The 56047-nt window shown below is 64.1% G+C and carries 53 protein-coding genes (2 of these 53 only partly in view); 28 read left to right on the top strand and 25 right to left on the bottom strand.

The genetic code is table 11. The annotated features are described in order from the left end of the window. The 3 genes from FSY59_RS10815 to FSY59_RS10825 form a co-directional block, all read right to left on the bottom strand. Positions 1–6: the 5' end (the start) of an ABC transporter ATP-binding protein gene (locus FSY59_RS10815; protein WP_003059565.1), read on the bottom strand. It extends 756 nt beyond the left edge of the window; the window shows 6 of its 762 coding nt (coding positions 1–6); the start codon lies at positions 4–6; its stop codon lies off the left edge, out of view. Continuing rightward, complete coding sequence (locus tag FSY59_RS10820; RefSeq protein WP_003059564.1) at positions 3–1916, bottom strand: ABC transporter permease; 1914 nt, start codon at positions 1914–1916, stop codon at positions 3–5. The genes FSY59_RS10815 and FSY59_RS10820 overlap by 4 nt, the downstream gene beginning before the upstream one ends. Before the next feature lie 94 nt (positions 1917–2010). Beyond that, complete coding sequence (locus FSY59_RS10825; protein ID WP_003059563.1) at positions 2011–3213, bottom strand: ABC transporter substrate-binding protein; 1203 nt, start codon at positions 3211–3213, stop codon at positions 2011–2013. A 398-nt stretch (positions 3214–3611) separates the two neighbouring features. Here FSY59_RS10825 and FSY59_RS10830 point away from each other — a divergent pair, with 398 nt between their 5' ends. Next, the gene (locus FSY59_RS10830; protein ID WP_003059561.1) at positions 3612–4385 is read left to right on the top strand and encodes a ferredoxin--NADP reductase; all 774 of its coding nucleotides are present in this window, start codon (positions 3612–3614) and stop codon (positions 4383–4385) included. Positions 4386–4490: 105 nt separating this feature from the next. Here the strand turns inward: FSY59_RS10830 and FSY59_RS10835 are convergent, their stop codons facing one another. Next, on the bottom strand, positions 4491–5471 hold the full coding sequence (locus tag FSY59_RS10835) for a YihY/virulence factor BrkB family protein (protein WP_003059557.1): 981 nt from the start codon (positions 5469–5471) through the stop codon (positions 4491–4493). A 361-nt stretch (positions 5472–5832) separates the two neighbouring features. Between FSY59_RS10835 and FSY59_RS10840 the strand changes: the two genes are divergently transcribed. Continuing rightward, on the top strand, positions 5833–7371 hold the full coding sequence (locus FSY59_RS10840; protein WP_003059555.1) for an acetyl-CoA hydrolase/transferase family protein: 1539 nt from the start codon (positions 5833–5835) through the stop codon (positions 7369–7371). A 129-nt stretch (positions 7372–7500) separates the two neighbouring features. On the opposite strand, the gene garD is transcribed toward FSY59_RS10840, so the two are convergent. The 3 genes from garD to FSY59_RS10855 form a co-directional block, all read right to left on the bottom strand. After that, positions 7501–9066 carry a galactarate dehydratase gene (gene garD, locus FSY59_RS10845; RefSeq protein ID WP_148728955.1) on the bottom strand — a complete coding sequence of 522 codons (1566 nt, stop codon included), beginning with the start codon at positions 9064–9066 and terminating at the stop codon, positions 7501–7503. A gap of 188 nt (positions 9067–9254) precedes the next feature. Beyond that, positions 9255–10256: a tripartite tricarboxylate transporter substrate binding protein gene (locus tag FSY59_RS10850; RefSeq protein ID WP_148728956.1), complete on the bottom strand. Its 1002-nt coding sequence runs from the start codon at positions 10254–10256 to the stop codon at positions 9255–9257. A gap of 118 nt (positions 10257–10374) precedes the next feature. After that, positions 10375–11670 carry a glucarate dehydratase family protein gene (locus FSY59_RS10855; protein ID WP_148728957.1) on the bottom strand — a complete coding sequence of 432 codons (1296 nt, stop codon included), beginning with the start codon at positions 11668–11670 and terminating at the stop codon, positions 10375–10377. Between the two features lie 143 nt (positions 11671–11813). Here FSY59_RS10855 and FSY59_RS10860 point away from each other — a divergent pair, with 143 nt between their 5' ends. The 11 genes from FSY59_RS10860 (at position 11814) to FSY59_RS10915 (ending at position 23842) form a co-directional block, all read left to right on the top strand. Next, the gene (locus FSY59_RS10860; protein WP_019044226.1) at positions 11814–12569 is read left to right on the top strand and encodes a FadR/GntR family transcriptional regulator; all 756 of its coding nucleotides are present in this window, start codon (positions 11814–11816) and stop codon (positions 12567–12569) included. Between the two features lie 303 nt (positions 12570–12872). Continuing rightward, complete coding sequence (locus tag FSY59_RS10865; RefSeq protein WP_003059547.1) at positions 12873–13850, top strand: tripartite tricarboxylate transporter substrate binding protein; 978 nt, start codon at positions 12873–12875, stop codon at positions 13848–13850. Positions 13851–13890: 40 nt separating this feature from the next. Next, positions 13891–14802, top strand: a complete 912-nt coding sequence (gene kdgD / locus FSY59_RS10870; RefSeq protein WP_003059546.1) for a 5-dehydro-4-deoxyglucarate dehydratase — start codon at positions 13891–13893, stop codon at positions 14800–14802. 56 nt (positions 14803–14858) lie between these two features. After that, the gene (locus tag FSY59_RS10875; protein ID WP_003059545.1) at positions 14859–15818 is read left to right on the top strand and encodes a tripartite tricarboxylate transporter substrate binding protein; all 960 of its coding nucleotides are present in this window, start codon (positions 14859–14861) and stop codon (positions 15816–15818) included. Positions 15819–15914: 96 nt separating this feature from the next. Beyond that, positions 15915–16880, top strand: a complete 966-nt coding sequence (locus FSY59_RS10880; protein WP_255439335.1) for a tripartite tricarboxylate transporter substrate binding protein — start codon at positions 15915–15917, stop codon at positions 16878–16880. Between the two features lie 92 nt (positions 16881–16972). Beyond that, positions 16973–17938 (top strand): 2-hydroxyacid dehydrogenase, encoded by a 966-nt coding sequence (locus tag FSY59_RS10885; protein ID WP_148728958.1) that lies wholly within the window; start codon positions 16973–16975, stop codon positions 17936–17938. 37 nt (positions 17939–17975) lie between these two features. Then, entirely contained in the window at positions 17976–19313 is a 1338-nt protein-coding gene (locus FSY59_RS10890) for an enolase C-terminal domain-like protein (RefSeq protein WP_148728959.1), read from the top strand. A 190-nt stretch (positions 19314–19503) separates the two neighbouring features. Further along, positions 19504–20952, top strand: coding sequence for an aldehyde dehydrogenase family protein (locus FSY59_RS10900; protein WP_148728961.1), 1449 nt, complete (start codon positions 19504–19506; stop codon positions 20950–20952). 134 nt (positions 20953–21086) lie between these two features. Beyond that, a complete protein-coding gene (locus FSY59_RS10905; RefSeq protein WP_148728962.1) occupies positions 21087–21968 on the top strand; it encodes a LysR family transcriptional regulator in 882 nt (293 codons plus the stop codon). Positions 21969–22060: 92 nt separating this feature from the next. Further along, positions 22061–22753 carry a DsbA family protein gene (locus tag FSY59_RS10910; RefSeq protein WP_148728963.1) on the top strand — a complete coding sequence of 231 codons (693 nt, stop codon included), beginning with the start codon at positions 22061–22063 and terminating at the stop codon, positions 22751–22753. 60 nt (positions 22754–22813) lie between these two features. Then, positions 22814–23842, top strand: coding sequence for a cyclase family protein (locus FSY59_RS10915; protein WP_148728964.1), 1029 nt, complete (start codon positions 22814–22816; stop codon positions 23840–23842). Between the two features lie 36 nt (positions 23843–23878). Here FSY59_RS10915 and FSY59_RS10920 read toward each other — a convergent pair whose 3' ends face one another. Beyond that, on the bottom strand, positions 23879–24574 hold the full coding sequence (locus FSY59_RS10920; protein ID WP_003059524.1) for an LrgB family protein: 696 nt from the start codon (positions 24572–24574) through the stop codon (positions 23879–23881). A 3-nt stretch (positions 24575–24577) separates the two neighbouring features. After that, entirely contained in the window at positions 24578–25054 is a 477-nt protein-coding gene (locus FSY59_RS10925) for a CidA/LrgA family protein (protein ID WP_141567838.1), read from the bottom strand. 77 nt (positions 25055–25131) lie between these two features. Between FSY59_RS10925 and FSY59_RS10930 the strand changes: the two genes are divergently transcribed. Continuing rightward, positions 25132–26046 (top strand): LysR family transcriptional regulator, encoded by a 915-nt coding sequence (locus FSY59_RS10930; protein WP_003059517.1) that lies wholly within the window; start codon positions 25132–25134, stop codon positions 26044–26046. Positions 26047–26095: 49 nt separating this feature from the next. Continuing rightward, on the top strand, positions 26096–26761 hold the full coding sequence (locus FSY59_RS10935; RefSeq protein WP_003059515.1) for a pseudouridine synthase: 666 nt from the start codon (positions 26096–26098) through the stop codon (positions 26759–26761). Here FSY59_RS10935 and FSY59_RS10940 read toward each other — a convergent pair. The 3 genes from FSY59_RS10940 to FSY59_RS10950 all read right to left on the bottom strand — a co-directional run bounded on the left by FSY59_RS10940 (position 26758) and on the right by FSY59_RS10950 (position 29062). Continuing rightward, positions 26758–27843, bottom strand: a complete 1086-nt coding sequence (locus FSY59_RS10940) for a hypothetical protein (RefSeq protein WP_148728965.1) — start codon at positions 27841–27843, stop codon at positions 26758–26760. The genes FSY59_RS10935 and FSY59_RS10940 overlap by 4 nt on opposite strands. A gap of 125 nt (positions 27844–27968) precedes the next feature. Then, the gene (locus tag FSY59_RS27670) at positions 27969–28331 is read right to left on the bottom strand and encodes a hypothetical protein (protein ID WP_003059512.1); all 363 of its coding nucleotides are present in this window, start codon (positions 28329–28331) and stop codon (positions 27969–27971) included. A 92-nt stretch (positions 28332–28423) separates the two neighbouring features. After that, complete coding sequence (locus FSY59_RS10950) at positions 28424–29062, bottom strand: MBL fold metallo-hydrolase (RefSeq protein ID WP_043370580.1); 639 nt, start codon at positions 29060–29062, stop codon at positions 28424–28426. A gap of 342 nt (positions 29063–29404) precedes the next feature. Between FSY59_RS10950 and FSY59_RS10955 the strand changes: the two genes are divergently transcribed. Both FSY59_RS10955 and pntB read left to right on the top strand, forming a co-directional pair. Then, entirely contained in the window at positions 29405–31054 is a 1650-nt protein-coding gene (locus tag FSY59_RS10955) for a Re/Si-specific NAD(P)(+) transhydrogenase subunit alpha (protein ID WP_255439336.1), read from the top strand. Positions 31055–31081: 27 nt separating this feature from the next. Beyond that, a complete protein-coding gene (gene pntB / locus FSY59_RS10960) occupies positions 31082–32497 on the top strand; it encodes a Re/Si-specific NAD(P)(+) transhydrogenase subunit beta (protein WP_003059509.1) in 1416 nt (471 codons plus the stop codon). A 172-nt stretch (positions 32498–32669) separates the two neighbouring features. Here the strand turns inward: pntB and FSY59_RS10965 are convergent, their stop codons facing one another. Further along, positions 32670–33296, bottom strand: a complete 627-nt coding sequence (locus FSY59_RS10965) for a LysE family translocator (RefSeq protein WP_050872930.1) — start codon at positions 33294–33296, stop codon at positions 32670–32672. Between the two features lie 105 nt (positions 33297–33401). On the opposite strand from FSY59_RS10965, the gene FSY59_RS10970 reads away from it, so the two are divergent. Further along, the gene (locus FSY59_RS10970; protein ID WP_019042313.1) at positions 33402–33857 is read left to right on the top strand and encodes an Lrp/AsnC family transcriptional regulator; all 456 of its coding nucleotides are present in this window, start codon (positions 33402–33404) and stop codon (positions 33855–33857) included. A gap of 167 nt (positions 33858–34024) precedes the next feature. Here the strand turns inward: FSY59_RS10970 and azu are convergent, their stop codons facing one another. Together azu and FSY59_RS10980 are read right to left on the bottom strand one after the other, a co-directional pair. Further along, positions 34025–34480: an azurin gene (azu, locus tag FSY59_RS10975; protein WP_003059504.1), complete on the bottom strand. Its 456-nt coding sequence runs from the start codon at positions 34478–34480 to the stop codon at positions 34025–34027. A gap of 192 nt (positions 34481–34672) precedes the next feature. Next, positions 34673–35476 carry an exodeoxyribonuclease III gene (locus tag FSY59_RS10980; RefSeq protein ID WP_019042312.1) on the bottom strand — a complete coding sequence of 268 codons (804 nt, stop codon included), beginning with the start codon at positions 35474–35476 and terminating at the stop codon, positions 34673–34675. A 10-nt stretch (positions 35477–35486) separates the two neighbouring features. On the opposite strand from FSY59_RS10980, the gene pyrE reads away from it, so the two are divergent. Both pyrE and FSY59_RS10990 read left to right on the top strand, forming a co-directional pair. Next, the gene (gene pyrE / locus FSY59_RS10985) at positions 35487–36188 is read left to right on the top strand and encodes an orotate phosphoribosyltransferase (protein ID WP_003059500.1); all 702 of its coding nucleotides are present in this window, start codon (positions 35487–35489) and stop codon (positions 36186–36188) included. Positions 36189–36196: 8 nt separating this feature from the next. Beyond that, positions 36197–36862: a hypothetical protein gene (locus FSY59_RS10990; RefSeq protein WP_003059498.1), complete on the top strand. Its 666-nt coding sequence runs from the start codon at positions 36197–36199 to the stop codon at positions 36860–36862. 15 nt (positions 36863–36877) lie between these two features. Here FSY59_RS10990 and FSY59_RS10995 read toward each other — a convergent pair whose 3' ends face one another. The 5 genes from FSY59_RS10995 to FSY59_RS11015 all read right to left on the bottom strand — a co-directional run bounded on the left by FSY59_RS10995 (position 36878) and on the right by FSY59_RS11015 (position 40578). After that, positions 36878–37231, bottom strand: coding sequence for a hypothetical protein (locus FSY59_RS10995; RefSeq protein ID WP_019042310.1), 354 nt, complete (start codon positions 37229–37231; stop codon positions 36878–36880). Between the two features lie 86 nt (positions 37232–37317). Further along, positions 37318–37536 carry a hypothetical protein gene (locus FSY59_RS11000; protein WP_003059493.1) on the bottom strand — a complete coding sequence of 73 codons (219 nt, stop codon included), beginning with the start codon at positions 37534–37536 and terminating at the stop codon, positions 37318–37320. 89 nt (positions 37537–37625) lie between these two features. Continuing rightward, positions 37626–38747, bottom strand: coding sequence for an HPP family protein (locus FSY59_RS11005; protein WP_232536072.1), 1122 nt, complete (start codon positions 38745–38747; stop codon positions 37626–37628). A 137-nt stretch (positions 38748–38884) separates the two neighbouring features. After that, the gene (locus FSY59_RS11010; RefSeq protein WP_148728966.1) at positions 38885–39448 is read right to left on the bottom strand and encodes a nitroreductase family protein; all 564 of its coding nucleotides are present in this window, start codon (positions 39446–39448) and stop codon (positions 38885–38887) included. A gap of 92 nt (positions 39449–39540) precedes the next feature. Then, positions 39541–40578 carry a hypothetical protein gene (locus FSY59_RS11015; protein ID WP_003059487.1) on the bottom strand — a complete coding sequence of 346 codons (1038 nt, stop codon included), beginning with the start codon at positions 40576–40578 and terminating at the stop codon, positions 39541–39543. 234 nt (positions 40579–40812) lie between these two features. Between FSY59_RS11015 and serA the strand changes: the two genes are divergently transcribed. The 4 genes from serA to FSY59_RS11035 all read left to right on the top strand — a co-directional run bounded on the left by serA (position 40813) and on the right by FSY59_RS11035 (position 45485). Then, positions 40813–42042, top strand: coding sequence for a phosphoglycerate dehydrogenase (gene serA, locus FSY59_RS11020; protein WP_003059486.1), 1230 nt, complete (start codon positions 40813–40815; stop codon positions 42040–42042). 163 nt (positions 42043–42205) lie between these two features. Next, complete coding sequence (locus FSY59_RS11025; protein WP_148728967.1) at positions 42206–44206, top strand: OPT family oligopeptide transporter; 2001 nt, start codon at positions 42206–42208, stop codon at positions 44204–44206. After that, the gene (locus tag FSY59_RS11030) at positions 44203–45024 is read left to right on the top strand and encodes a hypothetical protein (protein WP_148728968.1); all 822 of its coding nucleotides are present in this window, start codon (positions 44203–44205) and stop codon (positions 45022–45024) included. Before FSY59_RS11025 ends, FSY59_RS11030 begins: the two co-directional genes overlap by 4 nt. Positions 45025–45146: 122 nt before the next feature. Further along, positions 45147–45485: a YegP family protein gene (locus tag FSY59_RS11035; RefSeq protein WP_148728969.1), complete on the top strand. Its 339-nt coding sequence runs from the start codon at positions 45147–45149 to the stop codon at positions 45483–45485. Positions 45486–45550: 65 nt separating this feature from the next. Here the strand turns inward: FSY59_RS11035 and FSY59_RS11040 are convergent, their stop codons facing one another. From FSY59_RS11040 to gatC, 4 genes are all read right to left on the bottom strand, one after another. Beyond that, positions 45551–46363, bottom strand: coding sequence for an alpha/beta hydrolase (locus FSY59_RS11040; RefSeq protein WP_043370593.1), 813 nt, complete (start codon positions 46361–46363; stop codon positions 45551–45553). Between the two features lie 935 nt (positions 46364–47298). Continuing rightward, on the bottom strand, positions 47299–48756 hold the full coding sequence (gene gatB / locus FSY59_RS11045) for an Asp-tRNA(Asn)/Glu-tRNA(Gln) amidotransferase subunit GatB (protein WP_003059479.1): 1458 nt from the start codon (positions 48754–48756) through the stop codon (positions 47299–47301). A gap of 150 nt (positions 48757–48906) precedes the next feature. Then, positions 48907–50397, bottom strand: coding sequence for an Asp-tRNA(Asn)/Glu-tRNA(Gln) amidotransferase subunit GatA (gatA, locus tag FSY59_RS11050; RefSeq protein WP_148728970.1), 1491 nt, complete (start codon positions 50395–50397; stop codon positions 48907–48909). A gap of 21 nt (positions 50398–50418) precedes the next feature. Further along, a complete protein-coding gene (gatC, locus tag FSY59_RS11055) occupies positions 50419–50718 on the bottom strand; it encodes an Asp-tRNA(Asn)/Glu-tRNA(Gln) amidotransferase subunit GatC (protein WP_003059474.1) in 300 nt (99 codons plus the stop codon). A gap of 212 nt (positions 50719–50930) precedes the next feature. On the opposite strand from gatC, the gene FSY59_RS11060 reads away from it, so the two are divergent. The 4 genes from FSY59_RS11060 (at position 50931) to mrdA (ending at position 55792) form a co-directional block, all read left to right on the top strand. Further along, positions 50931–51974 carry a rod shape-determining protein gene (locus tag FSY59_RS11060; RefSeq protein ID WP_003059473.1) on the top strand — a complete coding sequence of 348 codons (1044 nt, stop codon included), beginning with the start codon at positions 50931–50933 and terminating at the stop codon, positions 51972–51974. 165 nt (positions 51975–52139) lie between these two features. After that, positions 52140–53165, top strand: coding sequence for a rod shape-determining protein MreC (mreC, locus tag FSY59_RS11065; protein WP_003059472.1), 1026 nt, complete (start codon positions 52140–52142; stop codon positions 53163–53165). Beyond that, positions 53162–53680 carry a rod shape-determining protein MreD gene (mreD, locus tag FSY59_RS11070; protein ID WP_003059471.1) on the top strand — a complete coding sequence of 173 codons (519 nt, stop codon included), beginning with the start codon at positions 53162–53164 and terminating at the stop codon, positions 53678–53680. Before mreC ends, mreD begins: the two co-directional genes overlap by 4 nt. Before the next feature lie 159 nt (positions 53681–53839). Beyond that, entirely contained in the window at positions 53840–55792 is a 1953-nt protein-coding gene (gene mrdA, locus FSY59_RS11075) for a penicillin-binding protein 2 (protein ID WP_003059470.1), read from the top strand. 36 nt (positions 55793–55828) lie between these two features. On the opposite strand, the gene FSY59_RS11080 is transcribed toward mrdA, so the two are convergent. Beyond that, positions 55829–56047: the 3' portion of a TSUP family transporter gene (locus FSY59_RS11080; protein WP_003059469.1), read on the bottom strand. It continues 540 nt past the right edge of the window; 219 of the gene's 759 nt are visible here — the last part of the coding sequence; the start codon falls outside the window, past its right edge; it ends in the stop codon at positions 55829–55831.

The following is a 56047-nucleotide window of genomic DNA, read 5'->3' on the forward strand; positions in this document are numbered from 1 at the left end:
GCTCATTGTCTAGCTCCTGATTGGTCCCTGGCACTCACGCGCGACCACAGCAGCTGCGCATAGCCTGCAATGCCCTGCGGTGCCAGCAGCACCAGAATCAGCATGGTCGCTCCCATCAGCGCGCGCCAGTATTCGGTGTTACGTGCCACGGTGTCGTGCAGCCAGGTAAAGGCTGCTGCGCCCACCACAGGGCCGGCCAGCGTCTGCACGCCGCCCAGCAGCACCATGACCAGTGCATCCACCGATTTGGTGACCGACATGGCGTCGGGTGCCACGCCGCCCTTGCTGAAGGCAAACAGCGCTCCGGCCAGACCGGCAAACAGCCCGGCGATCACAAATGCCGTCCACTGAATGCGGCGCACGTCGATGCCGATCGCATCGGCTCGCAGCGCCGAGTCGCGCGATGCGCGCAGCGCATAGCCCAGCGGCGAAAACAGCAGGCGGCGCAGCAGATAGATGCCCAGCGCGCAGATGCCCAGAGCCAGCCAGTAGAACGCCGGACCCTGCGATGCCCATTCGGGGGGCCATACGCCAGTCAGGCCGTTGCTGCCGCCCGTGAAGTCATCCCACTGAAAGACGATGGCCCAGCTGATCTGCGCAAACGCCAGCGTCAGCATGGTCAGATAGACGCCCGACAACCGCACGCAGAACCAGCCATAGAGCAGGGCGCCCGCAGCGGCGGCCAGGGGCCCGAGCAGCAGTGCGGCTTCCATGGGCAGATCCAGGGTACGCACCAGCAGTGCCGCACCGTAGGCACCGAGGCCAAAGTAGGCCGCATGACCGAAGGAGTGCATGCCGCCGGGCCCGAGTATGAAGTGCAGACTGCTCGCAAACAGCGCGGCGACAAAGATATCGGCCAGCAGCACGGTGGCATAGCTGCCGCCTGCGGCGCCGCTGGCCATCAGCGGCAGCAGCACCAGCGCGCTCAGCAGTCCCAGCCATGCGGCCGTTGCACCACGCCCTGAGCGGCGCAGCGGCTGTTCGGGCTCGCCAGCGCTGCGTGCCAGTGCCTGGTGCTTGCCCAGCAGGCCCCAGGGCCGCCAGATCAGCACCACGGCCATGACCAGGAACTCCACCACCAGCGTGAGCTTGGAGAACGACAGCTCGAAGCCCGCGATCTCCTGCACACCCAGCCAGATGCAGACGGCCTTGAGCTCCGCCACCAGCAACGCGGCCATGAAGGCGCCCGGTATGCTGCCCATGCCGCCGACCACCACCACCACAAACGCGGCGCCAATGGTGAGCATGTCCATCTCGAGGCTGGCGGGCTCGCGCGGCAGCTGCAGCGCGCCGCCCAGGCCTGCCAGCAGCGTGCCCAGTGCGAAGACGGCGGTGAACAGCCAGGCCTGGTTGACGCCAAGGGCGCCCACCATTTCGCGGTCCTGTGTAGCGGCACGCACCAGGGTGCCAAAGCGGGTCCTGGTCAGTAGAAGCGTCAGGCCCAGGAGGACGCAAGGGCCGACCGCTATCAAGAACAGATCGTAGGTGGGGAACTGGCGGCCCAGAATCTCCACCGAGCCTTCAAGCCCTGTGGCACGCGGGCCGAACAGCTCCTCCGGGCCCCACAGCCACAGCGCAGCATCCTTGATGACCAGTACCAGCGCAAACGTGGCCAGCAACTGGAATAGCTCTGGCGCCTTGTAGATGCGACGCAGAAGCAGTGTCTCGGTCAGCGCCCCGAGTGCGCCACAGGCCAGCGGAGCCACCAGCAGCGCGGGCCAGAAGCCGATATGGGGCGAGAGCCGGTCCACGCTGCTGTAGGCGATGAAGGCGCCCAGCATGTAGAACGAGCCGTGGGCGAAGTTGATGGTGCGGGTGACACCAAAGATCAGTGACAGCCCGACCGAAACCAGAAACAGCGACGATGCGCTGGCCAGTCCGTTGAGCAACTGGGCCAGCAGGCCGGATGCACTCATGCTGCGTAGCTCCTGAAGCTCGACATAGTGTGTTCAGAGATGAAAAAGCCACCTGCTGCAGTGCAGGTGGCCTGGCATTTTCGCCGAAGCGAAATCAGTTCGCTGTCGCGGGACGCAGCTTCTTCACTTCCTCGTCCGTGGGCTGGTAGTTCTTGCCGTCGGCATAGCGGTAGTCGACCAGCACGCCGCGCCCCAGCTTCTCGTCATAGGCGGTCTTGCCGACATAGGCCCCCATGGTGGACTGGTTGTCCTGTGCGCGGTAGGTGATGGGGCCGAAGGGTGTGGCGACTTCCAGGCCCTTGAAGGCCGCAATCAGTTTCTCGGTGTCGGGATCGCCCTTGGTCTTGCGCAGGCCCGCAGCAATCGACTGGATGGCGTTGTAGCCCACGATGGTACCCAGGCGCGGGTAGTCCTTGAACCTGGCCTGATAGGCCTTGAGGAAGGCGGTGTGCTCGGGGGTGTTGATGGAATACCAGGGGTAGCCGGTCACGGTCCAGCCTATGGGCGCTTCCTTCTTGAGCGGGTCCAGGTACTCGGGCTCTGCCGTCAGCAGGCCCACGACTTCGCGGCCCTTGAACAGGCCGCGTGTATTGCCTTCGCGCACGAACTTGCCGAGGTCGGTGGCGAACAGCACGTTGAAGATGGCATCGGGCTTGGCGTCAGCGAGCGCCTGCACGACGGAGCCGGCGTCGATCTTGCCCAGCGCCGGCGCCTGCTCGGCCACAAACTCGATGTCGGGCTGCCTGGCTTTCATCAGCGTCTTGAAGGTGGCAATCGCCGACTGCCCGTATTCGTAGTTGGGGTAGACGATGGCCCAGCGCTTCTTCTTGAGCTTGAGCGCTTCCTCCACCAGCATGGCGGTCTGCATGTAGGTGGAGCCGCGCAGACGGTAGGTGTAGTGATTGCCGTCGGCCCAGACGATCTTGTCGGTCAGCGGCTCGGAGGCGAGGAAGAAGCGCTTTTTCTGCTTGGCATAGTCGGTCAGCGCCAGGCCCACATGCGAGAGAAAGCTGCCCGTGAGCACATCGATTTTCTCGCGCGTGTAGAGCTCTTCGGCGGCACGCACGGCATCGCCCGGCGTGGCGTTGTCGTCGCGCACGAGGAGCTGCAGCTTCTTGCCGGCAATGCCGCCTGCGGCATTGACCTGCTCCACCGCCAGCTCCATGCCCTTTTTGTAGGGCTCCAGAAACGCGGGCTGCGCCTTGTAGCTGTTGATTTCGCCAATCTTGATCACGTCCTGTGCCCAGGCGGGCAGGGCGGCCAGTGTCAGCAGGGGCAGGGACCAGCGCAGCTGCATTGTCATTCTCCTTGGTGCTAGGTGGGCGACCATGGTCTGAGACACAGGGTCGTTGCAATTACTAATGCTCAATTTGAGCATTTATATAGACAAATAAAGCGCTTGTTCAAAGCGCGTGGGAAATGATCCTAGAGCAGCGTTTTCCCTGAGTCAAGATGGGCAAGACAGTTTTCCGGCGATCGGGCGGTATCGGAGCGCTTCATTCTGCTTATCACTATTCGATCTCAAGACATTGATGGGTGATTCCCCCGTTTCTGTGCAATTGCCGGACAATATAGGTCTTGTCCCGCTTGGCAACCGGCAGCCAACGCGCTAGCAGCCCTGACCTGCAGTGCCCCGCCACCGCCCAGCATTTGCCGCGCAGGTTTTCTGCTTAGAGTTTTTATTTCAGACGAATCATGAGTGCTTTTCTTGAAGAACGCGTGCTGTCCGTCCACCACTGGACCGACCGTCTTTTCTCCTTCACCACCACCCGCGATACATCGCTGCGCTTTTCCAACGGCCATTTCACCATGATCGGCCTGAAGGTGGATGGCAAGAACCTGCTGCGCGCCTACTCCATCGCCAGCCCCAACTATGAGGAGCATCTGGAGTTTCTGTCCATCAAGGTGCCCGAAGGCCCTCTGACTTCCAAGCTGCAGAACATCCAGGTGGGTGACACCATCATCGTGGGCAAGAAGCCCACAGGCACGCTGCTGATCGACTATCTGCTGCCCGGCAAGAATCTGTATCTGATCGGCACGGGCACGGGCCTGGCTCCCTGGCTGGCCGTGGCGCGCGACCCCGAGACCTATGAGCGTTTCGACAATGTGGTCGTCGTGCATGGCGTGCGTCAGGTGCAGGAGCTGGCCTATCAGGAGCTGTTCGAGAAGGAATTGCCCGAGCATGAATTCCTCGGCGATATCGTCAAGGGCAAGCTGCATTACTACCCCACCGTGACACGCGAGCCATTCCGCAACCAGGGCCGTATCTCGGCCCAGATCAACAACGGCACCTTCCCGCAGAATCTGGGTCTGCCCGATCTGAATCCCGAGACCGATCGCGTCATGCTGTGCGGCAGCCCCGCCATGCTGTCCGAACTCAAGGAACTGCTGGAAAAGCGCGGCTTCAAGGAAGGCAACACCACTACGCCCGGCGACTTTGTCATCGAGCGCGCTTTCGTGGAAAAGTAATTCCGGCTTGTCCTAGACAAAAGGCCTGCATTCGCAGGCCTTTTGCGTTTCCGCTGAGGAGAAGATGGCGGAGAGTCCATGTATGGCATGGCTGTTGTGCTTGACCTAGATGTTCTCCCCTGCGTTCTCGGGCAGGCGCTGCAAATCCATGGGCCTGGCGCTGGATGCCTTGCGCGCGACAAAAGGGACGGTCCACTGGACCCGGGACCTGCTGCAGGCCTTGGCCGTGGCGGCGGAGAACAGCAGAATGGCCGAGGTGAAGTAAAACCACATCAGCACTACCACCAGCGAGCCGGCTGCACCATAGGCCGAGACCACGGCTGCGGTGGACAGATACCAGGCCAGGGCCTGCTTGCCTATGGTGAACAGGGCGGCGCCCGTCAGCGAACCCAGCAGCAGGTATCTGGTGGAGGGCTTGATGCCAGCCCCCATGCGCATCAGACCCCAGAACAGCAGCACTGCAATGCCGAAGGAAAGGCCCTCGTTGATCAGCCCCATCAGCGGACCCAGCGGCACAAGCTGCAGCTCGTCGTTGGCCCATTTGGTGATCATCTGGATGGCGGTTGAAAGCACCATGGATACCAGCAGCAAAAAGCCCAGGCCCACCACATAGCTCAGTCCCCACAGCCGCGAGATGGCCATGCTCCACCATGGTTTGTTTTCCTGCGGGCGCGACTCTTCACCCATGGACCAGAGCTTGTCCAGTGAAGCCTGCAGCTCCACAAACACGCCCGTGGCGCCCGAGAGCATCATCACCAGACCGAGCACGGACGCGAGCGAGCCCTGATTGGCGTTCTGGGCGCTGGCCAGCGCGCTCTTGACGACCTGTGCCGCGCGCTCTCCGACCACGCTCTGTATCTGGCTGATCAAGGTGCTTTCCACATAGCTGCGATCCAGCCACCAGCCCAGCAGGCCCACGACGGCCAGCAGTAGCGGCGCCAGGCTCAGCATGCCGTAGAAAGACATGGCGGCGCTCATGCGCAGACCGTCGGCCTGCAGCCACAGCTGTACGGAATCGATCAGAGGTTGCAGAGGCTGGGTGAGGCGTCGCAGCTTGTGCTGCCAGCCGGAGGTATCAAAAGCCATGTGTCGAATTCTGGTTGCGAAAACACGGAGGGCTTGTCAGCCTATGTCGGCTGGCATTGAGGATAGGCAAATATTTTGTAATTGCCGCCAGGGCTCTGGCAACTCTGCCATGGTGGCGAGCTTCAGCAGCTCCAGGTTCTCATCCTTTATCTGCTGAGCGATGAATGCTCACTTTTTTGAAGATGAACTCAATTGCATTGGCTTCCTCCAGGAAAGCGCATCGGGGTTTTCTCTAGTCAACTACGCTTGGCGGCCTTCTGGGTGTCGTAGTTCAATCCGGGTTTGCACCAGTCAAAGTGCAACTCTTTAACTACAAAAAACCATCCCGCTTCACGAAAGCTGGCGAGACGAGACATATTTCATGAAGACATCCTTCACCAGCGCTTCTCCTGCAGATCGCGTGCTTTGCCCTGTCTTGCGCGAACGCATCATGACGGCGGACCAGGCCGCCGGCCTGATTCAATCCGGCATGACACTGGGCATGAGCGGCTTCACTCCCGCAGGTGCACCCAAGGCCGTGCCCCAGGCATTGGCACGCCGCATCGAAGCGCAGAACGCCAATGGCGGCAATTTCCGCATCAGCCTTTGGACGGGGGCGTCGACCTCGGCCGAGCTGGACGGAGCACTGGCCAAGGTGCATGGCATCGAACGCCGTCTGCCCTATCAGTCGGACCCCACGGTGCGCAAGGAGATCAACGAAGGGCGCATGCAGTATGTGGACATCCACCTCTCGCATGTGGCGCAGCATGTGTGGTTCGGCTTCCTCGGCCATCTCGACGTGGCGGTGATCGAGGTGGCGGGTGTTTTGCCCGATGGCCGCCTGATTCCATCGACCTCGGTGGGCAACAACAAGACCTGGCTGGAGCAGGCCGACAAAGTCATTCTCGAAGTCAACAGCGCCCAGCCCGCCGAACTCGAGGGCATGCACGATATCTACTACGGCGCGGCCGTGCCGCCCAGGCGCAAGCCCATCCCCATGGAGCACCCGTTCGACCGCATTGGCGAGCCCTATCTGCATTGCGATCCGGGCAAGGTGATTGCCGTGGTGCCCACAGCGCAGCGTGACAGGCTGGCAGCATTCACGGCGCCCGATGAGGGCTCCAAGCGCATTGCCGAGAACATCATCGACTTTCTGCTGCATGAGGTGAAAGTGGGGCGCCTGCCGCCCGAGTTGCTGCCGCTGCAGTCGGGCGTTGGCAATATCGCCAACGCCGTGCTGGCGGGGCTGAACAACGGCCCGTTCGACCATCTGAACGCCTATACCGAGGTGCTGCAGGACGGCATGCTCGACATGCTGGAGTCGGGCAAGCTCGATACCGCGTCGACCACCTCGCTGGCGCTGAGCCCTGTGGCCATGGAGCGCTTTCTGGCCAATATCGACTATTACCGCCAACGCATCATGCTGCGCCCGCAGGAGATATCGAACCACCCCGAGCTGATCCGTCGCATGGGTTTGATTTCGATGAACGCGTTGATCGAGGCCGATATGTACGGCAACGTCAACAGCACGCATGTCATGGGCTCGTCCATCATGAACGGCATTGGTGGCAGCGGCGACTTTGCGCGCAATGCCTATCTGTCCATCTTCATGACACCCTCCACGGCCAAGGGCGGCAATATCAGCTGCATCGTACCCATGGTCTCCCATGTCGATCACACCGAGCATGACGTGCAGGTCATCGTGACCGAGCAGGGCCTGGCCGATCTGCGCGGCCTGGCTCCGGTGCAGCGCGCACGTCTGATCATCGAGAAATGCGTGCACCCCGACTACAAGGCGGCGATGAGAGAGTATCTGGAGCGCGCGCTGCGCGATGCACCGGGCAAGCACACGCCGCATCTGCTCGACCAGGCTTATGCCTGGCACCAGCGCTATCTGAAGACGGGCTCCATGCGGACCTGAGGGAGCATGCGCAAACCAGAAACGCTGCCATGGCAGCGTTTCTGGGTGATGCTGTCTGCAACCCGGATGGCGGTTTCGCAAAGCGCTCTGGATTTGCAAGCCTTTCCGGGGCGTGGGCGCGGTACGGATTCAGGTCACCGGTGCCGGATTGAACAGTACCAGCGCGTTATGCAACTGCCAATGCTCGGCCCAGGTCTTTTTGCGACCGCTGGCCACATCGAGCATCAGCCTGAACATCTCCCAGCCTATGTCTTCGATCGAGGCCTCGCCATCGGCAATGCGTCCGGCGTTGATATCCATCAGATCGTGCCAGCGCCGCGCCAGGTCGCTGCGCGTGGCCACTTTGATCACCGGCACCTGTGCCAGACCGTAGGGCGTGCCGCGGCCCGTGGTGAAGACATGCAGGTTCATGCCGGCCGCCAGCTGCAGCGTGCCGCAGATGAAGTCGCTGGCCGGCGTGGCCGCATAGACCAGACCCTGGCTGATGTCGCGATCGGCCAGCCGCTGACCGGGTGACAGCACGCCGGTGATGGGGGCCGTGCCGCTCTTGATGATGGAGCCCATGGCCTTTTCGACGATGTTCGACAATCCGCCTTTTTTATTGCCCGGTGTGGTGTTGGCGCTGCGGTCCACGCGGCCCTTGTCGAGATAGGCGTCGTACCAGGCCATTTCCTCGATCATGGCTTCGGCCACTTCGGGGCTTGCGGCGCGCGAGGTGAGCTGGTCGATGCCGTCGCGCACCTCGGTCACCTCGCTGAACATCACGGTGGCGCCCGCGCGCACCAGCAGGTCGGTACAGAAGCCCACGGCGGGGTTGGCGGTGACGCCGCTGAAGGCATCGCTGCCCCCGCATTGCACGCCCACCACCAGGGCGCTGGCGGGCACGGTCTCGCGGCGGCGGGCGTCGAGGCGGCGCAGATGTTGCTCGGCCTGGCGCATGATGGAGTCGATCATGGACATAAAGCCCACATGGGCCTCGTCCTGCAGGCAGACCACATCGAGTGCTGGTTCGCGCTCGTCGACGATGGGAAAACTGCCCGGCGGCAGCAGGCGCTCGGGCTGCAGCTTTTCGCAGCCCAGGCTGACCACCATGACCTCGCCGCCGAAGTTCGGGTTGCGGCTGATATTTCGCAGCGTGCGCTGCGGGATCTCGGCTCCCACGGCATCGATGGCCACGCCACAGCCGTAGCTGTGCTCCAGGCCCACCACGTCGTCAACATGGGGGTATCGGGGCAGCAGCTCTGACTTGATGCGGCGCACCGCAAAGTCGAGCACCCCGGCCACGCATTGCACCGTGGTGGTGATGGCCAGGATGTTGCGCGTGCCCACCGTACCGTCCGCATTGCGGTAGCCCTCGAAGGTATAGCCTGCCAACGGCTCCAGCACGGGCGGCTTGACAGTGGCGATGGGCAGGCCCTGCAGCGAGCGTGCCTCGGGCATCTGCAGCAAGCGCTCGTGCACCCAGCTGCCGGCGGCAATGGGTTTGAGCGCATAGCCGATGACCACGTTGTAGCGGCGCACCGCACCGCCTTCGGGAATGTCCACCAGTGCCACCTTGTGCGCCTGCGGCACCTTGTCGAGTAGCGTGAGGCCGGACGGCAGCACGGTGCCCGCAGGCAGGCCGCCGTCGTTGGCAACAATGGCAACGTTGTCGGCCGCATGCATGCTGATGGAAAGCGGAAGTGGGGTACTCATGGCAATGTCTCAATTTTCTAGGGGCCAGCACTGCTACGGCATGGCAGTTGGCACAGTCTGCGCAAACGGCGCAGCCCAAGGCGAGGAACACCGAGCAAGGGCCGCCCCGCAGCGACGGTGTCGTCCCCCTCCCTTGCAAAGCAAGTTAGAGAGGCGGAAGCCGCGAAGCGGCTCAGGGGGTGCTTTACTTATTCCACCTTTATTCCTGCAGACTTGATCACCTTGGCCCACTTGCTCACTTCGGCCTTCTGGTAGTCGGCCAGCTCGACGGTCGTCATGTTCGACGGCAGCATGCCAAAGTTCTTGAGGCGGGCCTGGACTTCGGGGGTGGCGACGATCTTCAGGATCTCGGCATGCAGGCGGTCCACGATGGGCTTGGGCGTGCCCGCAGGGGCGAAAACGGCCTGCCAGGAGCCCATGTCGAAACCCTTCTCGCCGGCTTCGGCAATCGTCGGTACATCGGGCAGCGATTCCAGGCGCTTGGAGCTGCTCACGGCGATGGGGCGCAGCTTGCCGGACTGGATGTGGGGGCCGACAACCAGGGCAGTGTCGAACATCATGTCCACCTGTCCGCCCATGACATCCTGCACGGCGGGACCGCTGCCCTTGTAGGGAACATGGGTGAACTTCACGCCGGTCTGGTAGGCCAGCAGTTCCAGCGCCATGTGGTTGGAGGTGCCGTTGCCAGGGGAGGCCGAAGTCAGACCGCCCGACGAGGCCTTGGCCTTGCTGCCGGCCAGCACGTCAGCCAGGGTCTTGTAGGGGCTGGAGGCAGGCACCACCAGCACCAGAGGGCCGGAGCCGAGCATGGCGACGGGCGTGAAGGACTTGACGGGGTCATAGTCCAGCTTGGAGTACAGGCTGACATTGATGGCGTGCGAGCTGATGGTGCCGCCCAGGATGGTGTAGCCGTCGGCCGGGGCGCGTGCCGCCAGGGCCGAACCCACGCTGCCGCCGGCGCCGCCCTTGTTCTCGATGACCACGGGCGTGCCCAGGGCCTTGCTCAGCGGCTGCGCAATCACGCGCGCCAGGGTGTCGGTATTGCCGCCGGGGGGGAACGGCACCAGATAGGTGATGGGCTTGCCGGTGGGCCAGTTGCCCTGTGCAAGGGCCGGTGCGGCGACAAGGGATGCGCCCAGCAGCAGGGCGCTGGCGGCGAGGGTGGATTGAAGCAGGGTGCGGCGTTGCATGATGGTTGTCTCTGGTTGAAAAGCGTCTTTTTGTGCTGTGGAAAGGGGTGCGCTTGAATCAGCTCGGCTTGGGCTGGATATGTGCTCTTTGCGGTCTTTCTGTGCAGGGGGCTGGAGTTCAGAAGCGCGGTTGCTTGCCGGTGAATTCCGGGTCGTATCTGCGCATCTGCCCCAGGTCGTCGCGGTTGCGGATGCCGCAATGCAGATAGTTGTCGTGCAGGCGGGCCAGGGCATCGCGGTCCAGGGTCACGCCCAGGCCGGGCGTGGTGGGCACGCGCAGGCTGCCCTGCTCGAACTGCAGACGGCCGCCTTCGACGACTTCCTCGTCCTGCCACGGATAGTGGGTGTCGCAGGCATAGGTCAGCAGGGGCACGCTGGCGCACAGATGAGTCATGGCCACCAGGCTCACGCCCAGATGGGAGTTGCTGTGCATGGACAGGCCCAGGTCGAAGGTGCGGCACAGCGTGGACAGGCGCTGTGTGGCACGCAGGCCGCCCCAGTAATGGTGGTCGCTGAGCACGATCTTCACGGGGCAGCCCATCTCGGCGTTGCGGCGGAACTCGGCAAAGTCCGTCACCACCATGTTGGTGGCCAGGGGCACGTCGCACTCGCGTGCCACGGCGGCCATGCCGTCCAGGCCCGGGGCCGGGTCCTCGTAGTACTCGAGCACGCCGCGCAACTGCTGCACGATCTTCAGGCTGGTCTCCACGGTCCAGTTGCCATTCGGGTCGATGCGCAGCGGTGTGCCGGGGAAAGTCTCGGCCAGCGCCAGGATGCCGGCCGCTTCCTGCTCGGGCGGCAGCGTGCCGGCCTTGAGCTTGATGCTCTGGAAGCCGTATTGGTCGATCATGCGCCGGGCCTGGGCCACGAGCTGGGCCGGCGTCAGGGCTTCGCCCCAGGCGTCGGGGGCATAGGGCTGGCCCACATGCTCGGCGTATTTGTAGAACAGATAGGCTGAGTAGGGCACGCGGTCGCGTGCGGGTCCGCCCAGCAGGTCGACGATGGGGGCCTGGGCCATCTGGCCCTGCAGGTCCAGCATCGCAACTTCGAAGGCGCTGACCACCTTGGCCACGGTCTTGGAGACATGGGTGCCAGGGGCCAGCGAGACCTGCTGACCCAGAAATTCCGAGGCCGTGAGCTTGGGCGGAGTGACCAGGGCTGCAACACGGGTCTCCATTTCATTGAGGGCCCAGGGCGAGAGCCCGACCAGGGCCGGTGCGGCCTTGGCCAGAGCATCCAGCATGGGTTGGTCGCCGTAGCTCTCGTTGATGCCGACCAGACCGGAAGCAGTCTCGATCTCGATGATGGAGCGCAGTGCCCAGGGCTCGTGAATGCCGGCGGCGTTGAGCAGCGGCGGATCACGGAAGGCAATCGGCGTGATGCGGATGTGGCGGATCTGGTGAGAGGTGCTCATCTTGTGATGACTGATGCGGCCCAGGAGCTGCGGGCCGAAGTTGAAATAGGGCGTCTTTGTGGTATGTTGTCGTACAACTGAAAGCCATTATCATCAGGCTCATGAGTACTCAGACATCGGAATTACCCCAATCAACCCCGTCTTTGCCGCTGACGGAGGGGTACGCGCTGCGCAGCAAAACCAGCAAGGGCAGCCGCAGTCTGGCGAATCTGTTGTCCGAGGAGTTCGAACACAAGATCCGCCAGGGCCTGCTGCATGAGGGGGAGAAGCTGCCCACCGAGTCCGAACTCGTGCGCAGCTATGACGTCAGCCGCACCGTGGTGCGCGAGGCGTTGTCCAAATTGCAGGCTGCAGGGCTGGTCGAGACCCGCCATGGCATAGGCACGTTTGTGCTGCCCGCGCGCCAGAGTGCAAGCCCCATGCTCAGCGCGCGCGAGCTCAGCGAGTCCGTCGATGTGCTGGCCGTGCTGGAGCTGCGCATCAGTCTGGAGACCGAGGCAGCCGGTCTGGCTGCCCAGCGCCGCAGCGAAGCCCATCTGCAGGTCATGAGCGAGGCTCTACAGGAGTTCGAGCATCATTTCGCCCTGGGGCACGACACTGTCGAGCATGATCTGGCCTTTCACCTGAGCATCGCGCAGGCCACAGGCAACCGGTATTTTCAGGACATCCTGCAGCATTTCGGAACGCTGCTGATTCCGCGCAATCGCATCGCCTCCATGCATACGCCGGCACGCGATCCCGACTATCTGCGTCGCGTGAACCGCGAGCACGAGGAGATCTATGCCGCCATCGTGCGCCAGGATGCCGATTCGGCACGCGCCGCCATGCGCATCCATCTGACCAACTCGCGGGAGCGCTTGCGCCTGGCCCAGCGCCTGAGTCTGAGCGCCGAGTCCTGATTCCGAAACCCTGACCTGGGCGGGCGCTTGATGCAAGAGGCTGACCGCAGCAAAGCGCGGCGGACCGCCCGCGGCATGCGGCGGCCGTAGTGTCCCGCTGCGTCGAGCACTTGGGAATGCTTCCAAATTTATAGCTTCAAGCGATCTTCAAGATTGAGTTTGACGCATATTTCTTGGATGAAAGTGACGAAGACCAAAGCCTGGTAGACGTCGGCGATCCGTGCTTACCCTTAGAAAAAAACGCTTGGTGTTCAAAAAAGCCTAGTTGTATGATGACTGACCACAACAAGGAGACATTTCACCATGGTCCGACGCTCGCACTTTCTGCGCTCTCTGCTGGCCCTGGCGGCCGGCGGTTTGCTGTCGTCCACATTGCTGGCTGCCGATGCCTGGCCCAGCAAGCCCATCCGTCTGGTCGTTCCCTATCCGCCCGGCGGCAGCTCCGACATCATTGCGCGCTCCATCGGGCAGCTGATCTCCCAGGAGCTCAAGCAGACCGTGGTGATCGACAACAAGCCCGGCGCCAATGGCAATCTGGGCGCTGAGTTCGTCGCCCGCGCACCGGCGGACGGCTACACCTGGCTGCTCTGCGATCTCGGCGCACTGGCCATCTCTCCCTCGATCTATACCAAGCTCAGCTTCGATCCTTCCAAGGCGTTGCGTGGTGCGGCCATGCTGGCCTATTCGCCCCATATGCTGGTGGTGCACCCCTCCGTCCAGGCCAGCAATCTCAAGGAGCTGGTGGAGCTGTCCAAGAAGCAGGACCTGAACTTTGCCGTTACCGCATCGGGCAGTGCCCCCCATCTGGCCGGCGTGGAGCTGGCCCGGATCACCGGCGCCAAATGGGTGTATGTGCCCTACAAGGGCGGCGTGCAGTCGGTGCAGGACACGGTTGCAGGCCAGACCCAGGTGCTGATGAACGGCATGCTGGCCACCTATCCGCATGTGCAAAGCGGCAAGCTCAAGCTGCTGGGCATTTCCAAGAACACCCGCATGCCCCTGATTGCCGATGTGCCGACGCTGGCGGAGCAGGGCGCACAGGGTTTTGCCTCGGGCACCTGGCAGGGCGTGGTGCTGCCCGCCAAGACGCCTGAAGCCGTGGTGCAGCGTGTGAACCAGGTGCTGCTCGGTGCCATCCGCTCCACCGAGGTCCGCTCCCGGCTGACCGGCCAGGGTGCCGAGGTCGTCACGATGACACCCGCCGAAACCGACAAATTCTTCAATGCCGAGCGCGCGCGCTGGCGCGCCGTGGTGCAAGCCGCCCAACTGCAGCTGGATTGAGCTGCCAGATCTTTTTGCTCTCCTCTTTTCAAGGATTACCATGACACCCCAAGACCTCAAAGACGTGATGAGTTCCGGCCTGCTGTCCTTCCCCGTGACGGACTTCGATGCCCAGGGCAACTTCAATGCCAAGGGCTATGCCGCACGCCTTGAATGGCTGGCCCCCTACGGCGCCAGTGCCCTGTTCGCTGCCGGCGGCACCGGCGAGTACTTCTCGTTGTATGGCGAGGAATACGGTCAGATCATCAAGACCGCCGTGGATACCTGCCGCGGCAAGGTGCCCATCATTGCCGGCGCCGGCGGCCCCACCCGCACCGCCATTGCCCATGCCCAGGAAGCCGAGCGCCTGGGCGCCCACGGCATCCTGCTGCTGCCCCACTACCTGACCGAAGCCGGCCAGGAAGGCCTGATCGCCCATGTGGAGCAGGTCTGCAAGAGCGTGAAGTTCGGCGTCATCGTCTACAACCGCGACCGCACCCGCTTCACGCCCGAATCGCTGGCCATTCTGGCCGAGCGCTGCCCCAATCTGGTGGGCTTCAAGGACGGCATGGGCAATATCGAGACCATGTCCTCCATCTTCATGAAGATGGGCGACCGTTTCGCCTACCTGGGCGGCCTGCCCACGGCCGAAGTCTATGCGGCCGCCTACAAGGCTCTGGGCACGCCCGTGTATTCCTCTGCCGTCTTCAACTTCATCCCCAGGACGGCGATGGCGTTCTACGAAGCCGTGCGCACCGACGACATGGCCACGCAGCACAAGCTGCTCAAGGAATTCTTCATGCCCTACCTGAAGATCCGCAACCGTGTCGAAGGCTACGGCGTGAGCATCATCAAGGCCGGCGCCAAGCTGGTCGGCCACGATGCCGGTCCCGTGCGCGCTCCCCTGACCGACCTCAAGCCTGCCGAGATGGAGGAGCTCAAGGTCCTGATCGACAAGCTCGGCCCCCAGTAAGACCCGATGCAGGGGTCAGGCCAAGAACCGGGCCCCGCGTCTTCAGGAGACAAAGCATGAAAAAGATACTGATCACGCTGGGGGCCACCCTGGCCCTGGCCGCCCAGGCGGCCGGCAACTTTCCCGACCGGCCTGTCAACATCATCGTGCCTTTCCCGGCCGGCGGCTCCACCGACACCGTGGCGCGTGCGGTGGCCCTGAGCATGGCCGAGCAACTGGGCAAGCCCTTTGTCGTGGAAAACCGTCCTGGTGCCACGGGCACCATCGGTGCGGGAGCCGTCAAGCGTGCAGCGGCCGATGGCTACACCTTGCTGGTGGCCTCGCTGGGCCCTTTTGTGGTGACCCCTCATATGGTCAAGAACGTGCCCTATGACGCCAGCAAGGATTTTGACTACATCACCATCCCCGTGCAGGCGCCCAATGTGCTCGTTGCCAGCCCGACGCAAAAGGCCCGCAGCGTGAGCGAGGTGATTGCCGCGCTCAAGGCCAATCCCGGCAAGATCAGTTTTGCAAGCTCCGGCAATGGTTCCTCGGACCATCTGTCGGCCGAGCTGTTCTGGCAGCAAACGGGCACCGACGCCGTGCATGTGCCCTACAAGGGCGGAGCACCGGCCATCACCGATCTGCTGGGTGGACAGGTGGATTTTTCCTTCCAGAACGTCAATGCCGTGCTGCCCCATCTGCGTAGCGGCAAGCTGCGTGCCATTGCCGTGACCGGCAGCCAGCGTTCGCCCGTGCTGCCCGACGTTCCCACACTGGCCGAGTCCGGCGTCAAGGGTGCCGAGGTCTACTCCTGGCAAGGCATGGCCGCTCCCAAGGGCTTGCCGGCGGATGTCAAGGCCAGACTGGCCAAGGCCGCCATTGTCGCCGTGCAGCAACCCGACATCCGCAAGCGCTTTGTGGAGCAGGGGCTGGAAATCGTGGGCAACACACCCGAGGAATTCACGCGCTTTCAGGCCCAGGAGAACGAGCGCTGGAAGCAACTGATCCAGACCCGAAAGATCACCGCCGACTGAAGGCGGTCCGCCGCCGACGGGCGCTCTGCGCCTGCCGGATTTTCCTGCCGCGAACCGCGGCCCATGCACCCACAAAACCGATAACGGAGACAAGGCATGCGACACCCTTCCCGCCGATTGCTGCTCACACTGGTCTTGGCCGGACTGTCCTGCGCTGCCAGCGCACAACAGTCCGGCAAGCCCCTGACCCTGGTCGTTCCTTTCGCGCCCGGCGGCGGCAGCGACACCAGTGCCCGCCTGCTCAGCCAGGCCCTGGCCAGCCGCCTGGGACAGACCGTGGTCATCGAGAACAAGCCCGGCGCTGCGGGGGTGATCGGTGCCGACCAGGTGGCCCGGGCGCCGGCCGACGGCAATACCATCCTGCTGGGCAATATCGGCACCCAGTCCATCAACCCCATCCTCTACAAGAAGCTGCCCTACGACGCCAAGACGGCCTTCGCCCCCGTCAGCCTGGTCGCCGAGCTGCCCCAGGTGCTGCTGGTACATCCCGGCGTACAGGCCAAGGACGTGGCCGGCCTGATTACCCTGCTCAAGGCCCAGCCCGGCAAGTTCAGCTACAGCACCTCGGGTCCGGGCGGCTCCATGCATCTGGCCGGCGAGATGTTCAAGAGCGCCACCCAGACCGATATCCAGCATGTGGCCTACCGAGGTGGCGGGCCGGCCATCGTGGACCTGCTGTCCGGCCATGTGCAGATTACGTTTGCCACCGTGCTCGAAAGCCTGGGTCACATCAAGGCCGGCAAGCTGCGCGCCCTGGCCGTGACTGGTGACAAGCGTGTGCCGGCGCTGCCCGATGTGCCCACGGTGGCCGAGACCGTGCCAGGTTTCAAGTCCATCTCCTGGGTGGGCGTGCTGGCTCCGGCCAAGACGCCGCAGGCCACCATCGACCGTCTGGCAGCGGCCATCCGCGATACCGTGGCCCAGCCCGACATCGCCCAGCGGCTCAACGAACAGGGCGCTGTCGCCAGGACCACCACACCCCGGCAGTTCGCCGCGCTGATCGAGTCCGACTACACGACCTACGCCCAGCTCATCGCCGAAAAGGGGATCAAGGCCGAATAAGCTTTAAACCGCCTGGCGGCCCTCACAAGCGGGCCGCTTTCTCCCCTGGAGGCTGCGGCCTCCACCATTGACCAAAGCAAGGAATTCCCGGCATGGCGACCACCCGACCACGCGTTCTTCAATACGGCAAGATGCCGCTGACCCAGCTTGATGCCGAACTGGCTCAGGCCTACGAGGTGAGCATTCTCTCCGAGCAGCCCGATCCCGAGCGCTTTCTTGCCGAGCATGGCGGCCAGTTCGAATATGCGGTCACCTCGGCCGCCATGGGCCTGCCTGCGGGCGTGGTCGACGCTCTGCCCAATCTCAAGTTCGTGAGCAGCTTCGGCGTGGGCTTCGATGCCCTCGACAAGGACGCTCTGCTGCGCCGTGGTGCACGTGTGGGCTACACGCCCGGCGTGCTCGACGACTGTGTGGCCGACCTGGCCTTTGCCCTGCTGCTGGACGCCACACGCGGCCTGAGCGAGTCCGACCGTTTCGTGCGCCGCGGCGACTGGAGCCAGAGCCGTTTCGGCATCCGCACCCGCGCCAGCGGCAAGCGCCTGGGCATCTTCGGCATGGGCCGCATCGGTTCCACCGTGGCGCGCCGCGCCTCGGGCTTCGACATGGAAGTGGCCTACCACAACCGCCGCCCCGTCGAAGGCTCGCCCCACCAGTACCTGCCCTCGCTGCTGGAGCTGGCGCGCTGGGCCGACATCCTGGTCATCACCGCCGCCGGCGGTGAAGGCACGCGCCACCTGGTGAATGCCGAGGTGCTGGCGGCCCTGGGCCCGCAGGGCTTCCTGGTCAATGTGGCGCGCGGCAGCGTGGTCGACGAAGCCGCCCTGGCCGATGCCCTGGAGAACAGGCGCATCGCCGGCGCCGGCCTGGACGTGTTCGAGGACGAGCCCCGCCCCCTGCCTGCCCTGCTGGCCCTGGACAACGTGGTGCTGGCCCCCCACATCGCCAGCGGCACCCACGAAACCCGCCGTGCCATGGCTTACCTGGTGCTGCAGAACCTGCAGCAGTTCATCGCCACGGGCCGCCCTGCGGCCGAGGTGCCCTGGTCCGCCGCGCAGTGATTTCCTTTTCCCTCCGAGTCTGTTGAAGAGCCTTCCCATGTCCACTACCCCGACCATCACCGCCATTGAAGTCATCCCCGTCGCCGGCCGCGACGGCATGCTCATGAACCTCAGCGGCGCGCATGCGCCCTACTTCACCCGCAACATCGTGCTGGTGCACGACAGCGCGGGCCGTACGGGGGTGGGCGAGGTGCCGGGCGGCGAAGGCATTCGCCAGGCGCTGGAGGACAGCCAGCAGGTGCTGATCGGCCGTTCCATCGGCCAGCACCTGCAGCTGCTGCAAGAGGTGCAGAAATCCCTGGAAGGCCGCGACACCGGCGGCCGTGGCCTGCAGACCTTTGACCTGCGCATCGGCGTGCACGCGGTCACGGCCATCGAATCCGCCCTGCTGGACCTGCTGGGCCAGCACCTGGGTGTGCCCGTGGCCGCCCTGCTGGGCGAAGGCCAACAGCGCGAGCGCGTGGAAATGCTGGGCTACCTGTTCTTTGTGGGCCCCAGCGACAAGACCGGCCTGGACTATGTCAAGCCCGGCGAAGATAAGCGGGGCACGGACGACTGGACCCAGGTGCGCCACATGACGGCCATGACGCCCGAGACCATCGTGCGCCAGGCCGAAGCCGCCTACGCGCGCTACGGCTTCAACGACTTCAAGCTCAAGGGGGGCGTGCTGGCCGGCGAGCAGGAGGTCGAAGCCGTGACGGCCCTGGCGAAACGCTTCCCCGAGGCCCGTGTCACCCTGGACCCCAACGGTGGCTGGCTGCTCAAGGACGCCATCCGCCTGATGCGCGACATGCGCGGCGTGCTGGCCTATGCCGAAGACCCCTGCGGCGCCGAAGGCGGTTTCTCGGGCCGTGAAGTCATGGCTGAATTCCGCCGCGCCACGGGGCTGCCCACGGCCACCAACATGGTCGCTACCGACTGGCGCCAGATGGTGCACGCCCTGTCGCTGCAGTCTGTGGACATCCCCCTGGCCGATCCCCATTTCTGGACCATGGCCGGCTCGGTGCGCGTGGGCCAGACCTGCCGCGACTGGGGCCTGACCTGGGGTTCGCACTCCAACAACCACTTCGACATCTCGCTGGCCATGTTCACCCACGTGGCCGCCGCCGTGCCCGGCAAGGTCACGGCCATCGACACGCACTGGAACTGGCAGGACGGCCAGTACCTCACGCAGAACCCGCTGCAGATCAAGGGCGGTTTTGTGGAGGTGCCCAAGACCCCCGGCCTGGGCGTGACCGTGGACCGCGAAGCCCTCAAGCGCGCCAACGCCCTGTACCTGGAACATGGCCTGGGCGCGCGCGACGACGCCATCGCCATGCAGCACCTGATCCCCGGCTGGAAGTTCGACAACAAGCGTCCTTGCATGGTGAGGTGATGCTCCCCCTGAGGCGCTACGCGCCTTCCCCCTCTCTCGCTGTGCGGGAGGGGGACGACACCTTCGGTGCGGGGCGGCGCGGCCGGCTTAGGCCCTTCCTCGGTGTCCATCGCTTTGGGTCGCGCCTGCTTCAAATGCAGCGCCCAACTAGCTCACCCTCTTTTATCGAATCTCTCTTTTGGAGCATTTCATGTCCCGCTACGACAACCTCATCAACGGCCAATGGACGGCCGCCACCACCTACAGCCCCAACACCAACCCCAGCGACCTGTCCGATGTGATCGGCGAGTACGCCCAGGGCGGTGCCGAGGACGTGCAGGCCGCCGTGGCCGCTGCCGCTGCCGCTTTCCCAGTCTGGTCCACCTCGGGCATCCAGGCGCGCTCCGACGCCCTGGACAAGATAGCCACGGAGATCCTGGCGCGCAAGGCCGAGCTGGGCGAGCTGCTGGCCCGCGAAGAAGGCAAGACCCTGCCCGAAGCCATTGGCGAAGTCGGCCGCGCCGGCCAGATCTTCAAGTTCTTTGCCGGCGAATGCCTGCGCCTGACGGGCGAGACCGTGCCTTCGGTGCGTCCCGGCATCGGTGTGGAAATCACGCGCGAGCCCATCGGCGTGGTCGGCCTGATCACGCCCTGGAACTTCCCCATCGCCATCCCCGCCTGGAAGATCGCCCCGGCCCTGGCCAACGGCTGCTGCGTGGTGCTCAAGCCCGCCGACCTGGTGCCCGGCAGCGCCTGGGCCCTGGCCGACATCATCCACCGCTCAGGCATCCCCGCCGGTGTCTTCAACCTGGTCATGGGCCGCGGCCGCGTGATCGGTGAAGCCCTGGTCAACCACGCCGACGTGGCGGCGATCAGCTTCACGGGCTCGACGGGCGTGGGCCGCGGCATTGCCGAAGCCTGCGTGAAGAGCGGCAAGAAGGTGCAGCTGGAAATGGGCGGCAAGAATCCCCAGATCGTGCTGGACGATGCCGACCTGAACCAGGCCGTGGAACTGTCGGCCCAGAGCGGCTTCTACTCCAGCGGCCAGCGCTGCACGGCATCGAGCCGCCTGATCGTGACTGACAGGATCTACCCGGCCTTCATCGAGGCCCTGCAGGCGCGCATGGCCCAAATCAAGGTCGGTGACGCACGCGCCGCCGGCACCGACATGGGCCCCGTGGTCAGCCAGGCCCAGCTGGAGCAGGATCTGAGCTATGTGGAAATCGCCAAGGCCGAAGGCGCGCGCCTGGCCGCTGGCGGCGCCCGCGTGGCCTGCCACACGGGCAGCGGCAAGGATGGTTTCTACATGGCGCCCACGCTGTTTGTGGACACCGAAGCCGGCATGCGCATCAACCGCGAAGAAGTCTTCGGCCCCGTGGCCAGCGTGATCCGCGTCAAGGACTACGAAGAAGCCCTGGCCATGGCCAACGACACGCCGTTCGGCCTGTCGGCCGGCATTGCGACCACCAGCCTCAAGCACGCCACGCACTTCAAGCGCCACAGCCAGGCTGGCATGGTCATGGTCAACCTGCCCACGGCGGGCGTGGACTACCACGTGCCGTTCGGCGGTCGCAAGGGCAGCAGCTACGGCCCGCGCGAGCAGGGCCGCTATGCCCAGGAGTTCTACACCACGGTGAAGACGGCCTATACGCTGGCGTGAGGATTGGGACCGCTCGAGCCCGCGGCAGGGCTTGAGCAGTCCATGTTTCAGAAGAAGAGCGAGCCCGCCCCGGTTGCGTCGGCCCTGCTGCGAAAGCTGCTACGCTGCGGCCCAGTTTTTCGCTCTTCTCTTCCATGGATTCGCTCACCCCTTTGCGCGCCTTCAGGCGCATTGTCGAACTGGGCAGCATTGCCAGGGCTGCCGATGCACTCGATCTTTCCTCGGCGGCCCTCAGCAAGCAGTTGCGCGCGCTGGAGGCACAGCTGGGTGCGGTGCTGATCCAGCGCACCACGCGCCGCATGAGCCTGACCGATACCGGCCGGGCCTACTATGCCGAATGCTGCCGGCTGCTCGATGGCTTTGACATGCTGGAGCAATCGGTGCGTGTGCAGTCCGGGCAGGTCATGGGGCGTCTGCGTGTGAACGCGCCGCTGTCGTTTGCGCTGAGCACGCTGGCGCCGCTGCTGGCGCGCTTCATGCAGCGCCACCCGCTGTTGCAGCTCGATCTGTCCATGGAAGACCGGCTGGTGGACGCCGTGGGCCAGGGCTTTGATGTCTCCATACGCCTGAGCGCCGAGCTCGCGGATTCCTCGCTGATTGCGCGGCGCCTGGCCTCGCTGTCGCAGATGCTGTGTGCGTCACCGGCCTATCTGCAGCAACACGGCCGCCCGGCCAGCACAGCCGAGCTCCGCGACCATGCGCTGCTGAATTACAGCCTGGCACAGGCCGACGATGGCTTGCAAGTTCCGAGCGAAGCTCGTGCCAGCGTCAACAATAGTCTTATGTTGCGTGAGTTGCTGGAGGCTAGCCTCGGCATCGGTGCACTGCCGTCCTTTCTGGCCCGGCCCGCCATCGCCCAGGGCCAGCTGGAGGCATTGAGCCTGCAAGACTGGGCAGAGCCGCCACGCCATGTCTATGTGGTCTACCCGACGCAACGTCACCTGCTGCCCAAGGTGCGCGCCTTTGTGGACTTTCTGGCAGAAGAGCTGCCTGCGGCCATGGGCGGCGATTCTTGACGCCGGATTAAGAGTCTCTCAAGCGCAGGCCTCTTACTCCTGCGAGGCCTGCGCCCTACGCTTGCGGTCCATCAGCCATGAAGGACACAAGCATGACGCAATGCCATGATTTTTCCTGCGCTTCGCCCGCGCAGCCCGCAGCCCATCTCGCCTCCGGCCCGCTGCCGCCCCCCATCCTCGATTTCTTCCACGACGTGGTCTGTGGCTGGTGCTATGTGATGTCGCCGCGCCTGCGCCAAGTGGCAGGCGAGCTGGGCTTACGCGTACGTCAGCGCAGCTTTGTGCTGCAAGCTTCCCGCGCCGAAATGGTGGCCAGGTTTGGCTCCATGGAGCAGGCCAAGCAAACCATTCTCGGGCACTGGGAGGCCTGCGCGCAGCATGACGACACCCAGCGCATCGACATCGAAGGCATGCGCCGCGAAAGCTTCGAGTACCCCAGCGGCCTGGCCGGCGCACTGGCCTGCCAGGCGGCCCAGCTGCTGGAGGGCGACGAGGCTCACTGGAATCTGTTCGATGCCATACAGCACGCCCATATGAGTGCCCATCGCAATATAGGCGATGCCGAGGTGCTGCTGGACATCGCTACGCACACCGGCTTCGAGCGCAATGCTTTTGCACGCTGCATGGAAAGTGCGGAGGCCTTGAACCTGGTCCGCCAGGACCTCGCACTGGCTCAGCACCTGGGCCTGCGCAGCATTCCCAGCGTCATCGCTCCGGGTCTGCCCACGCTGCAGACCCTGCCCCTGGACCTGCTGCGCGAGCGGCTGCGCTCCCTGGTGGGCTAAGCCATTTCCTCTCACTTTCTCACTTGCGCCGCAAGGTGCACAGCTTCCTAGGAAACACTCATGTACTTCTCTTTCCGCGCCCGTGTCCAGCGCTTGTCCTCCCTGTTGCTCGCGATGGCTGCAGCGTTTTCCGGCCTGGCTCATGCCCACGGTGGCCACACGCTCCCAGCCGGTGCCGGCCAGGACGTGGGCCGCAGCCCCTGGGGGCCAGGTGACGAGATCGGCCGCCTGAACCTGATCACGCCAGCCTCGCGCGCTGCCATCCTGCAGCGCATCGCAGGTGGCCAGGTCTATGACCTCGCGACCGAGTACTACGTGGGCATGCCCAGCTGGCAGGACGCCGGCGATCCGCACTACCAGTTCTGGATGACGCACACGCCACGCGGCACCGTGGTGGACGACCCCATGAACGTAGGCAAGAGCATGAATGCCACGCGCAGCTACACGGGCACGGCTTTCTCCATGTACAGCCATACGGGCACGCACATCGACGCACTCAACCACTTCGGCATACGCGGCAGGATCTGGAACGGCTTCAGTGCCGACGAACATCTGGGCGACCGCGGCTGGCAGCGCACGGGCATAGAGAAATTCCCACCACTGGTGGCGCGCGGCGTGCTGATTGACGTGGCTGCGGTCAAGGGCCTGGACATGCTGCCCGACCAGTATCGGATCACGCGCCAGGACCTCAAGGAGGCGCTGGCCCGCCAGAACGTGACGCTGCAAAAAGGCGACATCGTGCTGATTCGCACGGGCCGCATGAAGCTCTACGAGCAGCCCCAGGCTTATATGGCCAAGCCGCCAGGGCTGGGTCTGGATGCGGCCCGCTTTCTGGCCGAGGATGCTGGTGCCATGATCGTCGGCGCCGACAATCTGAGCCTGGAGACCTTCCCCTCCGAGGTGGACGACGACTATGTGCCGCTGCACAGCTATCTGCTGGCCCAGCAAGGCATACCCATCATGGAGCTGGTGGCCCTGGACGCACTCTCGCGCGACAAGGTCTATGAGTTTGCCTTCATCGGAGGGCCGCTCAAGATCCGCGGCGGCGACGCCGCGCCGCTTCGCCCGATCGCCATTCCGGTGCGCTGAGAGCGGCGCTTGCCGGGGCCAGTCCCCGAGCGCCGCTCAGAAAAACAATGTGCGCACCCAGGGGGCGGCCAGCACGTTGACGGCACCGGCAATCATCATCACCAGCGATGCCATCACGGCCTGCACCTCGCCGGCCTGGCGCGCGCGGGCCACGCCGCTGCCATGGGCGGCTCCGCCCCAGCTGGCGCCCGTGGCCAGCTTGCTGCGGATGCGGGGCAGCACACGCAGCACGGTCTCGCCCAGCAGCATGGCACTGACACCCGTCAGCAGAACGAACAGCGCCGCCAGATCGGTGGGGCCGCCCAGCACTTTCTCGGCCTCGATCGCAAACGGTGTCGTGATGCTGCGCACGGCCAGGCCTTTTTGCAGCGCCTCGGACAAGCCGAACATATCGGCAAACGCAATAGTGGTGGAGATGGAGACCAGGCTGGCCACGACCACGCCGGTGGCTATCGACATCCAGTGCTTGCGCAGCAGCTTGCGGTTCTCGTACAGCGGCAGTGCAAATGCCACCGTGGTGGGGCCCAGAAGCCAGACCAGCCAGTGTGTCTGGGCGATGTACTGCGGGTAGCTGACATGGGTCAGCAGCGACAGGCCGATCAGCACCATGGGGGTGGCAACGATGGGCATCAGCAACGGGTGGGGATGCTTGCGATAAAGGCGCTTGTTGACCCAGTAACAGGCCACGGTGGCCAGCAGCGACAGCAGGCCGATGACTTCATTCGACAGCATGGCTTACTCCTCATCCAGGGCCGGGGCATCGCGGCTGGACTTGCGCCTTGCCAGCCACAGCTCGAAGCGGTAGACGCGATCGACCGCCAGCGCGGTCACTCCCATCACACAGGCCGTGCTGGCCACGATGACGGCCAGGATGCGCAGGCCCTGATGACGGATCAGATCGGGGTATTCGGTGACCACCAGCATGGCGGGCACAAAGAACAGCAGCATCTCGGCCAGCAGCCAGTTGGTGCCGCCTTGCAGCCAGCGCGCCTTGACCAGGCCCGAGAACAGCCCCACGGCCAGCAGGCCGAAACCGATCAGGCCGGCCGGCATGCTCCAGCCGAAATGCTGGCGCAGCACATCCATGGCAATCCAGATGGCGCTGAGCAGGCACACTTGCAGCACGGCCTTGAGTAGTTGCAAGAGAGTCTGGGCAAAAGAATGGCTGCCGCCCTGGGCGCGAGGGGTGGCAGCTTCCGGAATCTGTGACATGGATGAGATTCTAGGGTTTTCACCTATATTCATAAAATGACTTATTCTCATTTTTTCCATGCGTAAAAGGAATTGTCATGGACCTGCGTGCCCTGCGTTACTTCATCGAGGTTGTGCGCCAGAACGGCTTTACCCGCGCGGCTGACGCCTTGCACGTGACCCAGCCCACCATCAGCAAGATGGTCAAGGCGCTGGAGGACGAATTCGGTGGCCGTCTGCTGCTGCGCGAAGGCCGGGGCGTGCAGCTGACCGACGCAGGTCAGGTGGTCTATGACCGCGGACTGGAGATTCTGGAGCAGGCCCAGCTGCTGCGCCGTCAGGTGGCCGAGGTGGACCACATCACGCGCGGCGAGCTGTCCCTGGGCATCATGCCCACCACGGGGCACTACATGGCGCCGGTGATCGCACTGTTCCAGCAGCGCTATCCAGGTGTGAATCTGCGGGTCAACGAGCAGGGCGCACGCGCCCAGTACCAGCTGATCCAGGAAGGCAAGCTGGACATGGCGCTGGGCCTGTTCGCGGCCCCCGACCCGGCGCTGGAGCGCTACACCGTGGCGCGCCAGAAGACGCGCGTGGTGCTACCCGCCCAGCAGGTCGCTGATCCGGGCCAGCCCATGCGCTGGAGCGATCTGCGCGACCTGCCGTTTGTGCTCTATACCTCGGACTTTGCACTGCACGAGCATGTGCTGCAGCAATGCGAGGCGGCGGGCTTCACGCCCCAGGTCAAGCTGCAGACGCGCTACTGGGACTTCATCGGCCATCTGGTCGCGGCCCAGGTGGGCGTGGCCGTGATGTTCGAGCATGTCATCGCCCGCTACGACCCGCAGCGCGTGGCCAGCCGACCCCTGGTGGAGCCCGAGATCCCCTGGGATGTGGCGCTGATGTGGCGGCCCGGCTATCTGTCGCGCGCGGCCCAGGCCTGGCTGGACTGCGTGCGTGAGGTGTATCCGCAGCCGCTGCTGGGGGCGGCTTTTCCGGATTTTCAAAACTGATAGCTGTATTCTTATGTCCAGTAAGCGATGCAAGGCTTTTTGATGCTTGATGTCAGTCCCGGCCTTTGTTGCTAAGCTCGCAGCCATGCCTCGCCCGTTCTCTTCCCATCGCTCCAGCAACTTGCGCCGCAGCACTGCGGTGCGCCAGCCCGCGCCCCGGCCCGAGGTCACGCGCCTGCTGTGCTTTCACAAGCCCTATGGGGTGCTGAGCCAGTTCACGCCCGAGGGCAAATGGCAGGGCCTCAAGGACTGGATCGATGCGCCCGGTGTCTATGTGGCGGGCCGGCTCGATGCCGACAGCGAAGGCCTGCTGCTGCTGACCAATGACGGCCAGTTGCAGGCTCGCATTGCCGATCCGCGCCACAAGATGGAGAAGACCTACTGGGTGCAGGTCGAAGGCGTGCCCGACGAAGCCGCGCTGCAGCGCCTGCGCGATGGCGTCGAATTGAGCGATGGCAAGACCCTGCCCGCGAGGGCCCGCCTGATAGAACCCCAGCCCAGCATGTGGCCGCGCAACCCGCCGATTCGCGTGCGCCAGAACATTCCCGATTGCTGGATCGAGCTCATCATCCGCGAGGGCAAGAACCGCCAGGTGCGCCGCATGACCGCTGCCGTCGGCCATCCCACGCTGCGCCTGGTGCGCATGGCCGTGGGGCCTTACTCGATCGAAGGGCTGGAGCCCGGCCAGTGGCTGGATGTGCTGCCGGTCGTTTAGCGCAAGGTATCGAGCCGCTGCAGCTCATCTTCATCTTCGGGCAGGGCAAATGCCTGCCAGCGCGGCAGAGCCGGCCAGGGGCGAAAGCGAATCCAGCCCACTTGCACCTCCTGCAGATTGCCCTGCAGTACTGCAAGAGCGGGATTCAGTTCGGACTGGCGAGTCCGCACGCAGTCGCGCAGCGATTGCATGGCTTGCTGGCCGCGTCCGAGAAAGCGCTGCCTGCCCCACCAATCGGGGGATGGTTGGCACTGGGCATAGGCCAGTGGCAGGCTGCCGACTTCTCCTTGCACCACGGAAACCAGGGCCTGCAGGTGCATATTGAGCTGTTCCTGGGGCATCAGACCCGCCAGTTGCAGCTCCAGCGCATCCCCATGAAAACGATAGCGTGCGGGTAGTGCAGCGCTGAGGGTATAGCTGCTGCCGCTGCGCGAGCGGGCACGGTGACTGAGGACGCGGCTGCCTTGCTCCAGCAATGGGCGCACCAGTTGCAGCAAGGCCTGCTGCTGCTCGGCATTGTGATGCCTTAGGGGGATGCGCAGCCGCGTGCTGTCATAGCCCCGCCATTGCTCGCGCCAGACCATCCAGCCTGCCGTATGCGGTACGAAGAAAATCAGGGCGACCACGCACAGCATGGGCACAATGCCTGTCGCCAGTGACCAGGACGCCCGGATCTCGGCGGCGGCAGCGGCATCCTCGCCCAGGCTGACGAGATTGCCGCTCAGCTTGATGAGCGTTGCAAGACTGATGGCAAATACCAGACCACAGACCAGAGAAAGCTGCTCGGGCGAGTAAAGGCGGTCGGGAAGATGAATCAGGGTGGTCAGCGCGGCGGCGCATCCCAGCAGCACCACGGCTGCGGACAGCAGATAAAACAGGGCTCCAGGGGCCTGCTGCTGGAGATCGAGGGCCGGGTTTTGTTCGAGCTTGTGTAGCCATTGCCTGTGGCGCCACCGGCGCAGCGGCTGCCATAGCAGGGCGCTGACCGCCAGGCCGGCGAGCATGCTGATGAGCAGCGCCGAAAAAGCCCATAGCAGCAAGGCTGCCAGCAACAAGAAAACCAGTCCGACCAGCCAGTTCATGCCCGCGATTGTCCTTTTAAATTGATAGCTGCTTGCGATTGATAGGCAGGCGTTTGAGTCTGTTCTACATGAAAAAAAGCGCTGCCTGCAAACGCAGGTCAGCGCGATGCTTGCAGGCTGCGGGATCAGCTGCAGCTTTTGTTGTTGGCGCCGTGCATGCCGGCGGCCTTGGCATCGGCTTCGCTCATGTACTTGCCGTTCTTGGTCGTACCGTAGAAACGGGTGCCGGGGCAGTGATAGATCTTGCTGTCCTCATTGGCCCAGACCTTGCCTGCCCCGCCGCCAGGTGCTGCGGTCGTGGCCGGCTTGGCGCCTGCAGCCCCTGGTGCCGGTGCCGCCTTCGCGGCTGGTGCTGCCGCCGGCTTGGCGGGCATGGGGGCTGTTTTGGCGGCCGGAGCAGCAGGAGCTGCTGCCGGAGCCTGGGCCAGGCTGGGCAATGTGCCGCTGACCAGGGCTGAAGCCAGGCAAATTTTCCATAAATTGCGCATACGAACTCCCTCCAACAGATGTGATGTCACAAGGCGTGACAAGCGCATGCTGCTACGGAAGACCCGATCCCGCAAGCGTCGGCCGTCAGGCTTCAGGTCCCGCTGACATAAGGGTTCAGCTTGCGCTCGCGGCCGAAGCTGCTTTCCGGGCCATGGCCGGGGATGAAGATCGTCTGGTCGCCCATGGGCCACAGACGCTGCACGATGGAGTCGATCAGCTGCTGATGGTTGCCCTGGGGGAAGTCCGTGCGGCCTATGCTGCCGGCAAACAGCACATCGCCGACAAAGGCGCGGTCGATCTGCGGCGAGTGGAAGACCACATGGCCGGGCGTGTGGCCGGGGCAGTGGCGCACGTTCAGCGTTTCCTGGCCGATGGTCACGGTGTCGCCGTCATGCAGCCAGCGCGTGGGCACAAAGGGGTCGGAGTGGGGAAAGCCGAACATGGCGCCTTGCTGGGGCAGGCCGTCGATCCAGAATTGATCGCCCTCATGCGGGCCGATGATGGGCAAGGCGTGCTTGGCCGCCAGCTCGCTGGTGCCTCCGGCATGGTCGATATGGGCGTGGGTGATCCAGATGGCCTTGAGATTCAGGCCCAGGCGCTCCGCCTCCCACTCGATCTGCTCGATATCACCACCGGGGTCGATGACGGCCGCATCCATGGTCTGGTCGCACCAGACGAGAGAGCAGTTCTGTTGAAAGGCGGTGACGGGGACGGTGTGATATTGCAACATGGGTGACTTGTATTTTTCGGGCGTTTGCGTAGTCTCGCGGTCAGCGAACCCCGCAAGCATGACACGGCATGACACGCGCATCAAAAATGCCCGCTCAGATTCTGGCGTCATCCCTCATTTGAGCTAGCATGGATGCGAGTGCCCCATTTTGGTGCGGGCTGCTAAAACGTATTTGTGCTGCAAGGCAGCGGGCAGTCGCTTCATGGGAAGCGGCCCGACACAGTTTCAAGATCGTTCAGGCCGTGCCCATGCCCATGCAATACAAGTTCCTCCCACGGGCAGGAATGGCAGGGGACGGGTCGGTCTGGAGGAAAACCGTTTTCAAACTCCAGGAGACTCTGCATGTCTACCTCTTCCAACCAGCCGAGCGGCGCTGACGCCCAGCGTGGTGACGCCCAGCGCTCTGGCGCCCAACGCATCGGCATCCCGCGGGAAACATTGCCGCTGGAAAAGCGTGTGGCCACCGTACCCGATGTGGTTGAAAAACTCGTCAAGCTGGGTTTTTCGGTCGCCATCGAATCGGGCGCTGGCGATGCCGCCAACTTCAGCGACGAGGCCTACCGGGCCGCGGGGGCCGAAGTCCTGCCCACGGCCGCAGCGCTCTGGGCTGGCGCCGACATCATCTTCAAGGTGAGGCCGCCCACTCAGGAGGAGGTAGCCTTAATGCGCGAAGGCCAGATCCTGATCGACTTCATCTGGCCGGCCCAGAACCCCGACCTGATGCAGCAGCTGGAGGCCCGGAAAGTGACTGTGCTGGCGATCGACGCGCTGCCCCGCACGCTTAGCCGCGCGCAGAAGATGGATGCGCTGACTTCGATGGCTGGCGTCTCTGGCTACCGCGCCGTGATCGAGGCCGCCAACGCCTTTGGTCGCTATTTCAATGGCCAGATCACGGCGGCAGGCAAGGTACCACCCGCCAAGGTCTTCATTGCTGGCGCTGGCGTGGCCGGCCTGTCGGCCATCGGCACGGCCGCCAACCTGGGCGCCATCGTGCGCGCCAATGACACGCGTGCCGAGGTGGCCGATCAGGTCACTTCGCTGGGCGGCGAGTTCGTCAAGGTCGATTACGAAGAAGACGGTGCTGGCGGCGGTGGCTATGCCAAGGTGATGAGCGAGGGCTTCCAGGCCGCGCAGCGCCAGATGTATGCCCAGCAGGCCAGGGAGGCCGACATCATCATCACCACCGCGCTGATTCCCGGAAAACCGGCGCCCAAGCTGATCACGGCCGAGATGGTGCAGAGCATGAAGCCCGGCAGCGTGATCGTCGACATGGCGGCCGAGCAGGGCGGCAACTGCGAGCTGACCGTGCCCAATGAGGCCGTGGTGCGCCACGGCGTGACCATCATCGGCTACACCGACCTCGCATCGCGCCTGGCCAAGCAGTCGTCAACGCTGTATGCGACCAATCTGCTGCGCCTGACGGAAGAGCTGTGCAAGGCCAAGGATGGCGTGGCCGTGGTGAATATGGAGGACGATGCGATTCGAGGCCTGACGGTTGTCAAGGACGGCGAAATCACCTGGCCTGCTCCGCCCATTGCCCAGGCACCCAAGCCAGCCCCCAAGCCCGCTGCGGCGGTGGTGGAGCAGAAGAAAGGCGGCCATGGCCACGGCGCTGCCGGACCGCTGCCGGCCAAGACCTTGGCCATTATTTTTGCGATTGCTGCCGTGGCCTTCTGGTTCATCGGCGCCTATGCGCCAGCGGCCTTCCTGGGGCACTTCACGGTGTTCGTGCTGGCCTGTTTCATCGGCTACATGGTGGTGTGGAATGTGACGCCTGCACTGCACACGCCGCTGATGAGCGTGACGAACGCCATCTCCAGCATCATCGCCATTGGCGCGCTGGTGCAGATTGCGCCGCCGGGCACGGCAGGCACGGGCCGTCCGGATGAACTGATTCGCTGGCTGGCCTTTGCCGCGCTTGTGTTGACTGCAGTCAATATGTTTGGCGGCTTTGCCGTGACACGCCGCATGCTGGCCATGTTCCGCAAATAAGAAGAACGAGCACAAGAGAGAAACACCATGTCCCAAAGTCTCGCAACGGTCGCCTATCTGGGGGCTGCCATTTTGTTCATCCTCAGCCTCGGCGGCCTGTCGAACCCCGAAACCTCGCGCCGCGGCAATCTGTTCGGCATGGTCGGCATGGCGCTGGCCGTGCTGGCCACCGTGTTCGGCCCGCGTGTCGATGCCGGCGGCATCGCCTGGATCGTCGGCGCGCTGGTGCTCGGCGGTGGTATCGGCCTGTATGCGGCCAGGGTCGTCAAGATGACCCAGATGCCTGAACTGGTTGCCCTCATGCACAGCCTGGTCGGTCTGGCGGCATGTCTGGTGGGCTTTGCCAGCTATGTCGATACCTCCATCCAGCTCGCTGGCGCAGAAAAAGCCATTCACGAGGTGGAAATCTACGTGGGCATCCTGATCGGCGCGGTCACCTTCTCGGGCTCGCTGATTGCCTTCGGCAAGCTCAACGGCAGGATAGGCGGCAAGCCGCTGCTGCTGCCCGCACGCCACTGGCTCAATCTGCTCGCGCTGCTGGTGGTGATCTGGTTCGGCCGCGAGTTTCTGCATGCCGAAACCGTGGCTGACGGCATGTTGCCGCTGGTCGTGATGACCGCCATTGCGCTGCTGTTCGGCGTGCACATGGTCATGGCCATCGGTGGCGCCGACATGCCCGTGGTGGTCTCCATGCTCAACAGCTACTCGGGCTGGGCGGCGGCGGCCACCGGCTTCATGCTGGGCAATGACCTGCTGATCGTCACGGGCGCGCTGGTGGGCTCTTCGGGTGCCATCCTGAGCTACATCATGTGCCAGGCCATGAATCGCAACTTCATCAGCGTGATTGCGGGCGGCTTCGGCTCCGGCGCGCCGGCCAGGAAGGGCGGTGCCGCTGCGGCTGCCGAGCCCCAGGGCGAAGTGGCGCCCGTCAGCGCGGCCGAGACGGCCGAGCTGCTGCGCGAAGCCAAGAGCGCCATCATCGTGCCCGGCTACGGCATGGCCGTGGCCCAGGCCCAGCACACGGTCAACGAAATCACCAGGACCCTGCGCGAAAAAGGCGTCGCTGTGCGCTTTGCCATCCATCCGGTGGCGGGCCGCATGCCCGGTCACATGAACGTGCTGCTGGCCGAGGCCAAGGTGCCTTACGACATCGTGATGGAGATGGACGAGATCAACGAAGACTTCCCCGAGACCGATGTGGCCATCGTCATCGGCGCGAACGACATCGTGAACCCCGCGGCTCAGGACGACCCTGACAGCCCCATCGCCGGCATGCCGGTGCTGGAAGTGTGGAAGGCCAAGACCTCCATCGTGATGAAGCGCTCCATGGCCTCCGGCTATGCAGGCGTGGACAATCCGCTGTTCTACAAGGACAACAACCGCATGCTGTTCGGCGATGCCAAGAAGATGCTCGACGAGGTGCTGGGAGCGCTGAAGAGCTGATGAAATGGGGCGACTGCCCCTGAGGCGATCCTCTGCAGCCATGCAATGCGGGAGGAGGCCATCCTGTGCCGGGCGTCCCCGCCGCGAGGCGGCTCCTGCCCTGCGTGCGGGGCTTGCAGCCTGGGTCTGTCCCTGAAATGCCTGCGGTGTTCGGCCGCAGGCATTTTGTCTTTCAGAGATGCGGGACGGCGATCTCGCCCAGCAGCACGGCGGCAATCACCAGCATCAGCGTGCCCGACAGGCGCGAGACGGCCAGCGCGGCTGCGGGGCGCGAGCGCAGCACGCTTTGCGAGCCCCAGCCCACGCCGAAGTAGACCACGGCACAGCTGGCCGCATGGACGGCGCCCAGCACCATGATCTGCGCAAACACCGGCCAGCCCTCGGCGGGCCGCACAAACTGCGGTAGCAGGGCCAGCAGCAGCAACAGCTGTTTGGGATTGAGGCCGCTGACGCTGGCTCCCTTGACCGTCCAGTGCCAGCGCGTGCCGGCCTCGGCATCTGCGGCACGGCTGATGGCGGCCGGGCTGCGCCACAGGCCCACGCCCATCCAGGCCAGATAAAGCGCGCCGGTGGCCGTCAAGGCGGTCAGCAGGGCCGGGTTGCGTGCGACCAGGGCGCCTACGCCGGCAGCCACCGCCAGCGTGGCCAGCAGCGCGCCGCAGGCCAGGCCCAGCGTGGCAGGCAGCACCAGCCGCCGGCCGCGCAGACCGGCCGAGATCACATAGGCCCAGTCGGCCCCGGGCGTGAGCACCAGAAGAAAGGACACGGCCCAGAAGGCGGTCAAGGCGGCGTAGGACACGAAATTCCCTCGAAAAGCGTTGATACCGAGAGAATATGGAAGAGGAGCGAGAATGTGCTCTCAATATTCGCCGCTGATCGGTTTGAAATTGGAAGAAACTGCCACGTGAATTCGCTGGATCGAAAAATTCTTGCTGCGCTCGAAAACAATGGCCGCCTCACGGTGACCGAGCTGGCCGAGCAGGTGGGCCTGAGCCTGTCGCCCTGCCACCGGCGTGTGCGTGCGCTGGAGGAATCGGGCGTGATTCGCGGCTACCGCGCCGAGCTGGACCCTGTGGCACTGGGGCTGGATTTTTCGTCGCTGGTCTTTGTCACGCTCAAGGACAGCAAGTCCGTGCCCGCGTTCGAGGACGCGGTGGCCCGGCTCGACAATGTGGTGCAGGCCCAGCGCCTGTTTGGCGACCCGGACTACCTGCTGCAGGTCGTGGTGCGGGATCTGCCGGCCTATCAGCGGCTCTATGACGAGCACCTGACCCGGCTGCCCGGCGTGCTGCGCATGACTTCCACGCTGGTCATGAAGCATGTGGTGACCAACAGACCGCTGACCTCCGCGATGGAGTAGCCATGAAAAAGCGCCGGTGACTTTCGTCACAGGCGCTTTGGGTCAGTCAGATTTGCTATTTATTCAGAAGCTAATTGCGCTTTCTTATCAAGGTTTTCAGGTATTTATATATCTGAAAACCTTTGAAGGAAAGCGCTAGCAGCTACTAAAAAAATAGAATTTCCGGATCAGGAACCCAGCTTGAGCGAACCCTTCATGAGGGCCGAGTGGCCGGGGAAGCTGCAGAAGAAGGCGTAGTCCGTGCCAGCCTTGAGCTTGGCCACGTCGATATCGAACTTGGTGGTCTCGCCGCCGCCGATGAGCTTGGAATGCGCCAGCACGCGTGCATCGCCGGCCTTCACATAGTCGGCGCCAGCGCCGGCGGCCATGCCGTCGGTGATCACGGGCTGCATATCGGCTGCGGTGCTGACCACGATGTTGTGGCCCATGGCCGTCTTGGGCATCTTGCCCACATGCTTGAGAGTCACGCTGAACTTCTTGCAGGACTTGGGCACATCGATGCTTTTGACATTGAACTGCATGGCGTCGTTGCTCTCGACGACGGCTTCGCAGCCTGCCGCCATGGCGGGTGCGCTCAGGGCACCGGCTGCACACAGGGCCAGGGTCATCAGAATCTTCTTCATTGGCTATTCCTTTTCCTAAAAGCGAAACGGGAACCGCTGTGGCCTTGTCGCCCTCCAGGTTCCGCCGTTCATTCTTTCGGAAACCTGCCCAGCCGGCTCAGTACAACTCATGCTCGCATGGGTTGTACTGTTGCACCTTGCGCTAACTCAATTCGCCGAGCATGCCTGCGCTGCCGGCGTTGCTTGCACGCCTCAGAGCGTCAGGTCATAGCCAATGGTGATGGGCGCGTGGTCCGAGAACTTCTCGCCCTTGTAGATGGACTCGGTGCGTGCCAGGGCCGCGACCGCCGGCGTGGCCAGGTGGTAGTCCAGTCGCCATCCCACGTTGTTGGCATAGGCCTGGCCCCGGTTGCTCCACCATGTGTAGCAGGCATCCGTGGTGTCGGGCTGGAGCAGGCGGTAGACGTCCACCAGACCGCCGCTGATCTCGGTCTTGTGCAACAGCTTCGTCATCCAGTCGCGCTCTTCGGGCAGGAAGCCGCTGTTCTTCTGGTTGCCGCGCCAGTTCTTCAGGTCGGCCTGCTGGTGGGCGATGTTGATGTCGCCACAGAGCACGAAGTCACGCTCGGCCTTGAGGTGCATCAAGTGACTATGCATCTTGGCCAGAAAGCGGAACTTGGCTTCCTGGCGCAGCTCGCCCGAGCTGCCGCTGGGAAAGTAGGCGCTGATGACGGAGAGCTTGCGCGTGGGGGTGTCGAAGCGGGTTTCGACATAGCGGCCTTCGGCGTCGAACTCGTCGATGTCGAAGCCCACGACCACATCGCTGGGCTCGTGGCGGGTATAGACGCCCACGCCCGAGTAGCCCTTCTTCTCGGCAAAGTGGAAGTAGCCCTTCATGCCGGCCAACACTTCGAAGCGCCCGGCCATATCCGAAGCCTGGGCCTTGATTTCCTGGACACAAATACAATCCGGCGCAGTGGCTTCGATCCAGGCTTCGGCGCCTTTGGTCGTGGCAGAGCGGATACCGTTGAGGTTGAGGCTGGTTAATTTGAACAAGGATGAATCCATGGTGGTGAGTGAGAAGCCAATGGGCGGTGCAGACCGTCTGGCGCAGGATTTCGTGCAGTTTGCCGTCGATGCGGGCGTGCTGCGTTTTGGCGAATTCAAGACCAAGGCCGGGCGCATGAGCCCGTACTTCTTCAATGCCGGCCTGTTCGACGATGGGGCCAAGATGGCCCGTCTTTCTGAATTCTATGCAAAAGCCATTCTGGCCAGCGGCATGGAGTTTGACATGGTCTTCGGCCCTGCCTACAAGGGCATTCCTCTGGCTGCGACGGTGGCGGTGGAGCTGGCGCGCCAGGGCAAGAACGTGCCCTTTGCCTATAACCGCAAGGAAGCCAAGGATCATGGCGAAGGCGGCACCCTGGTGGGCGCTCCCCTCAAGGGCCGCGTGCTCATCATCGACGACGTGATGTCGGCCGGCACGGCTGCGCGTGAGTCGATTGCTATCATCAAGGCTGCCGGTGCCGAGCCGCACGCCGTGGCCATCGCTCTGGATCGTCAGGAAATGGCAACAGAGAATGGTCAGGACGTGTCGCACAGCGCTGTGCAATATGTGCGCAACCAGCTGGGCATGCAGGTGTGTGCGATTGCCAAGCTGGCCGATTTGTTGCTTTATCTCGAGCAGCAAGGCGGCGAGGCCGGCCCCGAGCATCATGAACGCGTGCTGGCCTACCGTCAGCGTTATGGCGTCGAAGACAAGGAATAAACACGCAAATGAAGCAGGCCTTGCATGCAAAACTGAGTTTGTATGTGGTAGCTACCGTCTGGGCAGGGGCCATGCCGGCTCAAGCCCAGGTCAATGGCGGCGGTATCTACGCCTGCACGGATGCCAGCGGGAGGCGCATCACGGCCGACAGGCCGATTGCCTCCTGCGTCGATCGCGAGCAGCGTGTGCTCGGCAACACGGGGGTCGAACTGCGCCGCGTGGGCCCGACACTGACCGATCAGGAGCGCAGCGCCCTGGAAGCCAAGCGCCGCCAGGATCAGGCCGAGCAGCAGCGCCTGCGCGAAGAACGCTCGCGTGACCGCGCCATGCTGGCGCGCTTTCCCAATCAGGGTGTGCATGACGCCGCCAGAGCCGAGGCGATTTCCCAGGTCAACGATGTGATCGGCGTGGCCCAGCAGCGCCAGGTCGATCTCAAGGAGCGCCGCCGCAAGCTCAATACCGAGCTGGAGTTCTACCAGAACGATCCGAAGAAGGCTCCGGCCAATCTGCGCCGCCAGCTGGACGACAACACGGACTCCCAGGCCGAGCAGCAGCGCTTCATCAAGCAGCAGGAAGAGGAAAAGCAGCGCATCAGCCAGCGCTTCGATGCCGAGCTGCAGCAGCTGCGCAAGCTATGGGCGGACCAGACACCGACCGCACCACGCGCGCCCTGAGAGCGTGTCGCGCTTTCAGTCTTCGTGACTGTTCTTGTGCATGGCCATGACGCGGCCCAGCAGCAGGGCCGCAATCCAGGCCACTGCGGCGATGATCAATGGCATCTGTACCAGCAGCGATGCCTGGGCCATGAGCAGCAGGGCATCGGCCTGCCACAGCGCCCCATAACCCTTGAACAATCCATAGGCCAGCCATAGCAGCAGGCCAGCACTGGCAATGGTGGCCATGTTGCGCATATTGCGGCCGTCACGGCTGCCCGCTGGAACGCGAAGGGCCGAGCGCCAGAGCCAGCCCATGGCAGCCAGCACCAGCAGCACGCAGGCCGCAACGGACAGCGGCAACCAGAGGGAAAGAGGAATCAGCGACATGGCGCCGCACTTTAGCCCAGTTGATCCCTGGATGAAAAAGAAAATACCCACCGGGGTGGGCATGCATGAAGGGGCTTGTCAGCGGCTCAGTTTGCGCGCCAGACCAGATAGTGGCCCGGCACGGACTGGATGCCCAGCACGGCTGCGTGCTGGGCGAGCAGCTCTTCGAAGGTCTTGGTGACCTCGCTGCTGGCGGTGCTCCCCTCGTACTCCGTGGCCACCTGTGTCGCGGTAAAGGAATTGGCGCCAAAGCTTTGCACGATGTTGCGCAGCTTGTCGAGGTTGGGGGTGAACACGGCGTCCATGGCAGCAACTCCTTTTCGGGCAATCAAACCAGTACTGCCCATAGTTTATCCAGCAGGACAGGTCAGGCAAGAGGGCTTTGCCCCCAGGGTTATTGATTGATGGATAGCAGGGTGCGGATCACGTCGGAGCGCGTGATGACGCCGACCAGGGTCTTGCCTCGCAGCACGGCAATGAACTGCACGCTATGCGATGCCAGCTCGTGCAGCAGATCGCCCATGGGAGTGTCTTCCTGCACGCTCATCTCGGGCGCGCGCATCAGCTCCTGGGCCACGGATTGCACCTTGGATGGCCGGCTGCGCAGGCGTTGCCAGAGATTTTGCTGCTGGCGTGAGCGATGGTCCTGCCAGAGCCAGTCGAACAGGTCGGCACGCAGCACACGGCCGATCAGCTCGCCCTGGGCATCGACCACGGGCAGACTTTTGACCAGATGACGGTGAAACAGCTCGGCTACTTCCTCGAGCGGAGTCTGCGGGCCCACGGTCAGCAGCTTGGCGGACATGACGGTGCCGCAGTTCACGCTGGACAGGCGGCGCTTGATGGCCTCTTCCTCGGCGGCGGCCAGCAGCTCGCCCAGATCCTCGGGGGTCAGGTTGTAGCTTTGTTCAAAGCGTTGCAGCAGCTGCTCCAGATCCTGCTCGCTCAGCGCCAGACGCGTGGTGGGGCGCCGGGTTTTGGCCACCTGGGGCGGCTGGTGCAGATAAGGGCGGCCGCAGGCGCGATGGTAGAGCACGCCGACGGCGGCAAGAACGCCCGAGAGCACGGCCATGGGTACCAGCAGATGCCAGCCCAGCGGCGCCATCTGGGACGCAGCCAGTACTGTCAGCAAGGCCACGGCGCCTCCCGGCGGGTGCAGGGCACGCAGCAGCAGCATCAGGGCGATGGCGCCCGCCACCGCCAGCGCAGCCAGCGAGGTCTGGGACAGCATGGGGAACGCCCACAGCAGCAGCAGGGTGTAGAGCGCGGGCACGGTGTTGCCGACCACACAGTTCCAGGGCTGGGCCAGCGGGCTGCTGGGCACGGCGAACACCAGCACGGCCGTGGCGCCCAGCGGTGCGAACAGGAACAGGGTGTTGGGAAAGAAATGCTCGACCAGTCCCACCAGGATGCCGGCCAGTGCCAGACCCAGGCCGGCACCGATGCTGGCGCGTACCAGCTCTTTCCAAGAAGGGCGCGAGGCCACCGGCCCCAGGCGTTGCCACATTGTTTGCATGACGGACATATAGGCTATGGCTGCTGGGTTGCAGAATGGACAGCTGCACCCGCAATGTTGTATTTGCTAATGCGGCAATTCTGTCAAAAAAAGCTCCACAGGGTGGGCTGTGGAGCTTTGCCAGCGGGGCTGGCGCTTCAGGCTGGCACGGCACCGGCGCTCAGCACTTCGACCAGCGGTTTGCGGCTGGACGGCAGCTCGCGTTCGCGCAGGTCGTCGGGCAGGGTGGCTGCATCGGCGCGGCGGCCCACGGCAATCACGCATTCGGGCACCAGATGCTCGGGCAGCTTCAGCACCTTGCGGGCTTCGTCCGCCGAGAAGCCGCCCATGGCATGTGTAGCCAGACCCATGGCATGGGCCTGCAGCGCCAGGTAGCCCCAGGCACAGCCCGCATCGAAGCTGTGCTTGGCGGCCGAGGCCTGCTTGTCCGACAGCAGCACGATCAGCGCGCCGCCATTCAGACACCAGCGGCGGTTGGCTTCGTTGGGGATCTGCGAGAACGCCTGCCAGTTCGCGTCGTCACGCAGGGCATAGGCAAAGTGCCAGGGTTGCTTGTTGCTGGCCGAAGGCGCCCAGCGGGCGGCTTCCACCAGTTGCTCGATCTGGGCGGCGCTCAATGCTTCGGGCACAAAGGCGCGCGGCGACATGCGCTCTATGAATTGCGTGTGAACGGGGACGGTGCTGGTACGGGTGGTGCTCATGGTGATCTCTCAAAAGAAACGGGCCCGTCTGCGGTGCAGAGGCGGGCCGAAACGATAGCGCAAGCTTCGGCTCCTGTTCAGGAGCCGGGAGATCAGGACTTTTGATCCGGTTGCGTGCCGATGCCGCGCAGATGGCGTTCCATGCGGAACATCACCAGTGCCATCATCACCATCACCAGGCAGGAAATCAGCAGCGTGGCAAACGCCGTGTCCATGCCCAGAAACTCCCACTTTTCCTCATCGGGGTTGTCGCCGCGCAGCTTGGCGGCCGTGCGGTCGAACGACAGCGTGTAGTTGGTCAGCAAGGTGTTGACGATCTGCGGGGCGGACTGCTGCTGCAGCTTCTTGGCCAGGCTCTCGTTGCCCAGCACCTTCTCCAGGGCCGTGGGCAGTCCCTTGAGATAGGCCGCATAAGAGCCTTCGCCATGCTCCATCTCGGCCGCCTGGGCGCGGTCGTTGATCTCGGAGGCCAGGTTCACCGGGTCCATCAGCATTGCGTCTTCGCCCGAAGCCTCGGCCGCGGCGGCCATCGCTGCATCGGCTGCCGCGTCTGCGGCGGCGCGGGCCATGCGGTCCTCGCGGGTCAGCGAGATGCGGCGAGCCGTCCAGGCCGCGTCGACTTCGGCAGCGGCTGCGTCGGCGGCATCCTTGTCGCAGCAGGAGTTCTCACGCGCTTCGCGCATCTTGATCTGGCGGCTGACATCGTCGGCCGAGGGCAGGGCATCGCCCTTGAGCAGTGGGTGGATAGGATCCAGGCCCTGGCTGTTGTTTTCGGCTTCCACGCGCTTGCGCGCTGCCGTGTCCCTGTAGATGAAGCCGCGCAGCAGGCCGTCGGCCTTGCGGAAGTCGGGACGCAGTGCCGGGTCGGCCAGGCGTTTTTCGATGGGCACGGCATTGCCGAGGCCGCTCAGGTCGCGGCCGGTCTCCTCTTCCATGTACTTGAGGTCGTAGGGCGCATCCTTCCAGTTCAGCGCCGTCGCGCCGGTCGTGACGCCTTCGGTCTTCTTGGGCTTGTAGTGGTCCCAGATCCAGTGGCCCATGCCAAACAGCACAAAGATGGAGAAGGCCAGCAGGACAAGACGCAGAACCTGAATCAGCAAATCTTCTGCGCGGCGCAAGAGGGTCAGCATAGGCAACAAATCCTTGGAAAAAGCTTGAATGGTCTGCACTTTCAACTATGAAATTGGAAGCGCATGAATGATCGCGATTGTAGGAAACGAATCGGAAAGTCGTAATTTGTTACAGCCGGCGCGGTGGGCCTATCCCGGCTGTCTGCAGCCTGCGGGCCTGGGGCGATGCACCCAGATGCTGTAACGGAATTACGAAACCGCTGTAATGGAGTTTTGATGGATCGAGGCTGGATCATGGGTAAGACGTCGCTGGATAAATCGAAGATCAAGTTTTTGCTGCTTGAGGGCATACATCCCTCCGCGCTCAAGGTGCTGCATGACGCGGGCTATACCAATGTGGAGGCGCTGACCGGCGCGCTGGACGGCGAGGAGCTCAAGCGCAAGATCGCCGACGTGCACTTTGTCGGCATCCGCTCGCGCACCCAGCTCACGGCCGATGTGTTCGCGGCCGCGCAGAAGCTGGTCGCCGTGGGCTGCTTTTGCATAGGCACCAACCAGGTCGACCTCAATGCGGCGCGCGAGCGCGGTGTGGTGGTCTTCAACGCACCTTATTCCAACACCCGCTCCGTGGCCGAGCTGGTGCTGGGCGAAGCCATCCTGCTGCTGCGCGGCATCCCCGAAAAGAACGCCGTCTCCCACCGCGGCGGCTGGAAGAAGAGCGCAGAGAACTCCTTCGAGATTCGCGGCAAGACGCTGGGCATCGTCGGCTATGGCTCCATCGGAACCCAGCTGTCGGTGCTGGCCGAAGGCCTGGGCATGAAGGTCATCTTCCACGACGTGGTGACCAAGCTGCCGCTGGGCAATGCCCAGCAGAGCAGCGGTCTCAACGAGCTGCTGGCCCAGTCCGACATCGTCACCCTGCATGTGCCCGAGCTGGCCTCCACGAACGGCATGATGGGCGCGACCCAGATTGCCGCCATGAAGCCCGGCAGCATTCTCATCAATGCCTCGCGCGGCACGGTGGTCGATATCGAGGCCCTGGCCGAGTCGCTCAAGAGCGGCAAGCTGCTGGGCGCCGCCATCGACGTCTTCCCCAAGGAGCCCAAGAGCAACAAGGACGAATTCCTGTCGCCGCTGCGCGGCATGGACAATGTCATTCTCACGCCGCACATCGGCGGCTCCACCATGGAAGCGCAGGCCAATATCGGTCTGGAAGTGGCGGAGAAGCTGGTCAAGTACAGCGACAACGGCACCACCACCTCGGCCGTCAACTTCCCCGAAGTGGCGCTGCCCGAGCATCCTGGCAACAACCGCATCCTGCATGTGCACGAGAACCGCCCCGGCATTCTCTCGGCCATCAACCAGGTGTTTGCCGACAACGGCATCAATATCGCGGGCCAGTATCTGCGCACCGATGAGAAGGTCGGCTATGTGGTGATCGATATCGATGCCAAGTCCTCGGCGCTGGCGCTGGAGAAGCTCGCGCAGATCGCGGGCACCATCCGCTGCCGCGTGCTGTTCTGAGGCCTGGGCCGCTGAACGACAAGGGAGACTTCGGTCTCCTTTTTTCATGGCTCGGTCATCGATGCTGCCAGTCTGGGGCCGGGATGCACGCTGCGCTGGAAGATATGGTGTTTTGCGTCGCTGATGCTAGGCTTGTGCCGTCACAGACCCTCCCGCTTGCACAATGACTACACCACCCAAGAGAGAGTTCACCTTCCGTGGCGTGCTGTTGGGCGCGCTCATCACCCTGGCGTTCACCGCCGCCAACGTCTATCTGGGGCTCAAGGTCGGGCTGACCTTTGCCTCGGCGATTCCCGCCGCCGTGATCTCCATGGCCTTGCTCTATCGCTTCAAGGATTCCAACATTCTTGAAAACAATCTGGTGCAGACCCAGGCCTCGGCGGCCGGCACCTTGTCCTCGGTCATCTTCGTGCTGCCGGCCCTGCTCATGCTGGGGCTGTGGACGGGCTTCCCGTTCTGGCAGACGGCATTGATCTGTGCGGCCGGCGGTACGCTGGGCGTGCTCTACACCGTGCCCCTGCGCCGCGTGCTGGTGGTGCAGTCCGAGCTGCCCTATCCCGAGGGCGTGGCCGCTGCCGAGGTGTTGCGCGTAGGCGACGAGCAGCGCCATCTCCACGATCCGCAGAACCAGGGCAAGCCCCGCAGTTCGAGCTTGCGCGAGCTGGGCTGGGGCACGGGGCTGGCCGCGCTGTTCGGTTTTCTCAGCGGCGGTCTGCGTCTGCTCGGCGATGCCTTCAATTTCTGGATTCCCGCAGGCAGCGCGGCCTTTCGCGTGGCAGCGGGCTTCTCGCCCGCCCTGCTGGCCGCCGGCTATCTGATGGGCGCGGCTGCGGGCATTGCGGTGCTTGTGGGGCTGGCGTTGTGCTGGGGTGTGGTCGTACCCTGGCTGACGGCCCAGGCTTCTCCTGCGGCCGGCCAGGCGCTCTCCGAGCTGTCCACCCAGCTCTGGGGCAGCAAGGCCCGCTTTCTGGGGGCGGGCGTCATCGGCATCTCGGCGCTGTGGACCGTGGCCACGCTGGCCAAGCCCATTGTGCTGGCGATTCGCAACCAGCCTGCGCGCAGCGTTGCCGAGGGGGCCGGTGGCGATGAAACCGACAAGGACATGCCGCGCAGCTGGATGCTGATGATAGGAGCCGTCGCGCTGGGCGTGCTGTTCCTGGTAGTCAATGACTTCATCGCCGGGCATATGCCCGACCTGGCCGCCGGCGCGCGCTACGGACTGGCGGCCCTGTGCGTGCTGTTCGCGGCCCTGTTCGGTTTTCTGGTGGCGGCTGCCTGCGGCTATATGGCCGGTCTGGTCGGCTCTTCGGCCAGTCCCATCTCGGGCATCGGCATCATCGCCACCCTGCTGATGGGCGTGGCCCTGCTGGCGCTGCATGCCCTGGTGCCGGCCTATGCCAGTGCCGTCTCCGGACAGATGGGCATTGCGCTGGTGCTGTTCATGGTCTCGGCGGTTCTGGCCATGGCCGCCATCTCCAACGACAACCTGCAGGATCTCAAGACCGGCTACCTGGTGGGTGCCACGCCCTGGCGTCAGCAGATCGTGCTCGTCATCGGCTGTCTGGTGGGGGCGCTGGTCATACCGCCCGTGCTGGATCTGCTCTACAACGCCTACGGTTTTGCAGGCAGCATGCCGCGAGCCGGCATGGACCCGAATCAGGCCCTGGCCGCGCCGCAGGCCACGCTGATGATGCAGATTGCCAGCGGCATCTTCAAGGGCTCGCTGGACTGGAGCATGCTGGGTCTGGGCGTGGCCGTGGGCATTGCCGTCATCCTGATCGATCTGGCCTTGCGCAGGAGCGGCAAGGGCGCGCTGCCGCCGCTGGCCGTGGGTCTGGGCATCTATCTGCCGCCCACCATAGGCCTGACGCTGACCATAGGCGCGGTGCTGGGCTGGTGCATTGCCAGAGCCATCAAGGCCTATGCGCAGCGCGGCGGCAAGGACTGGACGGCAGCGGCCGAGGAGCGCGGCCTGCTGCTGGCCTCTGGCCTGATCGTGGGCGAGAGCCTGATGGGCCTGCTGATTGCGGCACTGATAGGATTCAGCGGCAAGGATGCGCCACTGGCCCTGGTGGGCGAGGGCTTTGCGCCCGCCATGTGGTTGGGCCTGGCCTATTTCGTGGGCCTGTGTGTGTTCTTTTATCACCGGGTGCTGAGCAAATGAAGACAGGAAAATTCGACGGGGAACAGACCGAATACCGCCGGGGCAACTTCGGCTTCGCGCATGAGTGGCTGCAGGAGTTCAAGACGCTGGACGAGGTGCTGCAGCGGCTGCACGCGCTGCGTGCCGCCGACCCTGCACATCGCTACCTCTGCACGCTGGACGATGTGAGTCAGTGCAGCTACACCAGCGGCCATGCGAGCCAGGATGAGCGCCTGTATCTGGATGACCCCGAGGACATGGACTGGGAGGACCCGGCGCAGGAGCAGGCCCTGACGCTGGCTTCGCTGCAGCACCGCGTGGCGCAGCTGCAGCGGCCCGAGCTGGTGCAGGACTGGGCGCAGGTCTGCGGCACGCTGCTGCTGGCGGCCGAGGATGTAGATGCCCTGCTGCTGGCCAACCGCAGTCCCGAGGTGCTGCTCGACGAGGTGGTCTATGTCCAGCGTCTGCCCGTGCCCAGCGACGAACTCATGATTGCAGGCCAGCCCAATGGCTATTTCAGCGTGGACTGGGACAGTTTTCAGAACCATGCCGTGATCCGCCATCTGGCAGCCCAATACGGCTACCGTTTCTTCGGCATGGGAGCTGCGTGGATGGGATTTGTGCGCGCCAGCTTGCCCGATGCGGCGCTGGTCGAGCGGCTGATAGAGGATTTGCGCAGACTCTATGGCCAGGGGCGGCCCGAGCTGTGCGAGCATCAGGGCTGGTCGCAGCTGGCGTCTGCGCTGCTATCGCGGCGCACGTTGATGCTGGGCTATGCCGAGAGCCTGGCCGAGGGTCTGGGGCTGGAGCCGCCTTGTGCAAGTGCGATGGAAAGCTGACAGGGTGTGATGCAGCGGCCGCGCAGCCGGCCCTGAAATGCACGGTTTCGGCAGCGCTGGTTTTATAGTGTGCCGGCTACCCCCGCGGCGCAGGCCGCTTTTTTGCAACCTAGGAGAAACCGATGGCAGGTCATTTCGAGTTGAGCAAGAGCAGCGATGGGCAGTTCCGGTTTGTGCTCAAGGCCGGCAACGGCGAGATCATTCTCACCAGCGAGCTGTACAAGACCCGGGCGGCGGCCGAGAACGGCATCGCCTCGGTACAGACCAACAGTCCGTTGGCCGAGCGCTACGAGAAAAAGACCGCCAGCAACGGCAAGGAGCATTTCAACCTCAAGGCCGCCAATCACCAGGTCATAGGCAGCAGCCAGCTCTATGCCTCGGCGGCCTCGCGCGATGCGGGCATCGAGTCCGTGAGCAAGAACGGCGCGACCACGAGCATCAAGGATCTGGCCGGCGCTTGAGACTCAGGGCCGGCCGCGCCGCGGTCGGCCATGCACCGCTTTGCCGCGCGCCGCACCAGAGTCCTTCAGGCCGCCTTGTGGCGCGCGTCCACAAACTGCTCAATGGCGCTCCAGAAGCCGTTGGCGCGGAAGATGCTCGAATGGTTGGCCTGGGCAAACGCCAGCACCTGCACTGCCTTGCCCTTGAGGCTGTGCAGCAGCGCATCGGTGCGCTCGGGCAGCACCACCTGGTCGCGTCCCGCGCGCAGCACGAGAATCGGCCCCCGGTAGTTGCGCAGATGCGCGGCAGAGTCAAACGGGTCTCGCAGCAGCAGCTCCACGGGCAGCCAGCCATACATGCCGCGCACGGTGTTGAGAACGCTGTCGAAAGGAGTGACCAGCACCAGCTGGTCCGGCTGGCGCAGATCGGCCACGGCAGCCGCCACGCCCGTGCCCAGGCTGCGACCGATCACGGTGATGGGCAGCTCGGGGTGCAGGCGCCTGACCTCGTCGAACAGGGCGGCTGCATCGAGCTCCATCAGCTCCTGCGTGGGCTCGCCCTCGCTGGCACCGTAGCCGCGGTAGGCCAGCATGTAGATATCGCTGTGCGGCAGGCTGCGCGCCAGCTGCTGGCGCCGGTGGGCAATGTTCTCGGCATTGCCGCCAAAGTAGATCACCGCATTGCGCGCCTTGCCATCCGCCGGGTGCAGCTGCCAGCCCCGCAGCAGCACATCGGCGCGCTGCAGCGAGAAATCGGTGCTCTCGGCCGCCACCTGCGTGCTGCCGCCCGGAAAAATCATCTGGCGCTGCTGCGCAAACATATAGCTGCAGATACAGATATAGACCGCCAGGCACAGGGCCAGCAGCCAGAGCAGGGGCTTGAGCAGCTTGGAGAACATGGAGCGCAAAGATATGGGGTTTGCGCCGGATTGTGCGCAGATTTGTGTGGGTTGGGTGTGCGCTTTACCTCGGCTTTATGTAAGCGGCGGTTTGAGGAATTGATAGCGGGTGGCGCTGGTGTCGTCTGTGCTTGGGCTGGTTTGGCTCGTGGTGATGCTTTAGCTGTTTTGGCGAGGCTGATTGCATGCCTGCTTTGCTTGCAGAGGGCGGGTCTCGGCCCGCCTGCCGACCGACTTTCTGCTGCCAGAAAGTCGGCAAAGAGCCAGCCCCTACTGCCCCCGTCCCTCCGGCTTCGCCTGCGGGCAACCTGCGCCGTCAAGCTCTTGGGGCTGTGCGGCAAAACTCACTGCGTGCTGGCGCACTCCGCTCAAACAGGTTGCCGCAGATTGGGTGACGATGCAGTCGCACTCTGCGGTGCAACTGCCAGCACCAAGAGCCTGCCGTCGCAGGCGTTGGCACAAGGGGCAATACCGGATGCGGGATAGCTTCTTTGGAAAATTAATAGCTGCTACCGCAATACAGATAAGCGAAAGAAGCCAATTTCGTCATAACTCTCGCAGGCCGTCCGTATCCGCTTCCACCCGTGTGTTAGCGCCTGCGGCACGCGGGTCAGGCTGCGGGCAACGCTGCCGCAGGCCAGCGTTGCATCGTGCTCTGACTTGCGGCAACCTGTTTGAGCGGCGCGCGCAGCGCAAAGTGAGTTTTGCCGCACCGCAGACAGAATGGCGTGACGCAGGTTTGCCCGGAGCGAAGTGAAACGTAGCGTAGGGACGCGGACAGTCGGGTCTGTGTTCTTTGCTCACTTTCTTGCACAAGCAAGAAAGTGAGTCGCCGGCCGGGGCGAGACCCGGCCTCTGTCGCTGGCAACAAGCAAAAGGCCGCAGGCATGTACTGCCTGCGGCCTTGAACAGTGGCGGGTGCCCGGGTTGAGAGCTTAGGCCAGCTTGGCCTTGAGCAGCTCGTTGACCTGGCCGGGGTTGGCCTTGCCCTTGGAAGCCTTCATGACCTGGCCGACCAGGGCATTGAAGGCCTTGTCCTTGCCGGCGCGGTATTGCTCGACGTTGGCGGGGTTGGCGGCGATCACCTCGTCGATGATGGCTTCCAGCGCGCCGGTGTCGTTGGACTGCTTGAGATCCTTGGCGTCGATCACGGCATCCACATCACTGCCTTCGCCGGTCCACAGGGCTTCAAACACCTGCTTGGCCGAGTTGTTGCTGATGACATTGCCGTGGATGCGGGCGATCAGGGTGCCCAGTTGTCCGGCGCTGACCTTGACCTGGTCCATGCCGATCTCTTCCATGTTCAGGCGGCGCGAGATCTCGCCCATGATCCAGTTGGACGCCAGCTTGGGCTGGCCGCAGGCCTTGGCGGCGGCTTCAAAGTAGGCGGCCATGGCCTGGCTTTGCGTCAGCGTGGTGGCGTCGTACTCGGGCAGGCCGTATTGCGCGACAAAGCGCGCGGCCATGGCGCGGGGCAGCTCGGGCATCTCGGCCTTGACCTGCTCCACCCATTCGGGCGCCACGACCAGCGGGGGCAGGTCGGGGTCGGGGAAGTAGCGGTAGTCGGCCGCGTCTTCCTTGGTGCGCATGGCGCGGGTCTCGCCCGTGTCGGGGTTGAAGAGCACGGTGGCCTGCTGGATCTGGTGGCCGTCCTCGATCTGCTCGATCTGCCAGAGGATTTCGTAATCGATGGCGATCTGCATGTTCCTGAACGAGTTCAGGTTCTTGATCTCGCGGCGGGTGCCCAGCGGCTGGCCGGGCTTGCGCACGGACACGTTGGCGTCACAGCGGAAAGAGCCTTCCTGCATGTTGCCGTCGCAGATGCCGATCCAGGTGACGATCTTGTGCAGTTCCTTGGCGTAGGCCACGGCTTCGGCGGTGGAGCGGATATCGGGCTCGGTCACGATTTCCAGCAGCGGTGTGCCGGCGCGGTTCAGGTCGATGCCGGACTGGCCGATGAACTCGTCGTGCACGGACTTGCCGGCGTCTTCCTCCAGGTGGGCGCGCACCAGGCGCACGGTCTTGAGGACGTTGTTCTTGCCTTCTTCCAGATAGAAGCTGACTTCACCGCCTTGCACCACGGGGATCTCGAACTGGGAGATCTGGTAGCCCTTGGGCAGGTCGGGGTAGAAGTAGTTCTTGCGCGCAAAAATGCTGCGCGGCGCAATCGTCGAGCCCAGCGACAGGCCGAGCTTGATCGCGCATTCCACGGCTTTTTTGTTCATCACCGGCAGCGTGCCGGGCAGGGCCAGGTCCACGGCGCAGGCCTGGGTGTTGGGCTCGGCGCCGAAGGCGGTGCTGGCACGGCTGAAGATCTTGCTGTTGGTCGCCAGCTGGGTGTGGGTCTCGAAGCCGATGACGACTTCGTAGCCATTGATTAGTTTCACAGTCATGTTCTTGCTTCAAAAAGTGGGCTGTATCCATGGCGCCGCGCATGAAACCGGCGCGGCCCGATCCAGGGACAGCGAGCAAGGGCCGCCCCGCAGCGAGGCGGTCGTCCCCCTTGAGGGGGAAGGCGCGAAGCGACTCAGGGGGTGTTTCATTTAAATGCCAACAGGGCTCTTCAGGTGGAAGTCGGTCGCTTGCTGGAAGCGGTGGGCCGCGTTCAGCAGCTTGGCTTCGCCGAAGTAGTTGCCGATCAGCTGCAGGCCCACGGGCATGCCGCCGTCGCCGAAGCCTGCGGGCAGGCTGAGACCGGGCAGGCCGGCCAGCGATGCGGGCAGGGTGAAGATGTCGGCCAGATAGTTGCTCACGGGGTCGGCCTTGCCGCCAATCGCCCAGGCCGTCGTCGGCGCGGCCGCGCCGGCGATGACGTCGCAGTCCTTGAAGGCGGCCTGGAAGTCGTCGGCGATCATGCGGCGGATCTTCTGTGCCTGCAGGTAGTAGGCGTCGTAATAGCCTTCGGACAGCACATAGGCGCCGATCATGATGCGGCGCTTGACCTCGTCGCCAAAGCCTTCGGCGCGGGTCTTTTTGTACATGTCGTTGAGGTCTTCGTACTTGGCGGCGCGGTGGCCGAACTTCACGCCGTCAAAGCGCGACAGATTGGACGAAGCCTCGGCCGGAGCCAGGATGTAGTACACGGGCACGGACAGCTCGGTGCGCGGCAGGCTCACGGGCACCAGCTTGGCGCCCAGCTTTTCGTATTCCTTGAGCGCGGCGTCCACGGCTGTGCGGACATCGTCGGACAGTCCCTCGCCAAAGAACTCGGCGGGCACGCCGATGCGCAGGCCTTCGATCGAGTCACCCAGGCGGGCAGTGAAGTCCTCGGCCGGGTAGTCCAGGCTGGTGGAGTCGCGGTCCAGATCGGGGCCGCACATCTCGGAGAGCAGCAGCGCGCAATCTTCGGCGCTGCGGCCCATGGGGCCGGCCTGGTCGAGGCTGGAGGCAAAGGCGATCATGCCGTAGCGGCTGGCGCGGCCGTAGGTGGGCTTGATGCCGGTGATGCCGCAGAACGAGGCGGGCTGGCGGATCGAGCCGCCGGTGTCGGTGCCGGTCACGGCCGGTGCCAGACGCGCGGCCACGGCGGCGGCCGAGCCGCCGGACGAGCCGCCGGGTACGCGCTCGGTGTTCCAGGGGTTGCGCACGGGCTGGGCCGCATCAAAGCCCACGGGGGGCACGGCCGAATTCTCGTTGGCGCCGCCCATGGCGAACTCGTCGCAGTTGAGCTTGCCCAGGGTGACCACGCCGGCATCGGCCAGCTTCTTCACCACGGTGGCGTCGAACGGCGACTGGTAGCCCTCCAGCATCTTGCTGGCGGCGGTGGTGGGGAAGTCCTTGGTGACGAAGATGTCCTTGTGCGCGATGGGCACGCCGGCCAGCTTGCCGCCCTTGCCTTCGGCAATCAGGGCGTCGGCAGCCTTGGCCTGGGCCAGGGTGGCGTCTTCATTGATGGCGACAAAAGCGCCCAGGTTCTGGTGCTGCTTGGCGCGGGCCAGGAAATGCTGGGCGGCTTCGGTGGCGGAGACCTGCTTGGCGCGCAGTTGCGCGGCCAGCTCGGCCACGCTCAGTTGGTGGAGTTCGGTTTGGCTCATGTTCTTGTGTGTCCCGCGCGTTTATTCGATGACCTTGGGCACGAGGAAGTAACCCTTCTCGGCTGCAGGGGCGTTCTGCATGTTGGCGTCGCGGTTATTGCCCTCCCTTACCAAATCGTCACGTAGCCGTAAGGCAACGTCCTGAATGGCTGCCACCGGATGTGACAGAGGGCTGACGCCCGAAGTATCCACAGCCTGCATTTTTTCGACGATGCCGAAAAAGTTGTTTAGTTGCGCGAGCATGCGCTCACTTTCGTCTTGCGACAGCTCAAGGCGGGCCAAGTTGGCGATGCGCGCAATGTCTTGATCGTTCAATGCCATAGAAATTATTTAACAGGGCCGCCGCGTGTAAAGCAGTGTTTCTAACCCTGACAGTAGAAGTTATTCACAGGGGATACGGTATTATCTCGGCTTTGCCGCAATACCTCCGTTCGGCTGGTCATTGTGCAAAAAATGCCCACTACCCAGACTCCATTACCTTACATCCCGGCGACGGCTAGCCGATGCGCAAGCCGTGCCTGAGAGGACCCTGAATGTTCGGAGCTTTCCGTCGGTACTTCTCCACCGACCTTGCCATTGACCTTGGCACTGCTAACACCCTGATTTTCGCCCGAGACAAGGGCATTGTTCTGGACGAACCTTCGGTGGTTGCGATCCGTCACGAAGGCGGCCCCCACGGCAAGAAGGTGATCCAGGCTGTCGGCCGCGAAGCCAAGGCCATGCTGGGCAAGGTGCCCGGCAATATCGAAGCCATCCGTCCCATGAAGGATGGCGTGATCGCCGACTTCGTGATCACCGAGCAGATGATCAAGCAGTTCATCAAGATGGTGCATCCACGCTCGGTGCTGACGCCCAGCCCCCGCATCATCATCTGCGTTCCCTGCGGCTCCACCCAGGTCGAGCGCCGCGCCATCAAGGACGCCGCCGAAGCTGCGGGTGCCACGGCCGTGTACCTGATCGAAGAACCCATGGCAGCCGGCATCGGCGCGGGCCTGCCCGTGTCCGAAGCTTCGGGCTCCATGGTGGTGGACATCGGCGGCGGCACGACCGAAGTGGGCGTGATCTCGCTGGGCGGCATGGTCTACAAGGGCTCGGTGCGCGTCGGTGGCGACAAGTTCGACGAGTCCATCATCAGCTACATCCGCCGCAACTACGGCATGCTGATCGGCGAGCCCACGGCAGAACTGATCAAGAAGCAGATCGGCTCGGCCTTCCCCGGCTCCGAAGTCAAGGAACTGGAAGTCAAGGGTCGCAACCTGTCCGAAGGCGTGCCGCGCAGCTTCACCATCTCTTCCAACGAAGTGCTGGAAGCGCTGACCGATCCGCTCAACCAGATCGTTTCCGCCGTGAAGAACGCGCTGGAGCAGACGCCTCCCGAGCTGGGTGCCGATATTGCCGAACGCGGCATGATGCTGACCGGCGGCGGCGCGCTGCTGCGCGACCTGGACCGTCTGCTGGCAGAAGAAACCGGTCTGCCCGTGCTGGTGGCCGAAGAACCGCTGACCTGCGTGGTGCGCGGCTGCGGCATGGCACTGGAGACCATGGATCGCCAGGGCAGCATCTTCACCAGCGATTAATCGCTGTGCAATGTGGTGTTTTGCGGCGCGCTGCATAGTGCGCGTACCGCAGCCACTTCCATGAACAAGGCCTGAGTCCGTGATACGCCTGCATACCGCGCTCTCTTATTGCATTCCTTCTGAATGGGAAGGCCGTGCGCACACGGCCATGCCCAGGGAGCGCACATGAGCCTGGACACTCTGGACCACCGCGCTCCATCGCTGTTCAAGCAACAGGCCTCGCGCACTTCCCAGCTTGCCCTCTACAGCGCCTTGGCGCTGTTTTTGATGGTAGCCGACGCGCGTTTCAAGATTACCACCCCCGTGCGCTCCGCCTTGTCGGCGGCGCTGTCGCCCGTGCAATGGGTGGTGGCCCAGCCGGTGCTGGCCTATCAGAACGCCAGCCGCTATGCCGAAGTGCAGCAGCAGGCCGTGGCCCGCGAGGATGCCGCGCGCAAGGAGCTGGTCGTCATGGCTCAGCGTGCCGAGCTGGCCGATGAGCTGATCAAGGAAAACGAACATCTGCGCGCCATGCTGGAGTTGCGCGAGCGCTCGTTGACGCCGGGCCAGGTGGCCGAGGTGGTCTATGACAGCCCCGACCCCTATACGCGCCGCGTGGTGATCGACAAGGGGCAGGCCGACGGGATCGAGCCGGGCTCTCCCGTACTGGATGAAAGAGGCGTGATCGGTCAGGTCACGCGTGTCTACCCGACGCGCGCCGAGGTCACGCTGCTCATCGATCGCGATCAGGCCATTCCCGTTTTCAACCCGCGCACCGGTGCGCGCAGCGTAGCTTATGGCGATGCGTCTTCGACACGCGCCGGCGGCCTGGAGCTGCGCTTCATGCCCAGCAATGCCGATGTGCAGGTGGGTGATCTACTGACCACCAGCGGTATCGACGGGCTGTACCCCTTGGGCCTGCCCGTGGCCAAGGTGGTGACGGTGGACCGTCGTGCCGACTCCGCCTTCACCCGGATCTATTGCGAGCCCGTGGGCCGCGTGCAGGGCGTGCGCCATGTGATGGTGCTCAAGCCTCAGGGGCGCACCGAGCATCCCGAGTCTGCCAATATGCAGGCCAAGGCCGATGCCGAGAAGGCCGACCGCGCAGCCAAGGCGCGCGGCAAGAAGGAAGCCGCCGCTGCCGAAAAGGAGAAGGCCGCCGCTGAGAAAGCGGGTGCCAAGGCCGCGAAGCCCGCAAAGGATCCCGCATGATCATGCCGCGCGGCCAGCAGCTGTTGCTGCCGGTCAACCCTCTGTTCATCGTCGTCACCCTGGTGATCGGACTGGCCATCAATATGCTGCCGCTGGGCCGCATCGTCTGGCTGCCGGACATGCTCATGTTGCTGCTGGCCTTCTGGAGTCTGAACCAGCCGCAGCGCGTGGGCCTGGGCATTGCTTTTGCGCTGGGTCTGGTCATGGATGTGGACCGGGCATCGCTGCTGGGCCAGCATGCACTGGCCTACACCTTGCTGGTCTTCGTGACGGGCTGGATGAGTCGTCGTCTGCTCTGGTTCTCGAGCCCCGTGCAGGCTCTGCACCTGCTGCCGGTGTTTGCTGCAGCGCATGGCATCCAGGTGCTGCTGCGCGTTGCGACGGGCGGCATTTTTCCCGGCCTGGAGTTTCTGATCGCTCCGGCGATCGAGACCTTGCTGTGGCCGGTGGTCAGCGTGCTGCTGCTGGCGCCGCAGCGCCGCGCGCCCGACAGCGATGAAAACCGCCCTCTGTGAGATGCATTCCCTCCTGAGTCGCTTCGTGCCTTCCTCCCTCTCGCTTCGCGAGGGAGGACGACAGCCTCGTTGCGGGACGGCCCTTGCTCGCTGTCCTTGGGGCGAGGCACGCCGGTGGCGCAGCGCATGCGGGGCGGCTTTGTTTGCGGGTGTCGTCGCATGATGGAGATTCGTAACACCGAAGTCGAGCTGCAGCGCTTTCGCATGCGCGCGGTCGTCATGGGCTGCGTGGTGTTCCTGGCGTTCTGTCTGCTGGTCTGGCGCCTGCTGGTGCTGCAGGTGGAGCGCCATGAGGAGTTTGCCGAGCGTGCCGAGAGCAACCGCACGGCGGTGGTGCCGATCGTGCCCAATCGCGGCCAGATCCTGGACCGCAACGGCGTGGTGCTGGCCACCAATTACTCGGCCTACACATTGGAGATCACGCGCTCCAAGGTCGAGGATCTGGACGAGACCATCGATGGGCTGTCCGAGGTCATGGAGATCACGCCGCGCGACCGTCGCAAGTTCAAGCGGCTCATGGATGACTCCAAGAGCTTTGAGTCCATTCCGATCCGCTCGCGCCTGACGGACGAGGAAGTCGCCAAGTTCGCGGCCCAGCGCTATCGCTTTCCGGGTGTGGACATCAAGGCGCGGCTGTTTCGCACCTACCCGCTCAAGGAAGCCGGCAGCCATTTGATCGGATACATCGGTCGTATCAATCAAAGGGAAAAGGAAGAGATCGACGACTCCGATGATGCTGCCAACTACCGGGGCACCGAGGTCATGGGCAAGCTGGGCGCCGAGAAGAGCTATGAGCTGCAGCTGCACGGCCAGACCGGCTGGGAGGAAATGGAAACCTCGGCTGGCGGTCATGCCGTGCGTCGTCTGGGCAGTCGCCCCGCCACGCCGGGCCACAGCCTGCAACTGTCGGTGGACATCAAGCTGCAGAAGATGGTGGAAGAGCTCTACGGCAACCGCCGCGGCGTGGCTATCGCCATGGACCCGCGCAATGGCGAGGTGCTGGCCATGGTCAGCAAGCCGACCTACGACCCGAACTTGTTTGTCGACGGTATCGACCAGGAGAGCTGGAAGGCGCTCAACGAATCGCTGGATCGCCCCTTGCTCAACCGCTCCATGCGCGGCACCTATCCCGTGGGCTCGACCTACAAGCCCTTTATGGGCCTTGCGGGCATAGAGACCGGCAAGCGCACGCCGGGCACGGTGATTCAGGACGGCGGCTCCTGGACTTTTGGCGGCCACACCTTCCGCTCCGGCCACGCGCTGGGGCCGGTGGATCTGGCGCGCGCCATCCAGCATTCCAGCAATGTCTATTTCTACACGCTGGCCAACGAGATGGGCGTGGATGCGATTCACGACTTCATGAAGCCGCTGGGCTTTGGCCAGATCACCGGTATCGACCTGCCCGGCGAGGTGCGCGGCGTGCTGCCCAGCAAGGAGTGGAAGCGCAAGACCTACAAGCGCGCCGCGCAGCAGCAATGGTTCGCGGGCGAGACGATTTCCCTGGGCATCGGCCAGGGCTACAACAACTTCACCATCCTCCAGCTCTCGCATGCGCTGGCCACCCTGGTCAACAACGGCATGAGCTTCACGCCCCATGTGGGCAAGGAGCTGATCGACTCGGTCACCGGCACGCGCACGGCCATTGTCCAGCCGGCGCCCGTCAATCTGGGCTTCAAGCAGAGCAATGTCGATGCCGTCAAGCGCGGCATGGTGGGGGTGGTGACCGGCGGCACGGGGCGCGGCGTCTTCGGCAGTGCCAGCTATCTGTCGGGCGGCAAGACCGGCACGGCCCAGGCCGTGAGCGTGGGCCAGAAGGAAAAGTACAACGCCGCTCGTCTGGCCGAGTACCAGCGCGACCACTCGCTCTATATCGCCTACGGTCCCGCCGAAGCGCCCAAGATTGCCGTGGCCGTGATCGTGGAGAACGCCGGCTTCGGTGCGGCGGCTGCCGCGCCTATCGCGCGCCGCATCCTGGACTACTGGCTGGTGGGCAACTACCCCAGCGAGGCCGATATCGCTGCCGTGCGCCAGGGTAAGGCGGGCGCACCGATTGGCACGCCGCGCCGTGTGGAAGATATCTCGGTGCTGTCCGACGACGAAACAGCACCCTGACAAATTGATAGCTGTTAACGCTTGCTGTGTAATGGTTTAACGCAGAAAAGCGTCATAAGCTGTTTTCAGAATCAGCAGGCTGACCACGCCGATGAAAATCGCGCGCACAAAGCCCGTGCCGTGGCGCAAGGCCATCCAGGTGCCCAGCATGCTGCCCAGCACATTGGCCACGGCCAGCGGGATGGCAAAGTGCCACCAGACATGGCCCTTGAGCGTGAACAGCAGCAGTGCCGCAGCGTTGGAGGCCAGATTCAG

The organism is Comamonas sp. Z3 (assembly GCF_008121565.1).
Taxonomy (GTDB): domain Bacteria; phylum Pseudomonadota; class Gammaproteobacteria; order Burkholderiales; family Burkholderiaceae_C; genus Comamonas; species Comamonas brasiliensis.

Bases quoted from the DNA above. Each gene is read 5' to 3' on its own strand.
- FSY59_RS10820 (WP_003059564.1), bottom strand. From the start codon at position 1,916: ATGAGTGCATCCGGCCTGCTGGCCCAGTTGCTCAACGGACTGGCCAGC.
- FSY59_RS10825 (WP_003059563.1), bottom strand. From the start codon at position 3,213: ATGCAGCTGCGCTGGTCCCTGCCCCTGCTGACACTGGCCGCCCTGCCC.
- FSY59_RS10830 (WP_003059561.1), top strand. From the start codon at position 3,612: ATGAGTGCTTTTCTTGAAGAACGCGTGCTGTCCGTCCACCACTGGACC.
- FSY59_RS10835 (WP_003059557.1), bottom strand. From the start codon at position 5,471: ATGGCTTTTGATACCTCCGGCTGGCAGCACAAGCTGCGACGCCTCACC.
- FSY59_RS10840 (WP_003059555.1), top strand. From the start codon at position 5,833: ATGAAGACATCCTTCACCAGCGCTTCTCCTGCAGATCGCGTGCTTTGC.
- garD (WP_148728955.1), bottom strand. From the start codon at position 9,066: ATGAGTACCCCACTTCCGCTTTCCATCAGCATGCATGCGGCCGACAAC.
- FSY59_RS10850 (WP_148728956.1), bottom strand. From the start codon at position 10,256: ATGCAACGCCGCACCCTGCTTCAATCCACCCTCGCCGCCAGCGCCCTG.
- FSY59_RS10855 (WP_148728957.1), bottom strand. From the start codon at position 11,670: ATGAGCACCTCTCACCAGATCCGCCACATCCGCATCACGCCGATTGCC.
- FSY59_RS10865 (WP_003059547.1), top strand. From the start codon at position 12,873: ATGGTCCGACGCTCGCACTTTCTGCGCTCTCTGCTGGCCCTGGCGGCC.
- kdgD (WP_003059546.1), top strand. From the start codon at position 13,891: ATGACACCCCAAGACCTCAAAGACGTGATGAGTTCCGGCCTGCTGTCC.
- FSY59_RS10875 (WP_003059545.1), top strand. From the start codon at position 14,859: ATGAAAAAGATACTGATCACGCTGGGGGCCACCCTGGCCCTGGCCGCC.
- FSY59_RS10880 (WP_255439335.1), top strand. From the start codon at position 15,915: ATGCGACACCCTTCCCGCCGATTGCTGCTCACACTGGTCTTGGCCGGA.
- FSY59_RS10885 (WP_148728958.1), top strand. From the start codon at position 16,973: ATGGCGACCACCCGACCACGCGTTCTTCAATACGGCAAGATGCCGCTG.
- FSY59_RS10890 (WP_148728959.1), top strand. From the start codon at position 17,976: ATGTCCACTACCCCGACCATCACCGCCATTGAAGTCATCCCCGTCGCC.
- FSY59_RS10900 (WP_148728961.1), top strand. From the start codon at position 19,504: ATGTCCCGCTACGACAACCTCATCAACGGCCAATGGACGGCCGCCACC.
- FSY59_RS10905 (WP_148728962.1), top strand. From the start codon at position 21,087: ATGGATTCGCTCACCCCTTTGCGCGCCTTCAGGCGCATTGTCGAACTG.
- FSY59_RS10910 (WP_148728963.1), top strand. From the start codon at position 22,061: ATGACGCAATGCCATGATTTTTCCTGCGCTTCGCCCGCGCAGCCCGCA.
- FSY59_RS10915 (WP_148728964.1), top strand. From the start codon at position 22,814: ATGTACTTCTCTTTCCGCGCCCGTGTCCAGCGCTTGTCCTCCCTGTTG.
- FSY59_RS10920 (WP_003059524.1), bottom strand. From the start codon at position 24,574: ATGCTGTCGAATGAAGTCATCGGCCTGCTGTCGCTGCTGGCCACCGTG.
- FSY59_RS10925 (WP_141567838.1), bottom strand. From the start codon at position 25,054: ATGTCACAGATTCCGGAAGCTGCCACCCCTCGCGCCCAGGGCGGCAGC.
- FSY59_RS10930 (WP_003059517.1), top strand. From the start codon at position 25,132: ATGGACCTGCGTGCCCTGCGTTACTTCATCGAGGTTGTGCGCCAGAAC.
- FSY59_RS10935 (WP_003059515.1), top strand. From the start codon at position 26,096: ATGTCAGTCCCGGCCTTTGTTGCTAAGCTCGCAGCCATGCCTCGCCCG.
- FSY59_RS10940 (WP_148728965.1), bottom strand. From the start codon at position 27,843: ATGAACTGGCTGGTCGGACTGGTTTTCTTGTTGCTGGCAGCCTTGCTG.
- FSY59_RS27670 (WP_003059512.1), bottom strand. From the start codon at position 28,331: ATGCGCAATTTATGGAAAATTTGCCTGGCTTCAGCCCTGGTCAGCGGC.
- FSY59_RS10950 (WP_043370580.1), bottom strand. From the start codon at position 29,062: ATGTTGCAATATCACACCGTCCCCGTCACCGCCTTTCAACAGAACTGC.
- FSY59_RS10955 (WP_255439336.1), top strand. From the start codon at position 29,405: ATGTCTACCTCTTCCAACCAGCCGAGCGGCGCTGACGCCCAGCGTGGT.
- pntB (WP_003059509.1), top strand. From the start codon at position 31,082: ATGTCCCAAAGTCTCGCAACGGTCGCCTATCTGGGGGCTGCCATTTTG.
- azu (WP_003059504.1), bottom strand. From the start codon at position 34,480: ATGAAGAAGATTCTGATGACCCTGGCCCTGTGTGCAGCCGGTGCCCTG.
- pyrE (WP_003059500.1), top strand. From the start codon at position 35,487: ATGGTGGTGAGTGAGAAGCCAATGGGCGGTGCAGACCGTCTGGCGCAG.
- FSY59_RS10990 (WP_003059498.1), top strand. From the start codon at position 36,197: ATGAAGCAGGCCTTGCATGCAAAACTGAGTTTGTATGTGGTAGCTACC.
- FSY59_RS10995 (WP_019042310.1), bottom strand. From the start codon at position 37,231: ATGTCGCTGATTCCTCTTTCCCTCTGGTTGCCGCTGTCCGTTGCGGCC.
- FSY59_RS11000 (WP_003059493.1), bottom strand. From the start codon at position 37,536: ATGGACGCCGTGTTCACCCCCAACCTCGACAAGCTGCGCAACATCGTG.
- FSY59_RS11005 (WP_232536072.1), bottom strand. From the start codon at position 38,747: ATGCAAACAATGTGGCAACGCCTGGGGCCGGTGGCCTCGCGCCCTTCT.
- FSY59_RS11010 (WP_148728966.1), bottom strand. From the start codon at position 39,448: ATGAGCACCACCCGTACCAGCACCGTCCCCGTTCACACGCAATTCATA.
- FSY59_RS11015 (WP_003059487.1), bottom strand. From the start codon at position 40,578: ATGCTGACCCTCTTGCGCCGCGCAGAAGATTTGCTGATTCAGGTTCTG.
- serA (WP_003059486.1), top strand. From the start codon at position 40,813: ATGGGTAAGACGTCGCTGGATAAATCGAAGATCAAGTTTTTGCTGCTT.
- FSY59_RS11025 (WP_148728967.1), top strand. From the start codon at position 42,206: ATGACTACACCACCCAAGAGAGAGTTCACCTTCCGTGGCGTGCTGTTG.
- FSY59_RS11030 (WP_148728968.1), top strand. From the start codon at position 44,203: ATGAAGACAGGAAAATTCGACGGGGAACAGACCGAATACCGCCGGGGC.
- FSY59_RS11035 (WP_148728969.1), top strand. From the start codon at position 45,147: ATGGCAGGTCATTTCGAGTTGAGCAAGAGCAGCGATGGGCAGTTCCGG.
- FSY59_RS11040 (WP_043370593.1), bottom strand. From the start codon at position 46,363: ATGTTCTCCAAGCTGCTCAAGCCCCTGCTCTGGCTGCTGGCCCTGTGC.
- gatB (WP_003059479.1), bottom strand. From the start codon at position 48,756: ATGACTGTGAAACTAATCAATGGCTACGAAGTCGTCATCGGCTTCGAG.
- gatA (WP_148728970.1), bottom strand. From the start codon at position 50,397: ATGAGCCAAACCGAACTCCACCAACTGAGCGTGGCCGAGCTGGCCGCG.
- gatC (WP_003059474.1), bottom strand. From the start codon at position 50,718: ATGGCATTGAACGATCAAGACATTGCGCGCATCGCCAACTTGGCCCGC.
- FSY59_RS11060 (WP_003059473.1), top strand. From the start codon at position 50,931: ATGTTCGGAGCTTTCCGTCGGTACTTCTCCACCGACCTTGCCATTGAC.
- mreC (WP_003059472.1), top strand. From the start codon at position 52,140: ATGAGCCTGGACACTCTGGACCACCGCGCTCCATCGCTGTTCAAGCAA.
- mreD (WP_003059471.1), top strand. From the start codon at position 53,162: ATGATCATGCCGCGCGGCCAGCAGCTGTTGCTGCCGGTCAACCCTCTG.
- mrdA (WP_003059470.1), top strand. From the start codon at position 53,840: ATGATGGAGATTCGTAACACCGAAGTCGAGCTGCAGCGCTTTCGCATG.